The organism is Pseudomonas migulae, assembly GCF_024169315.1.
GTDB lineage: Bacteria > Pseudomonadota > Gammaproteobacteria > Pseudomonadales > Pseudomonadaceae > Aquipseudomonas > Aquipseudomonas migulae_B.
The window spans coordinates 5363627-5419742 of record NZ_JALJWR010000001.1 but is presented as its reverse complement, the minus strand read 5'-3'; the positions used below and the strand labels follow the sequence as shown (position 1 = coordinate 5419742).

Here is a 56116-nt window from a genome sequence, read left to right as displayed (position 1 = left end):
TGTGATAACCCTCCAGTTCTTCCAATGTCGTCAGAACCTTGTCCTCTGACTCATCTCGTATATCTGGCTGTTCAGCTCCCCCTGAGGAAACCGGCAACGAGGCGAGCGCTGGCGGGATGGCTCCGCTCATAGCCGACTTGAGCCGGTCATTTATCTGATCATTGAGAAATTGCACCACGGCCTTTCTCGTCAGCTCATGGAATTGCTCACGGACTTTCTGAGTAATCACGCCATCGTAGACACGCGAAGCGAACACTTTCACAAAATCATCGTCGGGCTTGCTGACCTGCGAAGCGATGACCTTTTTAATTTGGCTGACGTACTTCAACTCACCTGCGGCGCTGATGATCGAATCCACATCGAACGCTGACTTGGTGAGTTTTACCAATTCGGGGACGGAATACTCGTCAATGTCCAAAAGGTCGAGTTCAAGAAATGGTTTTTCGTCCATCTTATTAGGCGCGTCCAGGTCAGTGAAAAACTTGTAGACCTGGCCGTTGGTGAGGATGGAAATACGAGCGCTGGTGACATGGAAATAACGAAACAGTTGTGAGGCGTGATTGATGTGCAGCGGCTCACCGATTTTTTTCCACTCGATCAGGATCTGGACCTCACCTCCCTTCATGATCGCGTAGTCAATTTTTTCCCCCTTCTTCGTTCCGATATCGCAAACGAATTCGGGAGTAACCTCTGTCGGATCGAAGACATCGTAGCCGAGCACCGTGCTGATAAAGGGCATGACAAGCGTTCTTGGTCGCCTCTTCCGTTTGAATTGCAGCGCTCTGCAAACGGACTTTGGCGGCGAGACTTGCTAACTTTTCGAAAAATTCCATGCGTGACCCCTTCCTGGTTTCGATCCGTGTGTTTGCATGCTGGCAAATTGACTGCCTTTGATACTAGACACAAACCGGCACAAAGAAAGATTCCGCCCAAGAATTGAGAACAACCGGCTCCGGGCTTCGATCTGGGACTTCTCCGCTTTTCAGGGAATCAAAGAATGTAAGTAGAATTTTCAACATGCCGTCGCTGTCTGAAATTCAGGCGCATCCCTATAAGGAACACGGCAATGAAATTCGCAAAAATCTCGCAGAAACTCGCCTTGTGGGCCGGCAGTCCCAAGACGTTCATGGGGGCGTTGATTCTCATTGGCCTGTGGGGGTTGAGCGGGCCGATTTTTGATTACAACGACACGTGGCAACTGATCATCAACACCTCGACCACGATCATCACGTTCCTGATGGTGTTCCTGATCCAGAACACGCAGAACCGCGACACCGACATTTTGCATTTGAAAATCGACGAGCTGCTGCGGGTGAACAAGGAAGCGCAGAACGCGATGCTCGGGCTGGAGTTACTCGACCTGAAGCAACTGGAAGCGCTGCGTAAACACTATCGCGCCATGGGCGAAAACGAGGTGCATGGTCTGGCCGGACTGGCGACCGAGGGCAAGCACAAACAGAATCTGAACGACTGCTGAGCTCCAACAAAAACGGCGCGTGATGTGAATCACGCGCCGTTTGTTATGAAAGCCGTCAAACGGGGGGTTATCGACCCGCTTGCAACGCCTTGGCCATTTGCAGATGGTTCTGCAGTTTGGGCAGGGTTTCTTCGGCGAAGGCTTTGATTTCCGGCACATCGGTGGTCTGCGCGGTCTGCTGCAGTTGCTCGATGGCTTCCTGCGTGGTCTTTACCTGACTGGCGGCATAGGCCTGATCAAAGGACGCGCCTTCCTGCACTGGCGGCATCAAGGCTTTCGACTTGTCGACCACCTCTTCCCGTGGGGCCACCGGCAGATCCAGTTGCTTGGCGATTTTCGCCAGGTGCTGGTTGGCGGTGGTGCGGTCGTTGATGACGACGATGGTGTAGTCCTTGACCTCTTTGGATTCGGATTTCTGGTGCGCCAGGCGACTGGCTTCGATGTCGGCCATGCCTTTGGCCGAAGCATCATTGATGAATTCGGCGGGGGACTGGGCAAAGGCAGTGCTGGCGCACAGGCCCAGTAACGCGGCGATACTGGCATTGCGTAATCGGGTGGCCATCCGGCTCATGGTCGCGCCCTCCTCTCTATAAATTCAAACGGGAGCTTTCGCTCCCGCCTCTCAATCAAAACCACCTTCACCACTACTTGGATTTCTGGCCACCTTTGCGGCCCATATCGGGTTTCGCAGGCTCTTTGTCGACAGTCGTGGTGGTAGTTTTCCCACCTTTGCGACCGGCTTCAGACGCCTTCGTTCGATCGTTGGCGAAATTTCCCGAGTTCGAGTTTCTTGAGTTAGGCATGATTCTCTACCTCTTGGTGATGATCGCGGCGAGCAGGAGCCCGCATAGAATCTGAATTTCGATCACTGCAAAGGTTTAGAAAAACTGGAATCGATGCGACGAACGGTGGCTGGTTTTCAAGCCCTGTAATGAAGATGGTTCTGGCGTTTGGCGCTGTACATGGCCTCGTCGGCGTGGCGGAACAATTGCTTCTCTTCCGTGCCGTGCTCGGGGAAATGCGCGACGCCGATGCTCGGCTGGATGTTCAGGCTGTGGCCATCCAGCCGCAGCGGTTGAGCCAGGATCTGTCGGATTTTTCCGGCGACGCTTTCAGCATCTTCCGCAGCCTGGATGCTGTGCAACAGCACCACAAACTCATCACCGCCAATGCGCGCCACGGTGTCGGTTTCGCGCACGCAGCCTTTCAGACGATTGGCGACCGCTTGCAGCAGCATGTCGCCGACGGCATGGCCGTGGGTGTCGTTGACTTCCTTGAAGCGGTCGAGATCGACATACAGCAGCGCCATGCGCCCGCACTCCGACTTGGCCAGTGTCAGCGAGGCTTTCAGCCGGTCACGGAGCAATTCACGATTGGGCAGTTGGGTCAGTTGATCGTACTGGGCCATGCGCTGCAGCCGGGCATGCAACTGCTTGCGCTCGATGGCGGTGGCGACCTGGGCGCACACGAACTGCAACAACTCCTTGTCTTGTTCGGTATAGCGTTCACCACCCGCCACGCTTTTTACGATCAGCGCGCCGATGGTGCCGTTCTGCGAGTTCAGCGGCACGCCCAGCCAGCAAGGCGAATGCTGGCCGGCAACCAGCAACTCGAAGCCTTCCGGGGCGTCGTCCTGATCCGGGGTCAGCAGAATCGGCTGGCCGCTGCGGATCACCTCGGCACATAGCCGTCCGGTAACGGTGCCCGGCTGCTCGGGTTGCTGCTCGTTGTCGTCGACGTGATAAGGGAAATTGAGCTGCGCGCAGTGCTCGTCATACAACGCGACAGAGAAATTCAGCGCCGGCAGCCATTCGCCGATGATCAAGTGAATGCGCTTGAACAACGCCAGCAAGTCCTCCGCCGCGTGGGCCGCTTCGGAGATCGCATACAGCGCCGCTTGCCGGGACTCGGCCTGCTTGCGCTCGGTGATGTCGCGGGCCACGGCGATGCGCAGCTGATCGACTTCCGACCAGCGTGCGGACCACAGGATGTGCACCACACGGCCATCCTTGCGCAGGTAGCGGTTTTCGAAGTTGAGCTTGGGGTCGCCGCCCATGATCTCCCGTGCGGCGTCGAGGGTGCGCTGGCGATCGGCGGGATGCACCATATCGATCATGGGCAGGCCGACCAGCTCATCAGGCGTGTAACCAAAAATGCGCTCGCAGGCCGCGCTGACAAAAACAAAGCGACCTTGTTTATCAACCGCGCAAACGGCATCCAGCAGTAGATCGATGTAACTCGCCAACGGCGCGGAATTTCTGGATGCCATGGTGCAGAGAGCATGTCCGAACAATGCAGCAAAAAAGAACCGTCCCTGACCTGTGATGATGCCGCTGACGCGTCCCTGCGATCAGTTTCAAGTCTTGTTCGGCATCAACCCCGGCAAGGCATGCGCCAGGGCGTTGATGGCGAAACCGATAAACATAACCCCGCACAACCGGGTGATCGCCAGCTCATGGCGTTGATACAGGCTGCGTACCTGCCGCGCGCCAACAATGCCAATGAGGATAGCGTAGGCGATCAGGCCACCGACGAAGCTCAGAACGATCAGCCACGGCAACATCGACCAATGCAGCAACTCTGCACGACTGGACAACAACGCCGTAAAAGTCGCCACCGCCACCGGATACGCCTTGGGATTGGTCAGGCCGAACAGAATGCCGTGCCAGAACGGTTGCCGCGCCGGGCCCTGCGGCGCTTCGGCACTGCTACGTTTGGCCCGCACCGCGCGCAAACCGAGCCAGAACAGATACAACCCGCTGAGCACGCCCAGCACGTCAAACGCCGTACTGCCGATTTCCCGTGCACCGACAATCGCGATCAACGCGGTGCTGCACCAGACCACGTCCCCCAGCAAATGCCCGCACAAAAAACCCGCCCCGGCCCGCCGCCCACGCGCCGCGCCGATGCCGAACACTGCCAGGACACCTGGCCCCGGCGTGATGCCGTAAATGAAGCCCGAGGCGAGAACGGCCATTAGCAGCGATGGGGTCATCGGGAAATCCTTTTGAACTACTTGGTGAATGGGCGCAAGTCTATATCAGGTCCCCGGGAATCGAATGACTGATCGTCGAAGAACTTCATTCCCGCATAGGGACGCTGCCGACAGGCCGCCAGTCGCGACGCCAGATCGCCGACATGGGCTTCGAGCTTATGGCCATCGGGGTCGAGGAAGTAGAACGACGCGCCTTCGCTGCGGTTGTCGCGCCATTCCCGGACGTTGGCAGTTCGCAGGCGTTCGACGAATGGCGGGAAGTCGGGTGCGCTGATGCTGAAGGCGTAATGGGTGTAATCGGCGGCGGGCCCGGATTTGCGCAGCGGATCGAGGGAAAGACACAGCCACAGGCCTGGCAGCGAGAGGTACGCGCCGCTGTCCCACGTGGCTTCGAGCTGAAGTTGCAGGAGGTCGTGATAGAACGCCACGCTGCGGTTCAGGTCGGTGACGGCGAGGGTCAGGTGGTTGAGGCCGGTGAGCAATCTGATTACCTCAGGCGTTGAAAGATGAGCTGTGCAATATCCTCTCCCCGATCCGCCCGTTCAATATCTGAACTCCGCCCTGCCGCTTTTGCCACGCCAACACGAACGTAAGCGACGGAATATGCGTCGCTGGCGCTGGATCACGCCGGGTGGTTTGGGTGGGTGGACAGAGAGATGACTTTGGTGCAGGTGATTGGCGCGGGGGATGTCTTTGGCGACGGCGGGTCGAGGGGTAACTGACAGTGGGATGTTGACTGTCAGGCCGCCTTCACGAGCAAGCTCGCTCCCACAGGAGATCAGCGGCGTGGCACTGATCGAGTGTAAAAGCGAGCTTGCTCGTGAAGGCGGCCTGTAGAGCACCGCCGGTGTCAGAACTTATCGAGCGTGCGCAGTTTCTGCGGCAACCCCCACAACAACAGCGCAACCGCGATCAGCGCGCAGACGCCGATGACGTACAGCGCTGGTGTGGTGCTGCCGGTCAGGTCCTTGATCCGGCCGACCATCACCGGGCTGACGATGCCGCCGAATTGGCCGAGGGTGTTGATCACCGCGATCCCACCCGCAGCGCCTGCGCCGGCACCGGCCAGCAGTTTCGGCGGCAGGGTCCAGAAGCTTGGAATGGAGGCGATGATCCCGGCACCGAGCAGGCCCAGCGCGACGATCAGGAAGGTCGTGTGGTTGGCGAAGATCCCTGCGCAGAAGAACCCCAGCGCGCCCACCGCCACCAACCCTGCGACAAACTTGCGACGCTCGCCGGTCGAGTCGGACAACCGCCCGATCACCACCATGCTGATGGCGCCGCAAATGTACGGGATCGCCGTCAGCAATCCGATCATCACCGGGCTTTCAGTGCCAGCGCTGCGGATCAGTTGTGGGGCCCAGAAATTCAAGCCGTAGGACGCCACCTGAATCAGGAAGTAGATCAGCCCCAACGTCAGGAAACCTGGAATCCGCAGCGCAGCGAGCAACGAGCCGCCGCTCTTGTGCGGTTCGTGGTGCGCAATGCGGCTGGCCAGCAGGGTTTTCTCCGACGGCGTCAGCCAGTGGGCGTCTTCGATGCGATCCTTGAGCAGCGTCAGCACCAGCAACCCGAGGCCGATGCACGGCACGCCACCGAGCAGAAACAGCCAGTGCCAGCCACGCATGTCCATGAAGCCGTCGAGGTGTTGCAGCACCAGCCCGGAGAACGGTGCGCCGACCAGACCGGCAAATGCCGATGACAGGAACAGCATCGAGGTGATGCGTCCGCGATAGTGCTGCGGGAACCACAGCGTCAGGTAATACAGCACGCCTGGCGCGAAACCGGCTTCCATCGCGCCGATCACGAAGCGCAATGCGTAGAACTGCCATTCGCTGTTGACGAAGACCATCGCCGCCGTCGCGAGGCCCCAGGACATCATGATCCGTGCGATCCAGCGCCGGGCGCCGACCTTGTACAGCATCATGTTGCTCGGCACTTCGAAGATCACGTAACCGACCACGAACAGCCCGGCGCCGAGGCCGTAAGCGGTGTCGCTCAGGCTCAGGTCGGTCTGCAACTGGAACTTGGCGAAGCTGATGTTGATGCGGTCGAAAAAGGCGAACAGGTAGCAGACCATGATCAGCGGCATCAGGCGCCAGGCGACTTTGCTGACCAGGGCTTTTTCTTCGTCGTGGCTAACGGACGGGCTCGCGCCCGCCTCCAGTACATTGAGGCTCATGGTGCTTTTCTCCAGGCGGACTGCCCTTGGGTGTCCGATTGTTTTTGTTGTCTGGTTGAGATGTAGCTTTCTGTAGGAGCGAGGCTTGCCCGCGAAGGCGGCGTATCGGTTACCTTCGATGTTGAATGGCAGATTGCCTTCGCGGGCAAGCCTTGCTCCTACAGGGGTTTTGGGTTGGGTCAGGAAGGGGTTGGGTGCAGGTCGCAATTGCGTCCGGCCTTGGCCAACTGGCCTGGCACTTCGTGGCCCAGCAGCGCCGGTAATCCACGGGATAGCTTCAGCAACAGCGGCAGGTCGATGCCGGTGTGAATGCCGATTTCATCGCACAGGTTCACCAGGTCTTCGGTGCAGATATTGCCCGAGGCGCCCGGTGCAAACGGGCAGCCGCCGAGGCCGCCGAGGGCTGCGTCGAAGCGTCGGGCGCCGGCCTCGTAGGCGGCCAGCACGTTGCACAAACCGAGGCCGCGGGTGTTGTGGAAATGCAGGGTCAGGTCCGCTGGCGAAACCCGCTGCAAGACCCTGCGCACCAGCCGATCGACCTGACGCGGATTGGCCATGCCCGTGGTGTCGGCCAGGGTGATGCCCTGAATCCCGAGTTCCTGATACGCCTCGACGATTTGCAGCACGCGGTCCTCATCGATCTTGCCTTCGAACGGGCAACCGAAGGTGGTGGCGATGCTGCCGTTGAGTCGCACCGGCGTGTCACCGACGTATTGCACGATCTCACCGAACGCGGCCAATGAGGCTTCGCAACGCATGCGCATATTGGCCAGGTTGTGCGTCTGGCTGGCGGACATCACCAGGTTCAGTTCGTCGGCCCTCGTCGCCAGCGCCCGTTGCGCGCCTTTCAGGTTGGGGATCAACGCGACGTAAATCACCCCCGGTTGACGGGTGATGCCCTTGAACACCAACTCGCCGTCGCGCAGCGCCGGAATGGCCTTGGGCGACACGAACGAGCCGGCTTCGATGCGGCTGAATCCGGCCAGCGACAGCTGATCGATCAGGGCAATCTTGTCGGCCGTTTCAACCCAGGTAGGCTCGATCTGCAGGCCGTCACGAGGGGAGACTTCCTGAACGATCAGGGTCTCGGAAAAATCAGTGATCATTGCACCACCCCTTCAGTTTTCAGGCGTTCGATGTCCGCATCTGTCAGGCCCAGGCCCGCGAGAATCCCGTCGGTGTGCTGGCCCAGACTCGGCCCCGACCAGTTCACGCCACCGGGGGTTTCGGAGAGTTTGGGCACTATGCCCGGCATCTTCACTTTCGTGCCGCCGGGCAGGTCGGCGCTGAGCAGCATGTCCCGTGCCTGATAGTGCGGATCGGCGACGATGTCGGCTACCGAATAGATGCGCCCGGCCGGTACTTCAGCGGCTTCCAGTGCCGCCAGGACTTCGTCGATCGGCAGGCTGCTGGTCCAGTGGGTGATGGCAGCGTCGAGCACGTTGCTCTTGGCTGCGCGACCATCGTTATGGGCAAACTCCGGCGCGTCGGCCAGGTCGCGGCGACCGACCACTTCCATCAAGCGTTTGTAGATCGGGTCGCTGTTGCCGGCGATCACCACGTAGGCGCCATCGGCCGTCAGGTAGGTGTTGGACGGCGCGATGCCGGGCAATGCCCCGCCGCTGCGCTCACGCACATGGCCGAGCATGTCGTATTCCGGCACCAGGCTTTCCATGACGTTGAACACGCTTTCGGCCAGCGACACATCGACCACTTGCCCGCCGCCCTGCCCGGTCTTGACCCGCAGCAGCGACATCAAGGCGCCGATCACCGCGTGCAAGGACGCCAGTGAATCACCGAGGCTGACGCCGACACGGGCCGGTGGCGAACCGGGGGTGCCGGTGGTGTAGCGAATCCCGCCCATGGCCTCGCCGATGGCGCCGAATCCTGGACGGTCACGGTACGGGCCAGTCTGGCCGTAGCCGGAAATGCGCACCAGGGTCAGGTTGGGGTTCAAGGCGTGCAACACGTCCCAGCCCAGGCCGAGTTTCTCGAGGGCGCCGGGGCGCAGGTTTTCGATCAGCACGTCGGCACTGGTCGCCAGTTGCTTGACCAGTTCAATGCCTTCGGGGGATTTCAGATTCAGCGCCAGGGACTTTTTGTTGCGCGATTGCAGGTACCACCACAGCGAGGTGCCCTCGTGCAGCTTGCGCCATTTGCGCAGGGGATCGCCCTGGCCCATGGCTTCGATCTTGATCACCTCGGCACCGAACTCGGCAAGCATGCGCGCGGCGAATGGCGCGGCGATCAGCGTGCCGATTTCGATCACCTTGATTGCACTCAGGGGGGCAGTCATCGCGGGGTACCTCTGTTGTTCTTGGAATATGCGCCAAGGCTAGAGGAGCGAGGGGACTGGAATCCAACCTTCAGTTGATAACGGGCGTTCGTGAAACGCGAACGCTCCGTGGAAGAATTGTCGCGACCTCAGGTCAGTCTTCGCGGGCAAGCCTCGCTCCTACAGGTTATGCGTGATCGTAGGAGCGAGGCTTGCCCGCGAAGAGGCCATCCCTGACAACAGAAATCTCAGACCTGCCCCCGCAACTGCTCAAACAACATCCGGCTCACCGGCGACAACACCGCTTCATCGCGCACCACTAGAATCAACGCCCGATCCGACCAGTCATCGGTCAACGGCACCGCATGTAACCCCAGCGCCCGGCCAAACAGTTCATACGCCTTCTGCGGCAAGATCCCGATGCCCATGTTGGCCTGGACCATCCGGCACATCGCATCGAACCCCGGCACATGAATCCGCAATCGCAACACCTTGCCCGCCTGACGCGCAGCGGCGTGGGTGCGCATGTTGATGGAACTGGCGGAATGCAGGCCGACGTAATCGCTGCCCAGCGTATCGGCGAACGCCAGGCTGGAGCGGCTGGCCAATGGATGATCCGGCAGCATCAGCACCACCAGTTTGTCCTGGCGATACAGCACGCTGTGCAGACCTTTCACATCGCTGTCGCTGGAACAGATCCCGAGGTCTGCCACGCCATCCAGCACCCCTTGGATGACCCCGCTGCTGGGACGCTCCTCGAGGTCAGTCTTGACCTGCGGATGGCGCTCGGAGAAGTCCCGCAGGTCTTCCGGCAGAAACTGAATGATCGCCGACAGGTTGGCGAGCATCCGTACATAACCACGAATGCCGTGGCTGTGTTCACCCAATTCAAGGCCCATTTTTTCGACGTTGAACAGCATCTGCCGGGCGTGATGCAGCAGGGTTTCGCCCGCCGGCGTCAGGGTCATGCCCTTGGCCTGGCGCACGAACAGACTGATGCCCAACGCCTCCTCCAACTCCATCAAACGCTTGCTCGCCGCCGACACCGCGATAGCCTCGCGGGTCGCGGCACGGGTGAGCGTGCCTTCTTCGTGGACAGCGACGAACAGCTGGAGGGTGATGAGGTCGAGGCGGCGGATCAGGCTTTTTTGCAGCATGAGTGGGCTCGATGGTTTGGGTTTGGCCGAGTCGGGAGGATATCGCCATTCAGCTCTGGCAACACAAAACCATGGACGATTCGTCCTCGACCAATTGCCTAGGTATAGTCTTGCCGCCCAAGGCTTTCCATGAAAAGCAGCACCACCCTCCTCGTCACTTGCAGCACCGTTTTTCTCGCGCAGTTGGGCATGAGCATTTACCTGCCGGCGCTGCCGGAAATGGCTCGATATCTGTCTGCCGACGCCTCGCAGGTTTCCTGGGGATTGGCGGTGTATTTGATCGGCATGGCACTGCCGATGCTGTTCTGGGGCAGCCTTGGGCAGCGCATTGGCCGAAAACCGGTACTGCTCGCGGCGCTCGGCATCTATGGCGTAGGCAACCTTGCGTTGCCCTTGGGCCAGACACTCGAAACTTTTCTGTTTTTCAGACTGGTTCAGGGCATCGGTGCCAGCGGGATTTCGGTCATGGCCCGGGTGTTGATCCGTGACAGTTTCCGTGGCGACCTGTTGGCTAAAGCACTGTCGTGGATTTCGATTTCTTTCGTGGTAGCACTGGGGATTGGCCAGTACCTGGGGTCGATCATCCAGGTCGCGTTGGGCTGGCCGGCGATTTTCTACCTGCTGGGCGGTGTGAGTCTGTTGCTGGCGATGATCGTGGCACGGGTCACGTTCCCGATGCGGGTAGACGACACTGTTCAATCATCCGCCTGGCCGAGCTACTGGCGCATTCTGCGTGATCGAGCCTTCCTGCTTCCGGCGCTCACCGGCGGGCTGGGTTATGGGGTGATCATCGCGTTCAACACCGCAGCGCCATTGATTCTGCAAGGACCGTTCAACTGGTCGGCTGTGGAGTACGGATTATTGGGTTGGCCAATCAGCGCGGCCTATTTCCTGGGAGCATTGGGGGTCAACGGTTTGGTGCTGCGCACGGGTCAGCGGCGCTTGATGACGGCGGGCGTAAGTCTGGTACTGGCCGGCAGCGCGGTGATGTTATTGGGGAGCGTCGCAGGCACTTCGATTGCACTGCTGTTCTGGTTGCCCTACTGCGTTGCGGTGTTGGGCCAGTCGTTGAATTACCCGATCAGCCTGTCATTGGCCAACGACGGTTCACCGGTCGGTGGTGCTTATGCGATGGCGTTGAGCGGGTTCATTCATCAACTGATGGCTGCCGTCATCGGTGGGATTGCCAGTCTGATCGCCAGTCAGCAGCCATGGCCGCTGTCGCTGTTATGTACGTTGCTGGCCTTGGGCGCGATGCTCTGCGTGTGGTTCGCGCCCGGCCGCAAAACTGCTTAAAACGCGTTGCGGAAAATCTCCTCGATCTGCCGCTGATCCGCGGCCCGTGGGTTGGTCACGCCACACGCGTCTTTCAGGGCGTTGGTGGCGAGGGTCGGGATGTCGTTGAGCCGGGCCCCGAGTTCGCGCAGGCCAGCGGGAATTTCGACGTCTTTCGCCAGGCTACGGATCGAAGCGATGGCCGCCTGGGCGCCCTCTTCCGGGCTGAAGCCGCGGATGTCAGCGCCCATCGCGTGGGCCACGTCGGTCAGGCGTTCGGCACAGACCAAGGCGTTGAAGCTTTGCACATGCGGCAGCAGCACGGCGTTGCACACGCCATGGGGCAGGTCATAGAAACCGCCCAGCTGGTGAGCCATGGCGTGGACATAGCCCAACGAAGCATTGTTGAACGCCATGCCCGCGAGGAATTGCGCGTACGCCATGTTTTCCCGAGCGGCCAAGTCGCTGCCATCGCGAACGGCCAGGCGCAGGTTGTTGCTGATCAACGTGATGGCCTTCAACGCGCAGGCATCGGTGATCGGGTTGGCGGCGGTGGATACGTAGGCTTCGATGGCGTGGGTCAGCGCGTCCATGCCGGTGGCGGCCGTCAGGCTCTTGGGCATGGCGACCATCAGCGCCGGGTCGTTGACCGACAGCAGCGGCGTGACGTTGCGGTCGACGATGGCCATTTTCACGTGGCGCGATTCGTCGGTGATGATGCAGAAACGCGTCATCTCGCTGGCCGTGCCGGCAGTGGTGTTGATCGCGATCAGCGGCAATTGCGGCTTCTCGGATTGATCGACGCCTTCGTAATCGCGGATCTGCCCGCCGTTGGTCGCGCACAACGCGATGCCTTTGGCGCAGTCGTGGGGCGAACCACCGCCCAGCGACACCACGAAATCACAGCGACTTTCCTTGAGCAGCCCCAGGCCGCTCTCGACGTTGGCAATGGTCGGGTTGGGCCTGGCGCCGTCGAAGATCACCGAGTCGATGTCCTGCATTGCCAGCCTCTCGGCAATCATCGCTGCCACGCCGGCCTTGGCCAGTCCCATGTCGGTGACGATCAGCGCCTTGCGAAAGCCGTACTTGCCAATGGCGTCCATGGCTTCGTCGAGGCAACCGATGCCCATGATGTTGACCGAGGGGATGAAAAAGGTGCTGCTCATGAGCGAATCTCCTGGCGGGGGGCCGAACCGGTACTGCCGATCCAGCCGATACCCACAGGATCGACCCATCGATCACAGCGGATGTTGATCTGGCTCAAGTCCCGGTCGTGATAAAGTCGCCGCCCATCCGACCTTTTGCTTTTTGAGACGACCACCGCAATGACTGATTTCCAGGATGTCGATGCCCAGCTTGAAGACTGGAACGCCTTGCGCGCCACCGCCTCGATCAGTGGCCTGCTGGTGGGCAACGGTGCCAGCCGCGCCGTGTGGGACGATTTCGGCTACGACTCGCTGTTCGAAAACGCCCGCACCGTCGAAGAAAAGCCCCTGAGCCAGTCCGAGCTGAGTGTGTTCGACGCGATGCAGACACGCAGTTTCGAGCAGGTGCTGGGCGCGCTGAAAACCACCAGCCGCGTGAACAAGGCCCTGGCTGTCAGTTCCGCCGCGCCGCGCAATCGCTACTACGCGATCAAGGAAGCGCTGATCAATACCGTGCACGCGGTGCATATCCCGTGGCGGTTGGTGGTGCCCTCGACGCTGGCGACGATCAGTCAGGAACTGGGGTGTTATCGGACGGTGTTTACCACCAATTACGACTTGCTCAACTACTGGGCCATTCAACACCAGCCGGATGCCATTACCGACCTGTTCCAGGGCGCCGAGCCGGGTTTTGACCTGAGCGCCACGGCGACCGATAAAACCCGCTTGCTGTACCTGCACGGCGGTTTGCATCTGGTGCGCAATCAGGACGGCACGGCACGCAAACTGATGTCGACCGAGGGCACGTTGCTGGGCAGTTTTGCGATCAACAACACGATCAAGACGCTGGATGACGTGCCGCTGTTTGTGAACGAAGGGCCTAGCGCGGACAAACTCAAGACCATTCGCAGTTCGGATTATCTGTCGTTTTGCTATGACCAGTTATTAGGGCATGACGAGGGGTTGTGCGTCTTCGGGCATGCGTTGGGTGAGCAGGACAGCCACATCATTCATGCGCTGCGCCAGGCGAAACCGAAAGTGGTGGCGATTTCGATTTATCCGCGCAGCAAGGCGTTTATCCAGCATCAGAAGCGGCATTACGCGAAGGTGTTTGAGGGGACCGGATCAGAATTGCGGTTTTTTGATTCGAAGACGCATGCGTTGGGGAGTCCGAAGCTGACGGTTCCTGTCGAGGTTTAGCGGCGACGCTAATGGCCCCTTCGCGGGCAAGCCCGCTCCCACAGGTTTTGTGAACGGCGCAAATCCCTGTGGGAGCGGGCTTGCTCGCGAAGGGGCCAGTCCAGTCAACTCATTCTTCCGCGCTATGCACCACCACCAGCAACTGCGCCTGAACCTCACCCACCGAGCGAATCCGGTGCGGTTTCTGCGCATTGAAGTGCAGCGCATCCCCACGCTCGAGCAGCACGCGCTCGTTCATGAAATCCACTTCCACCTGTCCTTCATGGACGAACAGAAACTCTTCCCCCAAGTGTTCCTTGAAGGTTTTGTCCGCGAACTCGAACGGCGGGTAGATGATGAACGGCAACAAACTGCGCTCACTGACCTGATGCGCCAGCACCGCATAGCCGGGGCTTTCATCATTGGCCGCCAGCGACTGACGCTCGTGGCTGCGCACCAGGCTGTAGCTGTCGAGGCTGACGTTGTCTTCGGAGAACAACTCCTCGACCTTCACGTTCAGCGCCTTGGCCAGTTTCAGCGCAGCGGCAATCGACGGCGTGTTCAACCCGCGTTCGACTTTCGACAGATAGCTCTTGGTCATGCCGGATTTTTCGGCCAGGGCCTCTAGCGTCACGCCAAGTTTTTTTCTCAGTAATTTCAAACGGATAGACATGTAGAACGATTAATCCATCAAGGAGGCGACGATTTGTCCTTGCCAATGACACAAAGTGTCATATAGCCTCTGCTGTGTCATTTGCATGAAACCACCCAAGGACACCGATATGGCCAAGACCTTAGCACTACCCAAAGAGCAACTGGTCAAGCAAGCGTTGACCCAGATGCAAAATACCCTGGCGGATAATACGTGGACCGACCGGCAAAAGCTGGCCCTGACCTGCCGGATTCTGTTCGAGAATGGTCACGACTCCGGCCTGGCCGGGCAAATCACCGCCCGCGGCCCGCAACCGGGCACTTACTACACTCAACAACTGGGCCTGGGTTTCGACGAAATCACCGCCAGCAACCTGCTGCTGGTCAACGAAGACCTGGAAGTGCTTGAAGGCCACGGCATGCCTAACCCGGCTAATCGTTTCCACAGCTGGGTGTACCGCGCCCGGCCGGACGTGAACTGCATCATTCACACGCACCCGACCCACGTCGCGGCGCTGTCGATGCTGGAAGTGCCGCTGCAGATTTCCCACATGGACCTCTGCCCGCTCTACGACGATTGCGCATTTCTCGAAGGTTGGCCGGGTGTGCCCGTCGGTAACGAAGAAGGCGAACTGATTGCCGGCGCACTCGGCGACAAACGGGCGATCCTGCTTTCGCACCACGGCCAGTTGTCGACGGGCACGACCATCGAGGAAGCCTGTGTCATTGCGCAACTGATCGAACGCGCCGCCAGGCTGCAATTGCTGGCAATGAGCGCCGGGACCATCAAACCGATCATTCCGGAGCTGGGCCGCGAAGCCCATGACTGGATCTCGAAACCCAAGCGCCATGGCGCCGCGTTCAACTACTACGCTCGGCAGAACCTGCGTCAACACGCCGATTGCCTGAACTGAACCCACACACTTTGAAGAGGAGCGTCGCCATGTCGACCCCAACGATTCACGGCATCATCGGCTACACCATCACCCCGTTCACCGCCAATGGCGAAGGCGTTGATCTCGACGCGCTCGGGCGCTCCATCGACCGCCTGATCGACGGCGGCGTCCACTCGATCGCACCGCTCGGTAGCACCGGCGAAGGCGCATACCTGAGCGACGCGGAGTGGGATCAGGTCGCCGAATTCAGCATCAAACACGTGGCCAAACGCGTGCCGACCGTCGTCAGCGTGTCCGACCTGACCACCGCCAAAGCGGTACGCCGCGCACGTTTCGCCGAAGCTCACGGCGCCGACGTGGTGATGGTGCTGCCGACCTCTTACTGGAAACTCAGCGAAGCGGAAATCCTCGCCCATTACCGCGCCATCGGCGAGAGCATCGGCGTGCCGATCATGCTCTACAACAACCCGGCCACCAGCGGCACCGACATGTCGGTGGACCTGATCCTGCGCATCGTCAACACCGTGGACAACGTGACCATGGTCAAGGAAAGCACCGGCGACATCCAGCGCATGCACCAACTGCAACGGCTCGGCGAAGGTCAGGTGCCGTTCTACAACGGCTGCAATCCGCTGGCGCTGGAAGCGTTTGCAGCAGGGGCGAAAGGCTGGTGCACGGCGGCGCCGAACCTGATTCCGCAACTCAACCTGGATCTGTATGAAGCGGTCCTGGCCAACGATTTGAGCAAGGCGCGCGACCTGTTCTATCGTCAGTTGCCGCTGCTCGATTTCATTTTGAAGGGTGGCTTGCCGGCGACCATCAAGGCCGGCTTGCGTGCGACCGGGCTGGAATCGGGCGATCCGCGGTTGCCGGTGTTTCCGCTGGGTGAAGCTGGGCTTGGTCAGTTGCAGAGTTTGTTGGAGGAATTGCGCTGATACTGGCGAACACAAAAAACATTGTGGGAGCGGGCTTGCCCGCGATAGCGGTCGTACATTCAACCTCTTCGTCGAATGTTAAGCCGTCATCGCGGGCAAGCCCGCTCCCACATTGGGTTATCGGTGTTTTTAGAGCACCGGCAAGGTCTTGTCCTTGATCACCGTCGTCGGGCCGTTGGCCTTTACGCTCGCGATGCCTTTGTCCAGTGCGGAAGCGGACGAGTAGGCCTCGCTGCTGCCGATAATCTCGTGATTGCCGGCCTTCAGATTGAAGTAGGGATGGCCATCCTTGGTGGTCTTTTTCTCGTAGCGCTCGTCCAGCGGACTATTGGCCTGAACCGATGCGATGCCTTTGTCGGCAGCGCCACGGGTGGTGTACAGCTCGCTGGTAAGAATGGGTTCGGCGTTGGCCGCTTTCAGCACAAACCTGAACTGGCCATTGCTGCTTTTGCTCACTTCGTACCATCCAGACATGCTCTTTCTCCTTGGCAATTGAGAGGTTTCGCGCTTCAGAGTAAAGACCAGCCTGGGATATCTGTCGCCTGTACCGCCCCCTTCGCGAGCAAGCCCGCTCCCACAGGGGAACGTATTCCTATGTGGGAGCGGACTTGCTCGCGAAAGGGTCTACGCGGTCTGTGCTATTTCACCACCGCCCGCACCACCGACAACTCCGGCGCCTGCACCCGCCGCTGCGACAAATACCGCGTACAACTCACCCGCAAAAACGAAGCAAAATTCACCACTTCCCCACGGTAATCCATCACCTCTTCATACAGCTTGGCGATCAACTGGTTGGTGGTCATGCCGTCGACCTCGGCGATTTCGCTGAGGATGTCCCAGAACTGATTCTCCAGCCGCAGGGTGGTGACCACCCCGCAGATGCGCAGCGAGCGGGAGCGCGATTCGTAGAGAATCGGATCGGCTTTGACGTAGAGCTCGCACATGGAATCGTCCCTCGTTACAGCGTGATTTTGGTGCCCAGCAAGCCGAGGAAACCGGCGAGCCAGCTCGGGTGGGCCGGCCAGGCCGGGGCAGTGGCCAGATTGCCTTGAACGTGACCTTCCGTCACCGGGATATCGATGAACGTGCCGCCCGCCAAGCGGACTTCCGGCGCGCAGGCCGGGTAAGCGCTGCACTCGCGGCCTTCAAGAACGCCTGCCGCTGCCAGCAATTGCGCACCGTGACACACGGCGGCGATCGGCTTGCCAGCCTTGTCGAAGGCGCGTACCAGGTCCAGGACTTTTTCGTTCAGGCGCAGGTATTCCGGTGCGCGACCACCGGGGATCAACAGCGCGTCGTAGTCGGCTTCGGCGACCTTGGCGAAATCGAAGTTCAGGGCAAACAGGTGGCCGGGTTTTTCGCTGTAGGTCTGGTCACCTTCGAAGTCATGGATCGCCGTGCGCACGGTCTGGCCGGCGGATTTGTCCGGGCAGACGGCGTGCACCGTGTGACCGACCATCAGCAATGCCTGGAACGGCACCATCACTTCATAGTCTTCGACGTAATCGCCGACCAGCATCAGGATTTTCTTGGCAGCCATGGGGAGGACTCCTCTGGGGAATAGGCAGGAGTATTCAAGGTAGTCCTTATCCGTGGGGGTGGGTAATAACCAGCTACTACCTGATGGACCGCGTTATCGTTTCATCGCGGGCAAGCCACGCTCCCACAGGTTCTGCGCCGCTCTTGCGGCCGATGCTAAACCTGTGGGAGCGAGGCTTGCCCGCGAAGAGGCCCTCAAACTGTACGGATAACTCCGCGCCTAGCTGTAACAGAGCAAACCCCGCGGTTTGTGGCTAGATGAAGCCACGTCCAATCACCCTGAATTCTGGTTGCCATCATGTCCTCCCGCGAAAACACCGGCATGGCCCTCGGCCTGCTTGGCGTTGTGATTTTCAGCCTCACCCTGCCCTTCACACGAATCGTCGTGCAGGAACTCCATCCGCTGCTCAACGGCCTGGGCCGTGCGCTGTTCGCGGCGATTCCGGCCGCGATACTGCTGCTGTGGCGCCGGGAAAAATGGCCGACCTGGAAACAGGTCAAAGGCCTGACGCTGGTGATCGCCGGGGTAATCCTCGGTTTCCCGGTTTTATCGGCCTGGGCGATGCAAACGTTGCCTGCGTCCCACGGCGCGTTGGTCAACGGCCTGCAACCGCTGTGCGTGGCGTTGTATGCCGCATGGTTGTCCCACGAACGACCGTCGAAAGCCTTCTGGGCCTGTGCCGCGCTGGGCAGTGCGCTGGTGCTGGGTTACGCGCTGATCAGCGGCGCCGGCAGCATTCAGGCGGGTGATTTGCTGATGCTCGGCGCGATTGCCGTGGGCGGTCTGGGCTATGCCGAAGGTGGCCGCCTGGCCAAGGAGATGGGCGGCTGGCAGGTGATCTGCTGGGCGCTGGTGCTGTCGACGCCGCTGCTGATCGGCCCGGTGGTGTACCTGGCGCTGCAACATCAGGGCGAGATTTCAGCCAAGACCTGGTGGGCGTTTGGTTACGTCTCGCTGTTCTCGCAGTTCATCGGTTTCTTTGCCTGGTACGCCGGTTTGGCCATGGGCGGTATCGCCCGGGTCAGTCAGATCCAGCTATTGCAGATCTTCTTCACCATCGCGTTCTCGGCGTTGTTCTTTGGCGAACACATTGAGCCGATCACCTGGCTGTTTGCTGCCGGGGTGATCGTGACGGTGATGCTGGGCCGCAAGACAGCCATCAAACCCGCCCGCATTGCCACCGCATGACCCTGGCCAAACACGAACGCATTGCCACCGCATGACCGTTGCAGGAGCCAGGCTTGCCGGCGAAAGCGATCATGAGGACGCCTTCGCCGGCAAGCCTGGCTCCTACAGGGTTAGCCGCGGCCATCAGGCTCCATAGGGATCAGAGGTAGCCGTCGGCCCGCAGCAAGGTTTCCAGGCAGTGTTCCGTGATGTGGTAGAAATCCTTCAATTCCTGAATCTTCACCAACAGCTGGGCCGGGTCCACCGGCTCGGCGCGTTTGACTGCCAGGATCATCTTGTTCTTGTTGGTGTGGTCCAGTGAGATGAACTCGAACACCTTGGTTTCATAACCGCAGGCTTCGAGGAACAGCGCCCGCAAACTGTCGGTGACCATTTCCGCTTGCTGCCCCAGGTGCAAACCGTATTGCAGCATCGGCTTGAGCAGCGCCGGGCTCTGGATTTGCAGGCGGATCTGCTTGTGGCAACACGGCGAGCACATGATGATCGACGCGCCGGAGCGGATGCCGGTGTGGATCGCATAGTCCGTGGCAATGTCGCAGGCGTGCAGCGCGATCATCACGTCCAGCTCGCTCGGCGCCACGCTGCGCACGTCACCGCACTTGAACACCAGGCCCGGATGTTCCAGCTTCGCGGCGGCGGCGTTGCACAGGGTGACCATGTCTTCACGCAGCTCGACCCCGGTCACTTCGCCTTCGGCGTTCAAGGTGTTGCGCAGGTAATCGTGGATCGCGAACGTCAGGTAACCCTTGCCCGAACCGAAATCCGCAACCCGCACCGGCTTGTCCAGCGCCAGCGGCGAAGTGGTCAGCGCGTGGCTGAAGACTTCGATGAACTTGTTGATCTGCTTCCACTTGCGCGACATCGCCGGGATCAGCTCGTGCTTGCTGTTCGTCACACCGAGGTCGGCGAGGAACGGCCGGCTGAGGTCGAGGAAACGGTTTTTCTCACGGTTGTGCTCGGCGGACGGCACTTCACGCAATTGCTGAGGTTTGCTCTTGAACAGCGAAGACTTGCCCTTTTTGCTGTATTCGAGCTGGGCTTCGTCAGTCAGCGCCAACAAATGCGCATTTTTGAACGAGGCTGGCAACAACGCAGCGATGGTCGCCACGCCCTCGGCCAGCGGCAGGTTCTTGGTGATGTCGCGGGTCTTGTAGCGGTAGACGAAGGACAGGCAAGGCTGATCCTTGACGGTCAGTTGCTTGATGATCAGCCGCTGCAGATCCGCTTCGGTGCCGACGTACTTGGCCAGAACCAGCTTGATGAAGGCGTTGGCGTCGAGGCTGGTTTGCAGCAGGTCGATGAACTGGGCGTGGTGATCCGGCGCGAGGCTGGCGGGGGTGGCGGTGACGGACATGGAAAAAACGGCCTCGGGCGGAGCGAATCGGGAATGGCGGGTATTTTAGGGGGGATGGCCGTTCGGGACACGCAGTTATTTACCGAACGGTGAGAATCCTCAGGCGAGTGAAGTTCCCTGTGGTGAGGGGGCTTTTGTGGTGAAGGGGCTTTTGTGGCGAGGGGGCTTGCCCCCGTTGGGCTGCGAAGCGGCCCCCTGCATTCTTTCAGTTACACCGTGCAAACCGGATTTACGACTGCTTCGCAGTCGAACGGGGACAAGTCCCCTCGCCACAAAAGCCCTCTCGCCCACAGAAGGTGTGTCAGCCCAACACCACCAACCGATTCGGCAACTCATTCCGCACATGCGTCACCGGCACATGCACCTTGAGCAACTCGCCGCACGCCTCGACGCACGTCACAAACCCCTGCAACGTCTGCCCCTGCTTCACCTGCTGGGTGAACACCGCGACAATCGCGTCCCAGTTCTTGTTATCCAGCCGTTTGGAAATCCCTTCGTCCACCAGGATTTCCACATAACGTTCGGCCTCGCAGACGAAAATCAGCATGCCGGTGCTGCCCACGGTGTGGTGCAGGTTCTGCTCCAGAAACTGCCGACGCGCCAGGTTCGAGGCGCGCCAGTGACGCACCGAGCGCGGGATCAAATGGGTGGTGACTTTCGGAATCCGGAACACCAGGCACAGCACGATGAAGGTGACCCACTGCACCAGCAACAGGCTGTGCATGGTCAGCCAGCCGGTCAGGTAATGCACGACACCCGGCACCACCAGCGCCAGCAAACTGGCCCACAGCAGCGGGATGTACGCATAGTCGTCGGCGCGGGCCGCGAGCACGGTCACCAGTTCGGCGTCGGTGTCGCGCTCGACCCGGGCGATTGCCTCGGCGACTTTGCGTTGTTCGTGTTCAGTCAGTAGTGCCATGTTTAACTGTGCTCACTCGCCATTGTTATTATCTGAAGGGTTATCACCAGCCGCCCGACGAACCGCCGCCCCCGAAACTGCCCCCGCCGCCGCTGAAGCCCCCGCCTCCACCGCCGCCACCAAAACCACCCCCGCCAAAACCACCGCTCGAGCCACCCGAGCCGCCTCGGCCGGCGGGCAGGATCCCGAACATCTGCAAGACGAATATCGTCAGGATGAACAGCAACACCAGGAACACAAACACCCCGGGATGTTGCGAAACGAAGTCACTCTCCTGATTGCCGCCGGAGTCGTACACCGTCGACGGTTCATCCAGCGGACTGCCGCCCAACACCACCAGCATCGCCGCGACCCCGTCGCTGATGCCCTTGCTGAAGTTGCCGGTCTTGAACGCAGGAGTGATCACCTGGTTGATGATCACCGAACTCTGCGCATCGGTCAGCCGATCTTCCAGGCCATAACCAACTTCGATCCGCAACCGGCGCTCATCGCGCGCGACGATCAGCAGTGCGCCGTTGTTCTTGTCCTTCTGCCCGATGCCCCAATGACGACCGAGCTGATAGCCGAAGTCCGCAATATCAGTGCCCTGCAGGTCCGGCAACGTCACCACCACCAATTGTTCACCGGTGGCTTTTTCGTGGGCGTTGAGCTGTTGCGTCAACTGCTCGCGCACTGAGGGTTCGATCATTTGGGCGTTATCCACCACCCGCCCGGTCAGCTCCGGAAATTTGAGCTCGGCCCGGGCCGTCAGGGCAAACACCCAGAGCAACAGCACCAGGCCCACTTTCAACACGCGCATTGGCAACCTCATCCGTGGTAATGCTGCAAGCCGGTCAGAACTTCACTTCAGGTGCTTTCTCGGCACCGGGACTGGTGGCTTCGAAGGTTTCACGAATCGGCAGATCGCTGTACATCACGGTGTGCCACAAGCGCCCCGGGAACGTACGGATTTCGGTGTTGTACTTCTGCACCGCGAGGATGAAATCACGACGCGCCACGGCGATGCGATTCTCGGTGCCTTCCAGCTGCGATTGCAACGCCAGGAAATTCTGGTTGGCCTTGAGGTCCGGATAGCGCTCGGAGACCACCATCAAACGGCTCAAGGCACCGGTCAGCTGATCCTGCGCTTGCTGGAACTGTTTGAGCTTCTCGGGATTGTCGAGGGTGCTGGCATCCACCTGGATCGAAGTCGCCTTGGCCCGGGCTTCGATCACCGCGGTCAGGGTTTCCTCTTCATGCCTGGCATAGCCCTTGACGGTTTCCACCAGATTGGGGATCAGGTCGGCGCGGCGCTGGTACTGGTTCTGCACCTGGCCCCAGGCCGCCTTGGCCTGTTCGTCGAGGGTCGGAATGTTGTTGATGCCGCAACCGGCCAGCAACGTGGTCAGCAACATCAAGGCTGCGACGTGCAGGCTCGACCGAGTGTGGTGTCGTACATTCATCTGGTTTGATGCTCCCTTGTACATTCCGTTGAAAAAACAACCAGCGACCTTCTGAACGGCCTCTTGGGGCATAATCTGCCGCCGCCACTGGATTGCATCGAGCCAATGGGCTAAAAGATGCCCCAGCGCAAAAAAACACTGCAGAAGTGTGCTGCATTTACCTGAACAACAATAGTCGCTCCCTAAATTTTGGCTGACCGGCGCGTATTCCCTGCCGTTTAGGCTTTAGAGAAAACCATTCATGAAGAAGCTGTGTTTGCTGGGCCTGTTCGTCAGTCTGGCCAGTCATACCGTATTGGCCGCCACGACGCCCGCACCTCTGGAGAACAAGGACGCTTTCATCAGCAACCTGATGAAGCAGATGACCCTCGATGAAAAAATCGGCCAGTTGCGCCTGATCAGCATCGGCCCGGAAATGCCCCGGGAGCTGATCCGCAAGGAAATCGCCGCTGGCAACATCGGCGGTACGTTCAACTCCATCACCCGCCCGGAAAACCGTCCGATGCAGGACGCGGCCATGCGCAGCCGGTTGAAGATCCCGATGTTCTTCGCCTATGACGTGATCCACGGCCATCGCACGATTTTCCCGATCCCGATTGCACTGGCGTCGAGCTGGGACATGGACGCCATTGGCCGGTCCGGGCGCGTCGCCGCCAAGGAAGCCGCGGCGGACAGCCTCGACATCACCTTCGCACCGATGGTCGACATCTCCCGCGACCCGCGCTGGGGCCGGACTTCCGAAGGCTTCGGCGAAGACACCTATCTGGTGTCGCGCATTGCCGGCGTGATGGTCAAGGCGTTCCAGGGCACCGGCGCGAACGCGGCCGACAGCATCATGGCCAGCGTCAAGCACTTTGCCTTGTACGGCGCGGTCGAGGGGGGTCGCGACTACAACGTCGTCGACATGAGCCCGGTCAAGATGTACCAGGACTACCTGCCCCCGTACCGCGCGGCGATTGACGCCGGTGCCGGCGGGGTGATGGTTGCGCTGAACTCGATCAACGGCGTGCCGGCCACTGCCAACACCTGGCTGATGAACGACCTGCTGCGCAAGGAATGGGGCTTCAAGGGCCTGGCGGTCAGCGACCACGGGGCGATTTTCGAGCTGATCAAGCACGGCGTTGCCGCTGACGGTCGCGAAGCCGCGAAGCTGGCGATCAAGGCCGGCATCCACATGAGCATGAACGACACCCTGTACGGCAAGGAGCTGCCGGGGCTGTTGAAGGCCGGCGAGATCGAGCAAAGCGACATCGACAACGCCGTGCGTGCGGTGCTGGACGCCAAGTACGACATGGGCCTGTTCAAGGACCCGTACCTGCGCATCGGCAAGGCTGAGGATGATCCGGCCGACACTTACGCCGACAGCCGCCTGCACCGCGCCGAGGCCCGCGACGTCGCGCGTCGCAGTCTGGTGCTGCTGAAGAACCAGGGCGAAACCCTGCCGCTGAAGAAAACCGCGAAAATCATGCTGGTCGGTCCGCTGGCCAAAGCACCGATCGACATGATGGGCAGTTGGGCTGCCGCTGGCCGTCCGGCTCAATCGGTCACGCTGTTCGACGGCATGACCCACGCGCTGGGCGATAAATCGACGCTGATCTACGCCCGTGGCGCCAACATCACCAGCGACAAGAAGGTCCTGGACTACCTGAACTTCCTCAACTTCGATGCCCCGGAAGTGGTGGACGACCCGCGTTCGGCGCAAGTGCTGATCGACGAAGCGGTGAAAGCCGCCAAAGATGCCGATGTGGTGGTGGCAGCGGTGGGCGAATCCCGTGGCATGTCCCACGAATCGTCGAGCCGTACCGACCTGAATATCCCGGAAAACCAGCGCGAGCTGATCCGCGCCTTGAAAGCCACCGGCAAACCGCTGGTACTGGTGTTGATGAACGGCCGGCCGCTGTCGATTCTCCAGGAGAAGGAACAGGCTGACGCGATTCTGGAAACCTGGTTCAGCGGCACCGAAGGCGGCAACGCCATCGCCGACGTGCTGTTCGGCGACTACAACCCGTCGGGCAAACTGCCGATCACCTTCCCGCGTTCGGTGGGTCAGATTCCAACCTACTACAACCATCTGAGCATTGGCCGGCCGTTCACGCCGGGCAAACCGGGCAACTACACCTCGCAGTATTTCGATGACACCACAGGCCCGCTGTTCCCGTTCGGCTTCGGTCTGAGCTACACCGATTTCAGCCTGACCGACATGGCATTGTCATCGACCACGCTGAACAAGACCGGCAAGCTCGACGCGAGCGTCATGGTGAAAAACACCGGCAAGCGTGACGGCGAAACCGTGGTGCAGCTGTACATCCAGGACGTGACCGGCTCGATGATCCGGCCGATCAAGGAACTGAAGAACTTCCAGAAAATCACGCTCAAGGCCGGCGAACAGAAAGTCGTGCACTTCACCATCACCGAGGATGACCTGAAGTTCTTCAATGCCCAGCTGAAGTACGCGGCAGAACCGGGCAAGTTCAACGTGCAGATCGGCCTGGATTCCCAGGACGTGACGCAGCAGAGTTTTGAGTTGCTGTAACGCTTCCAGGCAACACATTACAAATGTGGGAGCGGGCTTGCTCGCGAATGCGGACTGTCAGTCGACATCATCGTTGACTGACACGGCCCCTTCGCGAGCAAGCCCGCTCCCACAGTGGTTTTGGGTGTGACGACTATCCGCGTTTATCCAGCAGATTCACCACCAACCGATCGACCCATCCCCAAATCCTTTGCTTGATTCGTCGCCACAGCGGCCGGCGTTGCCATGCCTCCAGGCTGACTTCCTGGCTCAGCGCAAAATCCTTTTCGAAACTTGCCGCCACCGCCCTCGTCAACCCTGGGTCCAGTGCTTCAAGGTTGGCTTCCAGGTTAAACCGCAAATTCCAGTGATCGAAGTTGCACGAGCCGATACTCACCCAGTCATCCACCAGCACCATTTTCAGGTGCAGGAAACACGGCTGGTATTCGAAGATCTTCACCCCGGCCTTGAGCAGTCGCGGGTAGTAGCGATGCCCGGCGTAGCGCACCGACGGGTGATCGGTGCGCGGACCGGTCAACAGCAGACGCACATCAACGCCTCGACCGGCGGCCCGGCGCAATGAGCGGCGGACTTTCCAGGTCGGCAGAAAATACGGCGTGGCCAGCCAGATCCGCTTCTGGCCACTGTTCAGAGCGCGGACCAGTGACTGCAGAATATCGCGGTGCTGACGGGCGTCGGCATACGCCACGCGGCCCATGCCCTCACCTGTGGACGGCACGCGCGGCAATCGCGGCAGGCCGAAGTGCGAAGCAGGCTTCCAGGCACGCCGATGACGGTTGGCGATCCATTGGCGGTCGAACAGCAACTGCCAGTCGATGACCAGGGGACCGGTGATTTCCACCATCACTTCGTGCCATTCGCTGGTGTCTTCGCCCGGCGTCCAGAACTCATCGGTGACACCGGTGCCACCGACCACCGCCATGCTCTGATCGACCAGCAACAGCTTGCGATGATCGCGATAGAAATTGCCGACCCAGCGCCGCCAACTCAGGCGATTGTAGAAACGCAGTTCCACGCCCGCCGCCATCAGACGCTGACGCAAGGTCAGGGTGAACGCGAGGCTGCCGTAATCATCGAACAGGCAGCGCACACGGACACCACGCTCGGCAGCCTGGACCAACGCCTGAACCATGGCTTCGGCACAGGTGCCCGCCTCCACCAGGTACAGCTCCAGTTCAACCTGCTCTTCGGCGCGGGCAATTGCGACCAGCATGCGCGGGAAGAACTGCGGACCGTCGATCAGCAGTTCGAAGCTGTTGCCTTCACGCCACGGAAAAATCGCGCCGGCCATGTCAGCGCGCCGTGAAAATCAGTACCGCACCCACCGGTACCGACAGACTGATCGCCGACAAACCCGCGACCTTGCGCAAGTTTTCCAGCCCCGGCGCCAGATCGAAATCCGCCGCGTTGATCACCAGCGGCTCAAGCGTCACCACCTGAAAGCGCCGGTCATCCAGACGGGTTGCCAACAGCTCGGCGTTGTAGTCGTGTTGTTTGCCATGGAGGTTGACGGTCACCGGCAGGCGCAATTCGAGTTGCGCGCCGGGCGCGAGGTCGTTGATCGGGCGCAGATCGATTTGTGCGGTGATCAAGGCTTCGGGGAAGGTCTGGATCTCGAACAACTCCTTGCGCATGCGTTCGTCACGCAAGGGAATGCCGCTGTTCACCGACTCCAGCTCGACTTCCACCTCGGCCAGGCCTTTGGGACTGACCTTGCCGTGCAGCACCAGAAAGCGCTGAACTTCGGAAATGTTGGCGTTTTTGGTACTGACGAACGACAGCCGCGAAGACTCGCCGTCCAGGTACCAATTGGCCTGGGCTGATAACGTGGCGCCGGTCAGCAGTACAAAGGCCAGGGTTTGGATAAGGAACCGCTTGAACATAAAGACTCGTGGGGGAAATAAACCTGCACGAACCTTAACCGCCCTGAGGCAGGTTGCAAACTCTAATGCCACGGATCTTGAGTCAATGACATACCCCCTCGCCACAAAAGCTTCACCGTGTTCAGGGAGTCAGGCGGCAGCCCTGGCGTTCACCGATCCACATGGCGCGGTTGCTGCGGCCCATGCCGCTGACCATCACCTGTTTGCTGACGGGATCATCGGCAAAGGCGCTGAAAGGCAACCACTGCTTCACATACCCACGGCAATACTCGACGTCGTTATTCATCACATACCGGCACGAGCAATACTCCTTGGCGGTGTAGGCGCTGATGATGTCCGGGAACGCCCACAGCGCCACCCGCTCCTGCCAGATCCAGCCGAGCAAGGCGATCAGCAGGATCAACCCCAGCGTGCTGAACGGTCGGCGGCGGACAAAAGAGCGGTGATTCATGGCTGCACCTTCCCGGCGAAGGCCATGCGCGCGAGTCTGAGCAGTTCGTTGTGTCGATAGCTGCCGTCGCGATCATCGCCGTAGCGCACGATCACCAGGTGTTCGCTGGGGATCACGTACATCGCCTGGCCCCAATGGCCGAGTGCGGCGAAGGTGTCGGCGGGGGCATCGGGCCAGGGTTGTGCGGCGCCATCCGCTGCACGATTGAGCCACCAATGACCGCCCGGCACCGCCTCGTCCTGATGGGCTCGATAGCGGTCGAAAGGTTGTCGGTTGAAGGCGACCCAATCCTTGGGCAGCAATTGCCGGTCGCCCCAACGACCGTCGCGGGCCATCAGCAGGCCGACTCGTGCCAGGTCCCGCGCGGTGAGGTAGGCATAGGACGAGGCGACGAAGGTGCCCGTGGCGTCGGTTTCCCAAACGGCGTGGCGAATGCCCAAGGGTTCGAACAGCGCGGTCCATGGATAGTCGGGATAGCGTGCCGGGCCGACGATGTTTTTCAGCGCTGCGGCCAGCAGATTGCTGTCGCCACTGGAATACCGAAAGGCCTGGCCGGGCTGCGCATACTCGGGGTGATCGGTGGTGAATGCGGCCATGTCGTGATGACCGCGTGTGTAAAGCATCGCCACCACCGAGGACTTCAACGGCGCGTATTCGTAGTCTTCCTGCCAGTCCAGGCCGGAGGCCCAGTGCAGCAGATCGGCCATGGTGATCGCGGGGTGTGTTTGCAGCGGTGGATAGAATTTCAGCACCGGGTCCTGAAGCGTGAACAGGCCTTCGCCGTAGGCCACGCCAAGGACCGCGGCCATGAGGCTTTTGCTGATCGACCAGGTCAGGTGCGGCGTGTCGGCAGTGGTCGGGCCGGCGTAGCGTTCGTAAATCACCTGGCCATCGCGGATCACCAGCAGGGCGTCGGTGCGGATGCCTTTTCGGGTGGCGTCGTCGCGGGGTGGGAAGGCGTAGGTTTCCAGGGCTTGAATGGCCGGGCCGGTGAGGGTCGGGCCGGTGGACCATTGCTCGGCGGGCCAGTTTTCGGCGTGGGTCGTGGGACTTAGCAGCAGCATGAACAGCAGGGGCAAGCCTTTGAACATGGTGGGGGCTCGGAGAGTTGAACCTGCTGAGCCTAGTCGAGGTTGATGACAGTTTTGGAGTTTTGTCCTTGAGGGCGCCTTCGCGGGCAAGCCTCGCTCCTACAGGGACAGCGTGTAACCCGTAGGAGCGAGGCTTGCCCGCGAAGAGGCCAGTCAACTCACCGCTAACGCCTTGGCTAATCGCTTACCTCTTGCCCCCACTGCCAGATCCATCACCGACTGATCCCGCTGCCACATCGCCGCCCACTCCGGCGGGCCATCGGCCAATGCCTGATTCACCTCCCCCTTCAACCCGTCAAACTGCGCAAACAACCCGCCCAGCAGAACATGCCCGGCGGGATTGTTCGGCGCCTGCCGGCTGACTTCCGCGCACCCGGCCAACAGCGCCAGCAAACGCAATAACAAGCCCTGAGGCCAGTCGCTGTCCTGACCCACCCCATACAACCACGCCGTCATGGCGCTCAGCACATAGATGTCTTCGAGGGTGCGGAACGGTTTGACGTACGCATCCCAGCCATCCCCCGCCAGCAACTCACACAAGGCATTGTCGAGAAACAGCCGACCGTGGCTGATGTCCGGCATCAGCGGGATCGCCGGGAGTTTTTCCACCCGGACACCCGGTTCACCGGGATAGACCACGGCCAGGCTCAGGCGTGGACCATCGCCCGGTTCTTCACTGCGGGTGGCGATCAACAGCCAGTCCGCGGCATCGCCGGCGGTGACGAAATCCTTGCGTCCGTTCAGGCGCAGGTCGGTCAGACGTGTCTGCATGTCCGCCACCCGCAGGCTGCGCTGTTCGGTCGCGCACAACGCGCCGAGGCTCGGCGGCGCGCTCGGCCAGAGCATGCGCAACGCCGCTTGATAGCCCACCAGAAAGGCCAGCCCCGGTGTCGCCATCAGGCGTCCGCCGACCACCGCCAATTCAAACGGCGTCACCGTCCCCAATTGCTGCAACAACGTCGCGAAAGCCTCCGCCAAGTCTGGATTGGCGGGCAAGCGGTCGCGGCGATTCAACAGGGTTTGCCAGGGCATAAGAGGCTCCTCGTGGGCTGTCATATAAGCATCACCAAAGCTTCATGGCGATGACACCGGGGCTACATAGCCTGACTTTGCACAACAAGGCTGGATAAAGAAAGTCGATCCGCTGTAACCCAAAGACGGGTGAGCAGCCCGCACGGAGATTCGCCATGACTCAGATCGCCCGCATCAGCGACACCGGCAATGAACGCCGCCTGCAAGCCGAACGCCTGGTGGGCGCCGAGGCTTTGCAGGAAGCCCAGGCCTTGCGCTTCAACGTGTTCAGCGGCGAATTCAACGCCAAGCTGAAAGGCGCGGAGCTGGGTCTGGACATGGATGACTATGATGTTCACTGCGCCCACATCGGCGTGCGCGACCTGAACACCGGACGTCTGGTGGCGACCACCCGTTTGCTCGACCACACGGCCGCCAGCAGCCTGGGCAAGTTTTACAGCGAAGAAGAATTCAGCCTGCACGGCCTGGTCCACCTCAAAGGCCCGATCCTCGAAATCGGTCGCACCTGCGTCGACCCGGCCTACCGCAACGGCGGCACCATCGCCGTGCTCTGGGGTGAACTGGCCGAAGTCTTGAATCAGGGCGGCTACAGCTATTTGATGGGTTGCGCGAGCATCCCGATGCAGGACGGCGGCATTCAGGCCCACGCGATCATGCAGCGCCTGCGCGAACGTTACCTGTGCACCGAACACCTGCGTGCCGAGCCGAAAAAACCGTTGCCGGTGTTGGACATCCCGTCCAACGTCATCGCGGAAATGCCGCCGCTGCTCAAGGCCTACATGCGCCTCGGTGCGAAGATCTGCGGCGAGCCGTGCTGGGACGAAGACTTCCAGGTCGCCGACGTGTTCATCCTGCTCAAGCGCGATGAACTCTGCCCGCGCTACGCCAAGCACTTCAAGGCGGCTGTGTAATGAGCCGCTTGCGGGTGTACGCGCGGATTGCGCGAGTGTTGTTCGTGGTGACGCTGGGGCTGAGCATGGCCAGCGTGTTCGGGCTGTTCGAACGTTTGGGCATCGCTCATTCGATGGTCCGCCGCCAGCGCTGGTCGCGATTTTTCATGGCGCGTCTGGCGAATGCCCTGCCCTTTCGCGTGACCGTCCACGGTGAATTACCGAAGACGCCGATGCTCTGGGTCAGCAACCATGTGTCCTGGACCGACATCCCGCTGCTGGGCATGCTGACGCCGCTGTCGTTTCTGTCCAAAGCCGAAGTGCGCACCTGGCCGGTGGCAGGCTGGTTGGCGGCCAAGGCCGGCAGCCTGTTTATCCGTCGCGGTTCGGGCGACAGCCAGTTGATCCGCAAACAGATGACCCGTCATCTGGAGCAGGCCCATCCGCTGTTGATGTTCCCGGAAGGCACCACCACCGATGGCCGTTCGTTGCGCACCTTTCATGGTCGCTTGCTGTCAGCGGCGATTGATTCGCAAGTGAAACTGCAACCGGTGGCGATTCGTTATCTGCGTGAGGGTGAGGTGGATTCCCTGGCGCCGTTCATTGGTGACGATGATTTGCTTTCGCACCTGATGCGGTTGTTTGCCAATGACCGGGGTGATGTGGAGGTTCATCTGCTCAAGCCGATCGCTTGCGAAGGTCGCGAGCGTGCGGCGCTGGCGTTTGAAGCGCAGCAGGCGGTGCAGAAGGCGTTGTTTGGGGCGATTCCGGAGAAACAGCAGGTTCCGATGCGCCCAGCTATCGCTGCTTAAACACACATCCCCTGTGGGAGATTCTATGTTTGGGGGCAACCCCCAAACATAGAACTTGGCTTGTACTCGCTTTGATTTTTCATCAAGGCAAACAGTACTCTGGCCAGCTTACGGGCAAGTATTACCAAGGCTTGAGTGCCCTTCATGCCTCTTGCCAGATAGCTTTGATAGTAAGGTTTCCAGGCTGGAGAGCGACTCGCGGCCATGGCGCTGTTATGAAATAAGCGCCGGAACTCCGAATCGCCTCGTTTGGATAAGTATCGTTTCTGATCCTTCTTTCCCGATTGTCTGACTCGCGGATCCATTCCTAGAAAGGCAATGTAGCCATCGCTGTCGGAAAAATCTCCACGCATAAAGGCGGTGACTGCAGCTGTAGCCGTCAGGACGCCTACACCCTCAACCGCTTGGCAGCGTTTTACCTGCGCGTCCATGTCAGCTTCGCTGACAATGCTCTTCAGCACTTTCTGTATGTTTTTTTCAATCTGCTCAAGGCATGCCAGATAGTCGGCCAATGCCTCTTCGAGCAACGGTTCGTCCTTCCAGCTTTGTTTGATGGCCACACGATGCCGAACAAGCTCGGCCCGACGACGCAGCAAGCTTTTGAGTTGTGTGTAGGCCTTTGGAGGCGGACTCCAAATCCTCAACTTGTCGGACTCTTTACTCAAGTAACGAGCCAGCAACGCTGCATCCAGGGCATCTGTTTTAGCCCGAATACCTATCCCTTCGCGGTATCGATTAAGACGGCTGCCATCGATAACGTAAACGTCATGACCCATTTCATGGGCCATCTCTGTCGTATCGAGGTGATAGGTGTTGGTGGCTTCGAGGGCAATGGCGCTGTTTGCGGGCAGCGCCTTGAGCCACTTCTTAAGGGTCGATCGCTCGTTCGAAACAATCAAGACTTGCTCCAGATCGGATCGATAAACAACGATCTCGTCCTTCGCGACATCCACACCAACGACCACCTGCGAAACATGAATTGTCATGGCACGCCCTCCGAGCTAGGGTTTAAAGACTTGTCGGGGTTCACCGTTGCGCTGGCTTGTTTCTATCGTCGGTCTAGGCCGATGCATTCCTTATCGGCGCATTAGGTGAAGGGGCGGGACGAAGTCTCCCACGGTCTGTACTGGTCAGAGTCAGAAGCTAGGCTTTAGTCCCGCCCACCCCTTCAAGTCTAAACATACAAGCGGGCTTGCTCGCGAAAGCGGTGTGTCAGCCGGCATCGATGGTGGCTGACACACCGCTTTCGCGAGCAAGCCCGCTCCCACATTAGATCTGTTTTGTTTGGGCGAACGTCTGCAACTGGGGATAGAACAACCTGAAATCCTCACTCAACGGCTCATACAACACCCGCAGCTCCTGCATCGCCGCCGCCAGTTCCTCAGGCTTGGTCAATCGCCGCGAAATCCCCCGCAAAACCTGCTCCAGCACGTCGAACTCCCGGTAAGAACCCAACCAGTCATTCGCCATCATGTGCGGTGCGATCCTCGCCAACCGCTCCGGCAACTGCCGCTCGGCGGACAGCACCCGGTACACATCCGACGTGAACTGCTGCAACGGCAGATCCGCGTACTGCGTCCAGTCACGCGCCAGGCAATGATCGAAAAACACATCCAGCACGATCCCGGCGTAACGCCGGCGGGTCAGGGAAAACCGCGACAGCGCCACGTCCACCAACGGATGGCGGTCGGTAAACACGTCGATGCTGCGATGCAACTGTATGGCCGCCTCGATCTCCGGTTCGAACTGCCCTTGCAGCCGCCCTTTGACGAAATCGCCATACAGACTGCCGAGCAATTGACCGGGACGCTGGCCACCGAGGTGAAGATGTGCGAGATAGTTCATGCCCCGCAGCTTAACACTGCGCCCCACATATCGTTATAACCCGATATACCGATTTACGCGGTCGTCAGACCGAAATCATATTGGTATATCGCGAAGCAACGATTTAAATTTCGCCCCATCGCGATATAGCGTTTTACTCATCATGAGCCCCAAGCCAATGAACCTCGACCTCGACGAAATAATAAAAGCCCTGGCACACCCAGTACGGCGAGACATCCTGACCTGGCTTAAAGATCCCAAATCCCAGTTCCCGGAACAGATCCACAACCATGAGTACGGCATTTGCGCCGGGCAGATCGATCAACGCTGCGGCCTGTCGCAGTCGACCGTGTCCGCGCATTTGGCGACCTTGCAACGTGCGGGACTGATCAGCAGCCAGAAAGCCGGTCAATGGCACTTCTTCAAACGCAACGAAGACGTTATCCAGGCGTTCCTCGACGCCATCGTCAAGGAGCTCAGCGCTCCGACAAGGAATTAAACAATGCCCCTCTCGCTCCTCATACTGGCCTTGAGCGCCTTCGCCATCGGCACCACCGAGTTCGTCATCATGGGCCTGCTGCCCGATGTGGCGGCCGACCTCGGTGTGTCGATCCCCGGCGCCGGCTGGCTGGTGACCGGTTACGCCCTCGGCGTGGCCATCGGTGCGCCGTTCATGGCACTGGCCACCGCGAAGTTGCCGCGCAAGGCCGCACTGGTAGCGTTGATGGGCATCTTCATCATCGGCAATCTGCTGTGTGCCGTGGCCAGTGACTACAACGTGCTGATGTTTGCCCGGGTGGTGACTGCCCTGTGCCACGGCGCCTTCTTCGGCATCGGTTCGGTGGTAGCGGCGGGCCTGGTCCCGGCCAACAAACGCGCTTCGGCCGTGGCCCTGATGTTCACCGGCCTGACCCTGGCCAACGTGCTCGGCGTGCCACTGGGCACCGCGCTCGGTCAACAAGCCGGCTGGCGCTCGACCTTCTGGGCCGTGACCGTGATCGGTGTTATCGCCCTGATTGGCCTGATCCGTTTCCTGCCGGCCAAGCGCGACGAAGAAAAACTCGACATGCGCGCCGAACTGCGTGCCCTCAAAGGCGCCGGCATCTGGCTGTCGTTGAGCATGACGGCATTGTTCGCGGCATCGGTCTTCACCTTGTTCACCTACGTCGCACCGCTGTTGGGCGAAGTGACCGGCGTCTCGCCACGCGGTGTGACCTGGACCCTGATGCTCATCGGCCTGGGCCTGACCGTCGGCAACATCATCGGCGGCAAACTGGCTGACAAAGGCCTGGCGGCGACGCTGATCGGCGTGTTCATCAGCATGGCGGTGGTCTCCACTGTGCTGACCTGGACCAGCGTCGCGTTGATCCCGACCGAAATCACCCTGTTCCTCTGGGCCACCGCGTGCTTCGCCGCCGTGCCGGCCCTGCAAGTGAACGTGGTGACCTACGGCAAGGCCGCACCGAACCTGGTGTCGACCCTGAACATCGGCGCATTCAACGTCGGCAACGCACTCGGCGCCTGGGTCGGCGGCAGCGTCATTGCCCACGGCTACGGCCTGACCAGCGTGCCTCTCGCGGCCGCCGCACTGGCGGTACTCGCCCTGCTGGTGACCCTGATTACTTTCCGTCAGAGCGGTAATCCCGAACTGGCCCCTGCTACTCACTGATACCTCACGAGGGTTGTATTAAATGACGACGATTTTCGATCCGATCAAACTGGGCGACCTCGAGTTGGCCAACCGCATCATCATGGCGCCACTGACCCGCTGCCGCGCCGACGAAGGCCGTGTGCCGAACGCGCTGATGGCCGAGTACTACGTGCAGCGCGCCTCCGCTGGCCTGATCCTCAGCGAAGCCACCTCGGTCACGCCGATGGGCGTCGGCTACCCGGACACCCCGGGTATCTGGTCCAACGACCAGGTGCGTGGCTGGTCCAACATCACCAAAGCGATCCATGGCGCGGGCGGCAAGATTTTCCTGCAGCTGTGGCACGTTGGCCGGGTGTCCCACGAGTCGTACCTGAACGGTGAAGCACCGGTCGCACCGAGTGCCATCCAGCCAAAAGGTCACGTCAGCCTGGTTCGTCCACTGGCCGACTACCCAACGCCGCGCGCTCTGGAAACCGCTGAAATCGCCGACATCGTCGACGCCTATCGCACCGGTGCAGAGAACGCCAAGGCGGCCGGTTTTGACGGCGTGGAAATCCACGGCGCCAACGGTTACCTGCTCGACCAGTTCCTGCAAAGCAGCACCAACCAGCGCACCGACCACTACGGCGGCTCCCTGGAAAACCGTGCGCGCCTGTTGCTGGAAGTGACCGACGCAGCGATTGAAGTCTGGGGCGCCGGCCGTGTCGGTGTGCACCTGGCACCCCGCGCCGACTCCCATGACATGGGTGACGACAACCTGGCCGAAACCTTCACCTACGTCGCTCGCGAACTGGGCAAACGTGGCATCGCGTTCATCTGCTCCCGCGAAAAAGAAGCGGGCGACAGCCTCGGTCCACAATTGAAAGAAGCGTTCGGCGGCCCCTACATCGTCAACGAACGCTTCACCAAGGACAGCGCCAATGCCTGGCTGGCGAGCGGCAAGGCTGATGCGGTCGCCTTCGGCGTGCCGTTCATTGCCAACCCGGACTTGCCGGCACGCTTGAAGGCCGATGCACCGCTGAACGAAGCGCGTCCGGAATTGTTTTATGCCAAAGGCCCGGTGGGCTACATCGACTACCCGGTGATGTAACCGTCCTCCTTGAAACGCAAAAGCCCCGACTCGAAAGAGCTGGGGCTTTTTTATTACCTGACGCCGATATGCACATCCGCTCACAGACTAGACACAAAATTCCTACAAAATACTGGGCTTGCGACCTGTCAACCAAACGAACGGGCGTATATAAAAGCACCCCATTGCCATAGAGCGCGTGAAGAACCGTTCATCTGCGGCTTCAACGGTTGACACAAGCGGATCCAATTACGCATTTTGTTTCATTTGCGCAGGCTGGGACTGAAACGCAGCATCTCCAACCCTGTATCGACCCAACGCTCGGCTTCGGTGTGCAGTTGAAAACTGTCGGGCGCCAATAGCCACTGGTACAGGATGCCGTCAATGTAGGCATGCAGGCTGATGGCCGCGCGGGCCGTGTCGAGATTGTCCGGCAACTGCCCCCGATTCACCGCATTGGTAAGGGCCAGGGCGATTCGCACATTGCAATCGAGGCTGACCTCTCGGCGCTGCTGGCGCAGATCGCACATTTCATCGGTGAATTCGCACTTGTGAAACAAAATCTCATTGATGCGGCGGGTTTTCGGGTCCAGGGCAACTTGATGAAACAAATGAATCAGCAGCTTGCGCATGCAACCCAACGGGTCGAGTTCATCTTCGCTTTCACTGGCCTTGGCCATTTCGTCCAGCGGCTCATGCAAGGTGTCGAGCATGGCCTGCACCAGATCCGCCTTGTTACTGAAATGCCAGTAGATGGCCCCGCGCGTGACGCCCGCCAGGGTCGCGATGTCCGCCAGTGTCGTGCGCGCTACGCCCCGTTCGTAAAAGGCTTTCTCTGCCGCTTCGAGTATCTGGCTACGGGTTTCTTGAGCTTCCTCTTTGGTACGACGGACCATGGCAGTACAACCTCAATCAGGGTGCATCAGCGATGCCTGAACATCCGCTGAATAAAAGTGGGGCGAACGCTCTTGGGTGTCGTCCCCGGCCTACAATTCGAACCTTTGAAACGGCTTTTGTAACGATGTGGGTACGCAGCCAAGGTATTTACAAACAACCATGAACGTAAGTATATTCCTTAGCAAGCTACTTATCCACTCAGCGCACATTTTTTACCCTTCCACATTTCTTGTGCGCAATTTGCGCGCCTGACCCGAGGATTTTCATGCAATTCAAGCCAGCTGTTACCGCTCTGGTCACTGCCGTCGCCTTGGCATCGCTGCTCAGCGGATGCAAAAAGGAAGAAGCGGCGCCGGCCCCGCCACCCCCTCAGGTCGGCGTTGTAACCCTGCAATCTCAAGCCTTCACCCTGACGTCCGAACTGCCAGGCCGCACCAGCGCCTATCGCATTGCCGAAGTTCGTCCTCAGGTCAACGGCATCATTCTCAAGCGTCTGTTCAAGGAAGGCGGCGACGTCAAGGCCGGCCAGCAGCTGTATCAGATCGATCCAGCCGTTTATGAAGCCACGCTGAAAAGCGCCGAAGCCAATCTGCAACAGACCAAATCGATCTCCGATCGCTACAAGCAACTGGTCAACGAACAGGCCGTGAGCCGTCAGGAATACGACACCGCCCTGGCCAACCGCCTGCAATCGGAAGCCGCCCTGCAAAGCGCCCAGATCAATGTGCGCTACACCAAGGTCTATGCGCCCATTTCGGGCCGTATCGGCCGTTCCAGCGTGACCGAAGGCGCACTGGTCACCAGTGGCCAGGCCGATGCCATGGCGGTGATCCAGCAACTCGACCCGATCTACGTCGACGTCACCCAGTCTTCCGTGGAGCTGCTTGAACTGCGCCGCGAACTGGAAAGCGGGCGCCTGCAAAAGGCCGGCGACAACTCGGCCGCAGTCAAGCTGACCCTCGAAGACGGCAGCCAGTACAAGCTGGACGGCAAGCTCGAGTTCTCCGAAGTCTCGGTTGACCAGACCACCGGCTCTGTGACCTTGCGTGCGGTGTTCCCGAACCCGGATCACACTCTGCTGCCCGGCATGTTCGTTCACGCCCAGCTTCAGGCCGGCGTCAACGCCGCCGCGATCCTGGCGCCGCAACAAGGTGTGACCCGCGACCTCAAAGGCTCCCCGACCGCGCTGGTCGTCGGTCCGGACAACAAGGTCGAACTGCGTCAGCTCAAGGCCAGCCGCACTGTCGGCAGCCAGTGGCTGATCGAGGACGGCCTGAAGGCCGGCGATCGCCTGATCACCGAAGGACTGCAATTCGTCAAACCCGGCATTGAAGTCAAGGCCAGTGAGGCGACTAACGTTGGCGCAAAGAACCCGGCCCCCGCACAGGCAGCTAGCAAGGCTTCCAGCGGCAAAGGGGAGTAAACCATGTCGAAATTTTTTATCGACCGTCCGATTTTCGCCTGGGTAATTGCCCTGGTGATCATGCTGGTCGGGGCTCTATCGATCCTCAAGTTGCCGATCAACCAGTACCCGAGCATTGCACCTCCGGCGATCGCCATTTCCGTGGCGTACCCGGGCGCTTCCGCGCAAACCGTGCAAGACACCGTGGTACAGGTGATCGAACAGCAGCTCAACGGTATCGACAACCTGCGTTATGTGTCCTCGGAAAGTAACTCTGACGGCACCATGACGATCACTGCGACCTTCGAGCAAGGCACCAACTCCGATACCGCGCAGGTTCAGGTCCAGAACAAACTGAACCTGGCCACCCCGCTGTTGCCGCAAGAAGTACAGCAGCAAGGTATCCGCGTCACCAAGGCGGTGAAGAACTTCCTGCTGGTGATCGGCGTGGTCTCGCGTGACGGCAGCATGACCAAGGACGACCTGTCGAACTACATCGTGTCCAACATGCAGGATCCGATCTCGCGGACAGCCGGCGTGGGCGACTTCCAGGTGTTCGGTTCCCAGTACGCCATGCGTATCTGGCTCGACCCGGCCAAGTTGAACAACTTCAACCTGACCCCGATCGACGTCAAGACCGCCATCGCCGCGCAAAACGTCCAGGTTTCGTCCGGCCAGCTCGGCGGCCTGCCTGCCCTGCCCGGCACTCAGTTGAACGCGACGATCATCGGCAAGACCCGCCTGCAGACCGCTGAGCAATTCAATAAAATCCTGCTCAAAGTCAACAAGGACGGCTCCCAGGTTCGCTTGAGAGATGTCGCCGATGTCGGTCTGGGTGGCGAGAACTACAGCATCAACGCCCAGTTCAACGGCGCCCCGGCTTCCGGCCTCGCGGTGAAACTGGCGAACGGTGCCAACGCACTCGACACGGCGAAAGCCCTGCGCAAGACCATCGACAGCCTCAAGCCATTCTTCCCGCAAGGTATGGAAGTGGTATTCCCTTACGACACCACTCCAGTGGTGACCGAGTCGATCAAGGGTGTGGTTGAAACTCTGGTCGAAGCGATCGTGCTGGTGTTCCTGGTGATGTTCCTGTTCCTGCAAAACTTCCGCGCCACGGTCATCACCACGATGACGGTGCCGGTGGTATTGCTGGGTACGTTCGGGATCCTGGCGGCATTCGGTTTCAGCATCAACACCCTGACCATGTTCGGTATGGTGCTGGCCATCGGCTTGCTGGTGGACGATGCCATCGTGGTGGTGGAAAACGTCGAGCGGGTCATGAGCGAAGAAGGCCTGTCACCCAAGGAGGCCACCAAGAAATCCATGGGGCAGATCCAGGGTGCGCTGGTGGGTATTGCGCTGGTGCTGTCGGCGGTACTGCTGCCGATGGCGTTCTTCAGTGGCTCCACTGGTGTGATCTACAAGCAGTTCTCGATCACCATCGTTTCGGCCATGGCGCTGTCCGTGTTGGTCGCACTGATCTTCACGCCGGCACTCTGCGCCACCATGCTCAAGGCGATTCCGAAAGGCGAGCACGGCACACCGAAACGCGGCTTCTTCGGTTGGTTCAACCGCAATTTCGACCGTGGCGTACGCAGCTACGAGCGAGGCGTGGGCAACATGCTTACGCACAAGGCGCCGTACCTGCTGGCGTACCTCATCATCGTGGTCGGCATGATCTGGCTGTTCACCCGCATTCCAACGGCGTTCCTGCCGGAAGAAGACCAGGGTGTACTGTTCGCCCAGGTGCAGACCCCCGCCGGTTCGACGGCCCAGCGCACCCAAGTGGTCGTGGACCAGATGCGTGAATACCTGCTGCGTCCGAGCAAGGATGGCGGTGAAGGCGATGCGGTGAACTCGGTGTTTACCGTGACCGGCTTCAACTTCGCCGGCCGTGGCCAGAGTTCGGGCATGGCGTTCATCATGATGAAACCGTGGGATGAACGTAACGCCGACAACAACGTGTTCAAAGTCGCGGCCCGTGCCCAACAGCACTTCTTCACCTTCCGTGACGCCATGGTGTTTGCGTTCGCGCCACCCGCAGTACTGGAACTGGGTAACGCCACCGGTTTCGACGTGTTCCTGCAGGACCGCGCCGGTATCGGTCACGAAAAGCTGATGGCTGCCCGTAACCAGTTCCTCGGCATGGCGGCGCAAAGCAAAGTGCTGACCCAAGTGCGCCCGAACGGTCTGAACGACGAGCCGCAATACCAGTTGGAAATCGACGACGAAAAGGCCAGCGCGCTGGGCATTACCATCGCCGACATCAACAACACCCTGTCGATTGCCCTGGGCAGTAGCTATGTGAACGACTTCATCGACCGTGGTCGGGTGAAGAAGGTTTACGTGCAAGGCCAGCCGGGTGCGCGCATGAGCCCCGAAGACCTGAAGAAGTGGTACGTGCGCAACAGCGCCGGCACCATGGTTCCGTTCACCGCGTTCGCCAAGGGTGAGTGGATCTACGGTTCGCCGAAACTGGCCCGTTACAACGGCGTGGAAGCGGTGGAAATCCTCGGTTCCCCTGCACCGGGTTATTCCACCGGTGAAGCGATGGCCGAAGTCGAAGCCCTCGCCTTGAAACTGCCGGCGGGTGTCGGTATTTCCTGGACCGGTCTGTCGTACGAGGAACGTCTGTCGGGCTCGCAAGCTCCGGCGTTGTACGCCTTGTCGTTGCTGATGGTGTTCCTGTGTCTGGCGGCGCTCTATGAAAGCTGGTCGATTCCGATCGCGGTGATGCTGGTGGTGCCGCTGGGGATCATCGGTGCGCTGCTGGCGACCAGTCTGCGCGGCCTGTCCAACGACGTGTACTTCCAGGTGGGCCTCTTGACAACCATCGGTCTGGCGGCGAAAAACGCCATTCTGATCGTCGAGTTCGCCAAGGAACTGCATGAGCAAGGGCGCAGCCTGCGCGACGCGGCGATCGAGGCGTGCCGGATGCGTCTGCGACCGATCATCATGACCTCGCTCGCCTTCGTCCTCGGCGTGGTACCCCTGGCGATTTCCACGGGCGCCGGTTCGGGCAGCCAGCATGCGATCGGTACGGGCGTTATTGGCGGTATGATCACCGCCACGGTCCTGGCGATCTTCTGGGTCCCACTGTTCTTCGTCACCGTGTCGGCCATGGGTCAGCGCAAAACCGCCGATCAGGACGACGCTATTGAACCTTCTAAAGAGGCTGGCCAATGAGCAAGTCGCTACTCTCCATCGCAGTCGCGGCCTTCGTGCTGAGCGGCTGCTCGCTGATACCCGATTATCAGCAGCCTGAAGCACCGGTGGCAGCGCAGTACCCACAAGGTCCGGCGTATTCGCCGGCCCAGGCGCCTGCACAGGCCGCTGCCGAACAGGGCTGGAAGCAGTTTTTCCATGACCCGGCATTGCAACAGCTGATCCAGGTCGCCCTGGAAAACAACCGTGACCTGCGTGTCGCGGCGCTGAACATCGACGCGTTCGCGGCGCAGTACCGCATCCAGCGTGCGGACCTGTACCCGGCCATTTCAGCCAATGGCACCGGCACCCGCCAGCGGGTTCCGGCGGATGCTTCGCAAACGGGCCAGGCAGGGATCACCAGTTCCTACTCCGCCACCGTCGGCATCAGTGCTTATGAACTCGACCTGTTCGGTCGGGTTCGCAGCCTGAGCGAAGAAGCGCTGCAGCAGTACTTCGCCACTGAAGAAGGCCGTCGCAGCACGCAAATCAGCCTGGTGGCCAGCGTGGCGAATGCCTACCTGACCTGGCAGGCTGACAAAGAGCTGCGCAAACTGACTCAGGACACCCTCGGTGCGTTCGAGGAGAGCTACAAGCTCACCTCCCGCAGCAACGAAGTGGGCGTAGCTTCCGCACTGGATCTGGCGCAGTCGCGTACCTCGGTGGAAAACGCCCGCGCGCAACTGGCTCGTTACACGCGTCAGGTTGCCCAGGATGAAAACAGCCTGGTGCTGCTGCTCGGCACCGGCATCCCGGCCAATCTGCAAGAAGCCAAGCCGCTGTCTGACGACCTGCTGAGCGACGTACCGCCCGGCCTGCCGTCAGACTTGCTGCAACGTCGTCCGGACATCCTCCAGGCCGAATACAACCTGAAAGCGGCCAACGCCAACATCGGCGCGGCACGGGCAGCGTTCTTCCCGAGCATCAGCCTGACTGCCAACGCCGGTACCCTGAGCCCGGACCTGTCCGGTCTGTTCAAGGGTGGTTCGGGCACCTGGTTGTTCCAGCCGCAGATCAACCTGCCGATCTTCAACGCCGGCAGCCTGCGCGCCAGCCTGGATTACTCGAAAATCCAGAAAGACATCGGCGTGGCGAACTACGAGAAGTCCATTCAAACGGCCTTCCAGGAAGTCGCCGACGGCCTGGCCGCCCGCCAGACCTACACCGAGCAGTTGCAGGCCCAGCGTGATTTTGTCACCGCCAACCAGGACTACTACCGTCTGGCCGAGCGTCGTTATCGCATCGGCGTCGACAGCAACCTGACTTTCCTCGATGCCCAGCGTCAGCTGTTCAGTGCCCAACAGGCGCTGATCACCGACCGTTTGGCGCAACTGACCAGCGCCGTGAATCTGTACAAGGCACTGGGCGGTGGCTGGAATGAGCAGACCGCGAAAGTCGAGCCGCTGAAAGAAGAAGCGCCGAAGCTGAAGTTGTTCTGATCGTGCTGCTGTAAACACGAAGCCCACCTTTTGGTGGGCTTTTTGTTGGCGGCGGGAAAAGGTGTGTTGGCAATATTGGCCCCTTCGCGAGCAAGCCCGCTCCCACATTCGACCGAGTTTCTCCAGTTGGAATGCGGTTAAATGTGGGAGCGGGCTTGCTCGCGAAAGGGCCAGCAGAGGCAACCCGAAACTCCGATCAATCTTACGTTCGATAACCGCCCAAAACCCGCTTTTACCAATTGAACCATCCAGTTCATTCCCCGCACCATTCGCCACACAAAACCAATAACAACAGGTTCGACACCATGCCCCCGCGCCCTGCCCTGTCCGGCTGATCTCGCCCCGTTTCATTTGAATCCGAATCTTTTGTCTGCAACCCGAACGTTGCGGCCTCAACCCGTTGCATCCCTGAAAACAAGAGAGACCGAGCACATGACGCCTTCCACTGCGCAGTACGTCTTCCCCGGCCTGATCGCCATCGCGCTGACCGGCGCGGCCCTGCCCGCCACGGCCGAGGAGTCAGGTTTTGTCGAAGGAGCCAAGGTCAACCTCAACCTGCGCAACTTCTACATCAACCGCAACTTCACCAACCCGACCAAGGCGCAGGGCAAGGCTGAAGAGTGGACGCAAAGTTTCATCCTCGACGCGAAGTCCGGGTTCACCCAGGGCACCGTCGGGTTCGGCATGGATGTGCTGGGGCTGTACTCGGTGAAGCTCGACGGCGGCAAAGGCACCGGTGGCACGCAACTGCTGCCGCTGGATCACGACGGCCGCCCGGCGGACAGCTTTGGTCGCACCAACGTGGCGTTCAAGGCCAGGCTGTCGCAGACCGAAGTGAAGGTCGGCGAATGGATGCCGGTGCTGCCGATCCTGCGTTCGGACGATGGGCGCTCGCTGCCGCAAACCTTCCGCGGCGGCCAGATCACGTCGAAGGAAATCAACGGCCTGACGCTCTACGGCGGTCAGTTCCGCCAGAATAGCCCGCGTGACGACAGCAGCATGAGCGACATGTCGATGACCGGCAAAGCGGCGTTCACCTCGGACCGCTTCAACTTCCAGGGCGGCGAATACCTGTTCAACGAAAAGCGCACGCAAATCGGCCTGTGGAACGCCGAACTCAAGGACATCTACAGCCAGCAATACATCAACCTGGTTCACACCCAGCCCGTCGGCGACTGGACCCTGGGCGCCAACCTCGGTTTCTTCTACGGCAAGGACGACGGCAGTGCCCGCGCCGGTGACCTGGACAACAAGACCTGGTCGGGAATGCTCTCCGCCAGATACGGCGGCAACACTTTCTACGTCGGCCTGCAAAAACTCACCGGCGACAGCGCCTGGATGCGGGTCAACGGCACCAGCGGCGGCACCCTGGCCAACGACAGCTACAACTCCAGCTATGACAACGCGCAGGAAAAATCCTGGCAAGTGCGTCACGACTACAACTTCGTCGCGCTCGGAATTCCCGGCCTGACCCTGATGAACCGCTACATCAGCGGCGACAACGTCCACACCGGCACCGTCACCGACGGCAAGGAATGGGGCCGCGAAAGCGAACTGGGCTACACCGTACAGAGCGGTGCGCTGAAGGACCTGAACGTCAAATGGCGCAACTCGACCATGCGCCGCGACTACAGCAACAACGAGTTTGACGAGAACCGGTTGATCGTCAGCTATCCGATCAGTTTGTTGTAAGGCTTGGCGCCAGCGTCGCCCCTTGCAGGAAACGCTGGCGCTGACCGCTGGTCGTCATGAAGTGGCGAATCATGCAACAACAGATACAGTCATCAGTGCGTTTAAATTCTCCAGCCCGAAGTAGGAGTCCTTTTTTTCTTCCGTTATCTCCGGATGCTGTACGCGAAGCTGCCAAGACCACGGAGGTCAGGTATGAGCAAGCGAATAGTTATCGTCGGTGGCGGCGTTGGTGGAACGATGTTGGCCAATCAACTGGTCAACAAGCTGTATCCAGAAATCCTGCGCGGCGAAGTCTCGATTACCCTGTTGTCCAACTCCCCCGATCACTTCTACAAACCTGCGTTCATGTACGTGGCGTTCAACCTGTTTTTCAAGGAAGAACTCAAGCGCCCGGAACGCTCATTGCTGCGCGCGGAAATTACCTTCAACGTTGAAGAAGTGACACGTTTCGATTTTCCCGGGCAACGCTTGAAAACCCGCAGCGGCACAGTCTACAACTATGATTTTCTGGTCATTGCCACCGGTTGCGTGCCCGCCCCGGAACGCATCAAAGGTTTGAAAGAAGCCGGCGATCACTTCTATCAATACGAACCTGCCAGGCAACTGGCACAAAAGCTGAGCACCATCGAAAAAGGCCGGATTTTCATCACCGTGTCCTTCCCGCAAACACCGAATGTTCCCCATCAATGCGGTATCGCGCCCGTCGAAACCACCTTGATGCTCGATGATTTTTTGCGGCGTCGTGGCGTGCGGGACAAGGTGGAAATCATCTACACCTACCCGACCACGGCTCAACTCCTGCGTAACTGCCTGTTCCTGCAACGACCGACAGGAGAAATTCTGCCGAGTATTTTCGAGCAGAAAAATATCCGCTTTCAGCGTGGGTTCACGCTGGATCGCGTCGATCCCGACAGCAGAACCGCCTATTCCGTAGAAGGCGACTCGCAGCCCTTCGACATTCTGATGGCAACGCCGCCGATCCGCGCCGTGGATGCGGTGCTGGCGTCCGGAGCATCTCAAGCACCGAACAACGAAGGTTGGTTGCCCACAAACCATGAAACCCTTCAGGTCTACAGTCAGGAGGGCGTCTACGTGATCGGGGACACCGTCGACCTGCCTGTCAGTAAGGCCGGTGGTGCGTGCCATAACCAGGCACCGGTGATTGCCAACAACATTGCCGCCGAGATCCGGCTGGGTGGTCCCGTCGATGTCTACGACGGACGTGTTCAGGCAGTGGCACAAATGGGCCTCAATGCCGGCATGCCGCTTTGGTACAACTACAGGTGCGATGTCCAACCGACTCCGCCGACCAAACTCGGCGGCCTGCTCAGGAACGGCTTCAACCGCGGTCTGTACTGGGCGGTTGCCCGGGGCATGCTGTGACGGGCTCAGGGAGGAAAAAACAATGACAAACCTGTCAGATGAAACCCTCACCATCGGCACGGCCGACAGCTCGGCGGGGCTCAATGCGTTGATGACGAAACTGCAGCCGCTGATCGACAGCGGGCGACTGGACAACATTGTCGACGTGCTGTCGCTGGTCTCGGACATGGTCGACCTGCTGGACGCCGCCATGGTGGAAAAACTGGCGCTGCAGTTCGAAAACGCCACCGCGGCCACCTGGACAATCAGCAACGCCGTGCGCCGGGCCCACGCCGAAGTCGCCGCCGCGAAACCACCGAGCGTCATGGCCTTGGTCAGACTGCTGAACGACCCGGACACGCGCAAAGGCGTGGCCGTTGTCCTGAAATCACTGAACGTCATCGGAAGACAACTGTAATCGCCAGAGAGGACCACCTCATGAGCGTCAAACTTGAAACGCCAGGGAAGGCCTGCGACGACTGGGACGCCAAGACGTACCAGCAGTTTTCCCGCCTCAGGCAACGGCCGGTCATCGAATTGCTCGAGCGTGTCGCCCTCCATAAGCCTGCGCGCATCTGCGACCTGGGATGCGGCACCGGCATTGCGACACAGTTGCTGGCCAAACGTTGGCCTCGCGCAAAGTTGCTCGGCCTCGACAGCTCAAAAGAGATGCTGGACCAGGCCCGCCAACTACCGATCAAAGCGCTATGGAAACAGTGTGACCTACAGAACTGGCAACCCGAGCAGCCCTTCGATCTGTTGTTCGCCGCCGCCGTGTTGCACTTCATCGACGATCACGAAAAATTGCTGCCATGGCTGCTCAGGCACCTGAACCCCAGCGGCTGCCTGGCGGCGCACATGCCCGACTGGCGGGATGCGTTGTGGTATCAGTTGATGCTCGACACGCTCAATGATGGTGGCGCCAGAGGCACACCGCTGGGCACCCCGCAGTTGCGTGAGACCTTGGCCAGACGTCCTCTGTTGTCACTTGCCGATTATTACCATCTGCTCGCGCCCCTGACCTGCTCGCTGGATATCTGGGAGACCGAGCAGCTGCAAGTCGTTGACGGCAAGTCGCCGGTGTATGACTGGATCAAGGTGTCGGCTTTGAGGACGGTGATGCAAGGGTTGAAGGATGATGAACTGGCGCGGTTCATCTATCACTTCATCATGCGGGTCCACGCGCACTACCCGCAGGAGGAGGATGGGCACACGCTGTTTCCGTTCAAGCGAATCTTCATCGTTGCGAAGGTTTGATTGATCGCGAAATCGTTTATCCAGCCAAAGGATGTATCAAGCCCTCTACCGCTATCGCGGGCAAGCCACGCTCCCACAGGTCCGCGGTGAACCTCTGTTTTGTGTTCACCGCGGACCTGTGGGAGCGTGGCTTGCCCGCGAAAGCGTCAGCCCAGGCACCGCAAATCCCCAGGATCACTCCCGCGACTCAGTTCCCAACTCATCCCAAACCGACTCCGCCAGATGGAACGTCGCATTCGCCGCCGGGATACCGCAGTAGATCGCGCTCTGCATGATCACTTCCTTGATCTCGCCGCGAGTCACGCCGTTGTTGGCAGCGGCACGCAGGTGCAACTTGAGTTCTTCATTGCGGTTCATGCCGATCAGCATGGCGAGGGTGATCAGGCTGCGGGTATGGCGCGGCAGGCCCGGACGGGTCCAGATGTCGCCCCACGCGTGACGGGTGATCATTTCCTGAAACTCCGAGTTGAACTCGGTCAGCGCGTTCAGGCTGCGGTCGACGTGGGCGTCGCCGAGCACTGCGCGGCGGACGTTCAGGCCCTCGTCGTAACGTTGTTTCTCGTCCACAACAATCCCCTTATTCAGCCAACAGAAACGCCAGCACCCGCGCGCTGAACTCAGCACCGGCCTGAACGTTGGACAGGTGCGCGGCGTAGAACTCGGCGTACTCGGCGCCCGGCACGTGTGCCTGGATGAAGTGCCCACCGGACGGCGGCGTGACCGCGTCTTCGGTGCCGGCGATCACCAGCAACGGCACCTTGATCGAAGACAGCCGATCACGGAAATCGGCATCGCGCACGGCGGCGCAATTGGCGGCATAACCTTCTGGCGAAGTCGCCGCGAGCATGTCGGTAATCTTCTTCGCCGCAGCAGGATTGGCTTCGGCAAAATCCGCGGTGAACCAGCGCGCGATCGAGGCATCGCGCAGCGCGACCATGGCCGCCGCGCCGTCACGCAGCACGGTTTCGATGCGTGGATTCCAGATCGACGGATCGCCGATTTTCGCCGCGGTGTTGCACACCACCAGTTTGTTCAATCGATCACCGGCATGGATGCCCAGCCACTGGCCGATCAAGCCACCCATCGACAGGCCGCAGAAATGCGCTTTATCGATGTGCAGCGCATCCAGCATCGCGAGCACGTCACGGCCCAGTTGCTCGATGGTGTACGGCCCCGGCGTGACCAGCGATTTGCCGTGCCCGCGAGTGTCGAAACGCAGCACGCGGAAATGCTCGGTGAACGCCGCCATCTGCGCGTCCCACATGTGCAGGTCGGTGCCCAGCGAGTTGGACAGCACCAACACTGGCGCATCGTCCGGTCCATCGAGTTGGTAATTCAATTCGCCCTCGGCGAGTTGTACGAAAGCCACAGCAATCTCCTTCAGGCAGTCAACGCAGAATGTTCAGCCACCGCTCGCTCGACCCACGTACGGGATTGACCGAGATAATGGGCGGGGTCCAGCAGATCATCGAGTTCAGCAGCCGAGAGTTCGGCAGTCACTTGCGGCTCGTCACCGAGGACCGCGCGCAAATGCCGTTGCTCGACCACGGCGCGTTTGCAGCAGTTCTCCAACAGATGATGCGCGGTGTCGCGGCCGACCCGTTGGGCGAGAACGATGCTCACCGCTTCGGCCAGCACCAGGCCTTGGGTCAGGTCGAGGTTGCGGGCCATGCGCTCGGCATCCACTTCCAATCCGTCCGCCACCAGCAGCGCTTGCTTGAGGCTGCCGGACACCAGGCAACAAATCTCCGGCAGGGTTTCCCATTCGGCGTGCCACAGGCCCAGACTGCGCTCGTGTTCTTGCGGCATCGCGCTGAACAGGGTCGAGAGCAAACCGGGCACGCGCGTAGCCGCGCCGATCAGCACCGCAGCGCCCACCGGGTTGCGTTTGTGCGGCATGGTCGAAGAGCCACCCTTGCCCGGCGCCGACGGTTCGAACACTTCGCCCGCTTCGGTCTGCATCAACAGACTGATGTCACGACCAAGCTTGCCGAGGCTGCCGGCGATCAAGCCCAGCACCGAAGCGAACTCCACCAGACGATCACGTTGGGTGTGCCAGGGCTGGTCGGGCAAGCTCAGTTGCAGTTCCCCGGCCAGCGCTTCGGCGATCGGCATTGCCTGTGAGCCGAGGGCCGCGAGGGTGCCGGAGGCGCCGCCGAATTGCAGCACCAGCAGACGCGGTTTGAGTTCTTGCAGGCGTTGACGGCTGCGCGTGACCGCCCCCAGCCAACCGGCGATCTTCATGCCCAGGGTGACCGGTGTCGCGTGTTGCAACCAGGTGCGTCCGGCCAGCGGCGTGGCGACGAAGCGTAACGCTTGGGTCGCCAACGTTTCGCCCAGTTGCGCCAGATCGCTTTCGATCAGTTCCAGCGCCCGGCGCAGTTGCAGCACCAGGCCTGTGTCCATCACGTCCTGGCTGGTGGCGCCCAGGTGCACATAGCGCTCGGCTTCAGCATCGGTGGCCGCGATCTGTTTGCCCAAGGCTTTCACCAGCGGAATCGCCGAATTGCCGGCCGAGGCAATCGCCTCGCCAAGGGCCGCGAAATCAAAATGCTTGGCCCGGCAGGCTGCTTCGATAGACGCCACAGCGGTCTGCGGAATCAAGCCAACCTTCGCCTCGGCCCGGGCCAGCGCCGCTTCGAAATCGAGCATGGCCTGAACCCGGCCCTGATCGCAAAACACGTCGCGCATATCGCGGGCAGTGAAATAGGCATCGAACAATTGATTGCCCGGTCGCTGGTTCATAAACAGTCCTTGAAAGCGTGGGCCGGTGTGGCCCACGCAGATGGATCAAAGGTCGTGATGCAGGTATTTCGCCTGTTTCGGCAGACGCAGGCTGAACAGGAACGCCACCGCCATCATCACCGTGACGTACCAGTAGAAGGAGTTTTCCATGCCCACGGCCTTGAGGCTCAGCGCCACGTATTCTGCCGAGCCGCCGAAGATCGCGTTCGCCACCGCGTACGCCAGGCCAACGCCCAATGCGCGCACTTCCGGCGGGAACATTTCGGCTTTCACCAGGCCGCTGATCGAGGTGTAGAAACTGACGATCGCCAGCGCCACAGTGATTAGCACAAACGCCAGGAACGGACTGCTGACGCTTTTCAGGCTCAACAGAATCGGCACGGTGAACAACGTACCCAAGGCACCGAACCACAGCATCGAATTACGTCGGCCGATCTTGTCGGCGAGCATGCCGAACAGCGGTTGCATGCACATATAAAGGAACAGCGCGCCGGTCATGATGTAACTGGCGGTCTTGGCGTGCATGCCGGCGGTGTTCACCAGGTATTTCTGCATGTACGTGGTGAAGGTGTAGAAAATCAGCGAGCCACCGGCGGTGTAACCGAGCACGGTGATGAACGCGGCTTTATGGTCGCGAAACAGGGCGCGGATGCTGCCGGCGTCCTTGTTCTCGCGCATTTCCTTGCTGGTGGTTTCCTTGAGCGAACGGCGCAGGAACAGCGAGATCAAGGCCGCGACGGCACCGACCACGAACGGAATCCGCCAGCCGTAGGCACGCAGGTCATCTTCGGTGAGGAACTGTTGCAGGACCACCACCAGCGACACCGCCAGCAGTTGCCCGCCAATCAGCGTCACGTACTGGAACGAGGCAAAGAAACCGCGCTGGCCCTTGAGCGCAACTTCGCTCATGTAGGTCGCGGTGGTGCCGTATTCGCCGCCCACCGACAAGCCCTGGAGCAAACGGGCGAACAGCAGCATGATCGGGGCCCAGACGCCGATGTCCTTGTAGGTCGGCAGGCAGGCGATGAGCAACGAGCCGAAGCACATCATCAGAATCGAAATCAGCATCGAATTCTTGCGCCCGTGCTTGTCTGCGACACGGCCGAAAATCCAGCCGCCGATCGGTCGCATCAGGAACCCGGCGGCGAACACGCCCGCGGTATTCACCAGTTGCACGGTCGGGTTATCGGACGGGAAAAATGCAGGCGCGAAGTAGATCGCGCAAAAGGCGTAGACGTAGAAGTCGAACCATTCGACGAGGTTGCCGGACGAGGCGCCGACAATCGCGAAGATGCGCTTGCTGCGCTCTTCGCCGGTGTAATGCGCTGGAATAGCGGTTGGGGTAGTCATTGTTCTTCACTCTTTGGGGACTGTGACAGTCTAGACACACTTTGCAACAGTCCCGTTCCACAATTGGCGATGCTGTACCTGTGGGAGCGGGCTTGCCCGCGATCACTGAGTCACATCCAGAATTAGTGGTGACTGACCCAACGCTATCGCGGGCAAGCCCGCTCCCACAGGGGTTTGTGGCGTTCAATCAATAGTCAAAGAACACCGTCTCGGCATCGGTGCCCTGCAGGATCACATTCCACTGATAAACACCGCTCGCATCCTGCTTCGCCAGCAAGGTACTGCGACGCTCAGCCGGCACGCACTCCAGCAGGGGGTCAGAGACATTCGCCGGCTCGCCCTCAAAGTAAATCCGCGTCAGCAAATGCTTCACCAACCCGCGAGCAAACACCAGCACCACCAGGTGCGGCGCCTGGGTCGAGCCTTTCAGCCCTTCCACCGTGCCCGGCTTGATCGTGGTGAACCGGAAGCGCCCTTCGGCATCTACCGGTATCCGGCCAAACCCTTCGAAGTTCGGGTCCAGTGGTTTGTCCTGATCGTCCTCGGGGTGGTCGTACTTGCCCGCGGCGTTGGCCTGCCAAACTTCCAGCATCGCGTCGTTGACGACGTCGCCGTTGCCATCGACGACTTGCCCGGTGATCGCCACGCGCTCGCCCAGGGTTTGTTCGACGGTCAGGTTTTCGCGGTTCAGCCAGGTCAGGCCGATGTGGTAGTACGGCCCGACGGTGTGGGACGTGGTCGCAGTCAGCGTCATCTTATTTCTCCATCGGCGTGGCATCGCGGCCGCGCAAGACGATGTCCCAGCGATAACCGAGGGCGTAGGAAGGAATGGTTTTTTCCAGGTCGAAACTGGCGATCAGGCGTTCCTTGGCGCTGGTATCGGGTACGCAGTTGTAGATCGGGTCGTACGCCAGCAGCGGATCGCCCGGGAAATACATCTGGGTGACCAGGCGCGTCAGAATGCTCGGCCCGAACAGCGAGAAATGAATGTGCGCCGGGCGCCAGGCGTTGTGGTGGTTGCCCCACGGGTAGGCGCCGGGCTTGATGGTCTGGAATTGATACCAGCCATCGGCGTCGGTCACAGTGCGGCCGGTGCCGGTGAAGTTCGGGTCCAGCGGCGCGTCATGCAGGTCGCGGGCATGGTTGTAGCGGCCAGCGGCGTTGGCCTGCCAGATCTCCACCAGAATCCCCGGCACCGGCAGACCGTTTTCATCCAGCACGCGGCCGTGAATGATGATGCGTTCGCCCAATGGCTCGCCCGTGTGCTGGGCGGTCAGGTCGTTGTCCGTCTCGCTGACGCGCTCGGCGCCGACCGTCGGGCCGGTAATTTCCGACAACGAATGGGGCAGAAACACCAACGGTTTGGACGGCGAGCGACGGTTGGTGGATTGGTAAGTCGGGTGCAGGTAGTCCGGCTGGGTGCCTTCCTGCGGGCGACGATAACCAGGCTTGTCAGTCATTTCGCTTTTCCTCTGTTCTTATTGTTACTGCTGCGCGTCAGACGCGTTCGATTGCCAAGGCCAGACCCTGGCCGACGCCGACACACATGGTCGCCAGACCTTTCTTGCCGCCAGACTTTTCAAGCTGATGCAGCGCCGTCAGCACCAGACGCGCACCGCTCATGCCCAACGGATGGCCCAAGGCAATGGCACCTCCGTTCGGGTTGACCTGAGCCGCGTCGTCCGCCAGCCCCAGTTCACGCAGCACGGCCAAGCCCTGGCTGGCGAAGGCTTCGTTGAGTTCGATCACGTCAAAATCGCTGACGGCCAGACCCAGGCGTTCGGTCAGTTTGCGCACCGCCGGGACCGGGCCGATGCCCATTACCCGCGGTGCAACGCCGGCGCTTGCCATGCCCAACACTTTGGCGCGAGCGGTCAGACCGTGTTTTTTGACCGCTTCGGCCGAGGCCAGGATCAGCGCTGCGGCACCGTCGTTCACGCCCGACGCATTGCCGGCCGTCACGGTTTTGTCGGGACCATTGACCGGTTTCAGTTTGGCCAGGGTTTCCAGGCTGGTGTCGGCGCGCGGATGTTCGTCCTGGCTGACGACGGTTTCACCTTTCTTGTGGGCAATGCGCACTTCAACGATTTCTTCAGCGAAAAATCCTGCCGCCTGCGCGGCGGCTGTCCGCTGCTGACTGCGCAGGGCGAAAGCGTCCTGATCCACGCGGGACACTTCGTAATCGTCCGCCACGTTGTCGGCGGTCTGCGGCATCGCATCCACACCGTATTGGGCTTTCATCAACGGGTTGATGAAGCGCCAGCCGATGGTGGTGTCTTCCAGCTTCATGTTGCGCGAGAACGCCGCATCCGCCTTGCCCATCACGAACGGCGCGCGGGACATCGACTCGACGCCGCCGGCAATCGCCAGCTCCATTTCGCCGCTGGCGATGGCGCGGAACGCGGTGCCGATGGCATCCATGCCCGAAGCACAGAGGCGATTGAGGGTCACGCCCGGAATGGTTTCCGGCAGGCCCGCCAACAGCAGCGCCATGCGCGCCACGTTACGGTTGTCTTCGCCGGCCTGGTTGGCGCAGCCGAGGAACACCTCGTCCACCGCGTTCCAGTCCACCGACGGGTTGCGTTCCATCAACGCCTTGATCGGCACGGCGGCCAGGTCGTCGGCGCGAACCGCCGACAGGCCACCGCCGAAACGGCCGATGGGGGTGCGAATCGCGTCGCAGATATAAACGTCACGCATCACGCTTCTCCGGGTGCTTGGCCGTGGGCGGCGGCGGTGCGGGCTTCCAGATCCCTGAGCGCTTTCAGTTCGACTTCGGTCGGCTCGGCAGTGTTTTCCACGGTGTCAGCAAAGCGAATTGCCCAACCGGTGGCAGCGACAACTTGTTCGCGGGTCACGCCCGGGTGCAGCGCGGTGACCACGAATTCATGGGTGCCTGCTTCCGGTTCCATGATGCACAGGTCGGTGATGATACCGACCGGACCAGCGCCCGGCAGGCCCAGACGTTTGCGCGAATCACCGCCCTCGCCATGGCCGACCGAAGTAATGAAGTCGAGTTTGTCGACGAAGGAGCGCGCCGATTGCTTGAGGATAATCAGAACGCTTTTGGCCGAGCCAGCAATCTCCGGCGCTCCACCGGCACCCGGCAGACGGACTTTCGGGGCGTGGTAATCACCGACCACGGTGGTGTTGATGTTGCCGAAGCGGTCGACTTGCGCGGCGCCGAGGAAACCGACGTCGATGCGCCCGCCCTGCAGCCAGTAGCGAAAAATCTCACCGGTCGGAACGACGGTGTCAGCGGTTTCCGCCAGCTCCCCGTCACCGATCGACAGTGGCAGTACGCTCGGCTTGGCACCAATCGGACCCGATTCGTAGATCAGGACTACATCCGGCGAAGAAGTCAGCCGCGCCAGGTTGGCCGCTTTCGACGGCAGGCCGATACCGACGAAGCACACCGAACCGTTCTTCAATCGGCGAGCAGCGGCGACAGTCATCATTTCATTGGTGGTGTAAGTCATTACTTCGCCTCCGATGCAGCGGCCAGCTTGGCCTGGAACTCGCTGAAGTCAGCGCAGCCATGGATGTATTCGTTGATCCACGCGGTGAAGGTGTCACGGTCGCGGGCAATCGGGTCCCAGGCCTGATAGAAACGGTTATCGCGTTCGTTGTAGCCGTGAGCGTAGGACGGATGTGCGCCGCCAGGAACGTGGCAAACCGCGCTCAAGGCCCAGGTCGGCAGTACACAGGAGTTCATCGGAGCGTTGAGGTCGTCGACGATTTCTTCAACGGTGACGATGCAACGCTTGGCGGCCAGTGCGGCTTCTTTCTGCACGCCAAGAATGCCCCAGAGCAGCACGTTGCCTTTACGGTCGGCTTTCTGCGCGTGGATCACGGTGATGTCCGGGCGCACCGAAGGCACTGCTGCCAGTACTTCGCCGGTGAACGGGCAAGTGACGGTTTTGATCAGCGGGTTGACCTTTGGCAGGTCGGAACCGGCGTAGGCACGCAGCACCGCGAACGGCAGGCCGGAGGCGCCAGCGACGTAGGCATTCGCCAGGTCGGCGTGGCTGTGTTCTTCGATTTCCAGAGCGTGCGGCCACTGCTTCTCGACCGCGTCACGCAGACGGTGCAGCGAACCCACGCCCGGGTTGCCGCCCCAAGAGAAAATCAGCTTGCGAGCACAACCGGCGCCGATCAACTGGTCATAGATCAGGTCAGGCGTCATCCGTACCAGTGTCAGATCTTTCTTGCCCTGACGAATGATTTCGTGACCCGCCGCCGTAGGGATCAGGTGAGTGAAGCCTTCGAGCGCAACGGTATCGCCGTCGTTAACGAATTGCTTCACCGCGTCGTGCAGCGAAAGGATTTCAGCCATGGGGCAGGCTCCCGTTTTGTGATGAACCGACAGTGGATGAAAAAGGCGCGATGCGCGCGCCGGAATGACTGAAGGTTAAGCCTGTGCTAATTGCCAAACAATCCGATAATCGACTAAGTGTTCGTTTATCGAACATATTGTTGCTTGACTATCGATCGCTAAAAGCTTCGCAGGCAAGCCTCGCTCCTACAGGTCAGTGATTACTCGTAGGAGCGAGGCTTGCCCGCGAAGAGGCCATCAAAACCACTGGAGATTCCGGATCAAACGATCAGGTCGCATCCGCATGACTGACCATGCCCTTGATCACCACCGCCGTCGTCGCCAACGCCGCCGGAATCACCAACGCCGTCAGCACCTGCTCAAAATTCCAGCCCAGCCCCAGCAACGTCGCGCCCATCCACGCCCCCAGAATCGCGCCGAACCGACCAATCCCGAGCATCCATGACACCCCGGTCGCCCGACCTTGAGTCGGATAAAACCGCGCCGCCAAAGAAGGCATCGCCGATTGCGCGCCGTTGACACACATCCCGGCCACCAGCACCAGCGTCGCCAACAGCGTGATGTTGCCCAGGCTCTGCCCTAC

Annotated in this window: 55 protein-coding genes and 1 pseudogene (2 of these 56 cut by a window edge); 19 read left to right on the top strand and 37 right to left on the bottom strand. The window is 60.5% G+C overall.

The window, feature by feature from the left end; all coding sequences use genetic code 11:
- Window positions 1–833: pseudogene (locus J2Y86_RS24820) on the bottom strand (type I restriction endonuclease) (it extends 251 nt beyond the left edge of the window).
- Between the two features lie 233 nt (window positions 834–1066).
- Between J2Y86_RS24820 and J2Y86_RS24815 the strand changes: the two are divergent.
- Window positions 1067–1477 carry a low affinity iron permease family protein gene (locus J2Y86_RS24815; protein ID WP_253437660.1) on the top strand — a complete coding sequence of 137 codons (411 nt, stop codon included), beginning with the start codon at window positions 1067–1069 and terminating at the stop codon, window positions 1475–1477.
- Between the two features lie 67 nt (window positions 1478–1544).
- Here J2Y86_RS24815 and J2Y86_RS24810 read toward each other — a convergent pair whose 3' ends face one another.
- The 9 genes from J2Y86_RS24810 to J2Y86_RS24770 all read right to left on the bottom strand — a co-directional run bounded on the left by J2Y86_RS24810 (window position 1545) and on the right by J2Y86_RS24770 (window position 10086).
- Complete coding sequence (locus J2Y86_RS24810) at window positions 1545–2048, bottom strand: DUF4142 domain-containing protein (protein ID WP_253437657.1); 504 nt, start codon at window positions 2046–2048, stop codon at window positions 1545–1547.
- 73 nt (window positions 2049–2121) lie between these two features.
- Window positions 2122–2280, bottom strand: coding sequence for a KGG domain-containing protein (locus J2Y86_RS24805; RefSeq protein ID WP_080995118.1), 159 nt, complete (start codon window positions 2278–2280; stop codon window positions 2122–2124).
- Window positions 2281–2396: 116 nt separating this feature from the next.
- Window positions 2397–3746, bottom strand: a complete 1350-nt coding sequence (locus J2Y86_RS24800) for a sensor domain-containing protein (RefSeq protein ID WP_253437654.1) — start codon at window positions 3744–3746, stop codon at window positions 2397–2399.
- Between the two features lie 87 nt (window positions 3747–3833).
- A complete protein-coding gene (locus tag J2Y86_RS24795) occupies window positions 3834–4472 on the bottom strand; it encodes a LysE family translocator (protein ID WP_253437651.1) in 639 nt (212 codons plus the stop codon).
- Window positions 4473–4489: 17 nt separating this feature from the next.
- Window positions 4490–4954 (bottom strand): fosfomycin resistance glutathione transferase, encoded by a 465-nt coding sequence (fos, locus tag J2Y86_RS24790; RefSeq protein WP_253437648.1) that lies wholly within the window; start codon window positions 4952–4954, stop codon window positions 4490–4492.
- 368 nt (window positions 4955–5322) lie between these two features.
- Window positions 5323–6654, bottom strand: coding sequence for an MFS transporter (locus J2Y86_RS24785; RefSeq protein ID WP_253437645.1), 1332 nt, complete (start codon window positions 6652–6654; stop codon window positions 5323–5325).
- A 179-nt stretch (window positions 6655–6833) separates the two neighbouring features.
- Window positions 6834–7760 (bottom strand): hydroxymethylglutaryl-CoA lyase, encoded by a 927-nt coding sequence (locus tag J2Y86_RS24780; protein ID WP_253437642.1) that lies wholly within the window; start codon window positions 7758–7760, stop codon window positions 6834–6836.
- Window positions 7757–8950 carry a CaiB/BaiF CoA transferase family protein gene (locus J2Y86_RS24775; protein ID WP_253437639.1) on the bottom strand — a complete coding sequence of 398 codons (1194 nt, stop codon included), beginning with the start codon at window positions 8948–8950 and terminating at the stop codon, window positions 7757–7759. The genes J2Y86_RS24780 and J2Y86_RS24775 overlap by 4 nt, the downstream gene beginning before the upstream one ends.
- Before the next feature lie 227 nt (window positions 8951–9177).
- The gene (locus J2Y86_RS24770) at window positions 9178–10086 is read right to left on the bottom strand and encodes a LysR family transcriptional regulator (RefSeq protein ID WP_253437636.1); all 909 of its coding nucleotides are present in this window, start codon (window positions 10084–10086) and stop codon (window positions 9178–9180) included.
- A gap of 129 nt (window positions 10087–10215) precedes the next feature.
- Here J2Y86_RS24770 and J2Y86_RS24765 point away from each other — a divergent pair, with 129 nt between their 5' ends.
- Window positions 10216–11382: an MFS transporter gene (locus J2Y86_RS24765; RefSeq protein WP_253437633.1), complete on the top strand. Its 1167-nt coding sequence runs from the start codon at window positions 10216–10218 to the stop codon at window positions 11380–11382.
- Here the strand turns inward: J2Y86_RS24765 and yiaY are convergent.
- Window positions 11379–12527 (bottom strand): L-threonine dehydrogenase, encoded by a 1149-nt coding sequence (yiaY, locus tag J2Y86_RS24760; RefSeq protein WP_253437630.1) that lies wholly within the window; start codon window positions 12525–12527, stop codon window positions 11379–11381. The two genes, J2Y86_RS24765 and yiaY, sit on opposite strands and share 4 nt — an antisense overlap.
- Before the next feature lie 159 nt (window positions 12528–12686).
- On the opposite strand from yiaY, the gene J2Y86_RS24755 reads away from it, so the two are divergent.
- Window positions 12687–13706, top strand: a complete 1020-nt coding sequence (locus J2Y86_RS24755) for a DUF4917 family protein (protein WP_253437627.1) — start codon at window positions 12687–12689, stop codon at window positions 13704–13706.
- 109 nt (window positions 13707–13815) lie between these two features.
- Here the strand turns inward: J2Y86_RS24755 and J2Y86_RS24750 are convergent, their stop codons facing one another.
- The gene (locus J2Y86_RS24750; RefSeq protein ID WP_253437622.1) at window positions 13816–14358 is read right to left on the bottom strand and encodes a helix-turn-helix domain-containing protein; all 543 of its coding nucleotides are present in this window, start codon (window positions 14356–14358) and stop codon (window positions 13816–13818) included.
- 109 nt (window positions 14359–14467) lie between these two features.
- Here J2Y86_RS24750 and J2Y86_RS24745 point away from each other — a divergent pair, with 109 nt between their 5' ends.
- Together J2Y86_RS24745 and J2Y86_RS24740 are read left to right on the top strand one after the other, a co-directional pair.
- A complete protein-coding gene (locus J2Y86_RS24745) occupies window positions 14468–15250 on the top strand; it encodes an aldolase (protein WP_253437619.1) in 783 nt (260 codons plus the stop codon).
- A gap of 29 nt (window positions 15251–15279) precedes the next feature.
- Window positions 15280–16167 (top strand): dihydrodipicolinate synthase family protein, encoded by an 888-nt coding sequence (locus J2Y86_RS24740; protein WP_253437616.1) that lies wholly within the window; start codon window positions 15280–15282, stop codon window positions 16165–16167.
- 129 nt (window positions 16168–16296) lie between these two features.
- Here J2Y86_RS24740 and J2Y86_RS24735 read toward each other — a convergent pair whose 3' ends face one another.
- From J2Y86_RS24735 to J2Y86_RS24725, 3 genes are all read right to left on the bottom strand, one after another.
- Complete coding sequence (locus J2Y86_RS24735) at window positions 16297–16641, bottom strand: YegP family protein (RefSeq protein WP_253437613.1); 345 nt, start codon at window positions 16639–16641, stop codon at window positions 16297–16299.
- A 164-nt stretch (window positions 16642–16805) separates the two neighbouring features.
- Window positions 16806–17111, bottom strand: coding sequence for a ribbon-helix-helix domain-containing protein (locus J2Y86_RS24730; RefSeq protein ID WP_008025707.1), 306 nt, complete (start codon window positions 17109–17111; stop codon window positions 16806–16808).
- A gap of 14 nt (window positions 17112–17125) precedes the next feature.
- Entirely contained in the window at window positions 17126–17707 is a 582-nt protein-coding gene (locus J2Y86_RS24725) for a DJ-1/PfpI family protein (RefSeq protein WP_008025704.1), read from the bottom strand.
- Window positions 17708–18004: 297 nt separating this feature from the next.
- On the opposite strand from J2Y86_RS24725, the gene J2Y86_RS24720 reads away from it, so the two are divergent.
- Window positions 18005–18895, top strand: coding sequence for a DMT family transporter (locus tag J2Y86_RS24720; RefSeq protein ID WP_253437609.1), 891 nt, complete (start codon window positions 18005–18007; stop codon window positions 18893–18895).
- A 139-nt stretch (window positions 18896–19034) separates the two neighbouring features.
- Here the strand turns inward: J2Y86_RS24720 and J2Y86_RS24715 are convergent, their stop codons facing one another.
- The 4 genes from J2Y86_RS24715 to J2Y86_RS24695 all read right to left on the bottom strand — a co-directional run bounded on the left by J2Y86_RS24715 (window position 19035) and on the right by J2Y86_RS24695 (window position 22610).
- On the bottom strand, window positions 19035–20249 hold the full coding sequence (locus J2Y86_RS24715; RefSeq protein WP_253437605.1) for a class I SAM-dependent methyltransferase: 1215 nt from the start codon (window positions 20247–20249) through the stop codon (window positions 19035–19037).
- Between the two features lie 301 nt (window positions 20250–20550).
- The gene (locus J2Y86_RS24710; RefSeq protein WP_253437602.1) at window positions 20551–21168 is read right to left on the bottom strand and encodes a TPM domain-containing protein; all 618 of its coding nucleotides are present in this window, start codon (window positions 21166–21168) and stop codon (window positions 20551–20553) included.
- A gap of 43 nt (window positions 21169–21211) precedes the next feature.
- Window positions 21212–21967: a TPM domain-containing protein gene (locus tag J2Y86_RS30220; RefSeq protein WP_301308790.1), complete on the bottom strand. Its 756-nt coding sequence runs from the start codon at window positions 21965–21967 to the stop codon at window positions 21212–21214.
- Window positions 21968–22001: 34 nt separating this feature from the next.
- The gene (locus J2Y86_RS24695; protein WP_253437599.1) at window positions 22002–22610 is read right to left on the bottom strand and encodes a LemA family protein; all 609 of its coding nucleotides are present in this window, start codon (window positions 22608–22610) and stop codon (window positions 22002–22004) included.
- A 241-nt stretch (window positions 22611–22851) separates the two neighbouring features.
- Between J2Y86_RS24695 and bglX the strand changes: the two genes are divergently transcribed.
- Complete coding sequence (bglX, locus tag J2Y86_RS24690; protein ID WP_253437596.1) at window positions 22852–25143, top strand: beta-glucosidase BglX; 2292 nt, start codon at window positions 22852–22854, stop codon at window positions 25141–25143.
- A gap of 133 nt (window positions 25144–25276) precedes the next feature.
- Here bglX and J2Y86_RS24685 read toward each other — a convergent pair whose 3' ends face one another.
- From J2Y86_RS24685 to J2Y86_RS24665, 5 genes are all read right to left on the bottom strand, one after another.
- Window positions 25277–26434 (bottom strand): phospholipase D-like domain-containing protein, encoded by a 1158-nt coding sequence (locus tag J2Y86_RS24685; RefSeq protein WP_253437593.1) that lies wholly within the window; start codon window positions 26432–26434, stop codon window positions 25277–25279.
- Between the two features lies 1 nt (window position 26435).
- Window positions 26436–27026 carry a YceI family protein gene (locus J2Y86_RS24680; protein ID WP_253437590.1) on the bottom strand — a complete coding sequence of 197 codons (591 nt, stop codon included), beginning with the start codon at window positions 27024–27026 and terminating at the stop codon, window positions 26436–26438.
- Between the two features lie 121 nt (window positions 27027–27147).
- On the bottom strand, window positions 27148–27477 hold the full coding sequence (locus tag J2Y86_RS24675; RefSeq protein WP_253437587.1) for an amidase: 330 nt from the start codon (window positions 27475–27477) through the stop codon (window positions 27148–27150).
- Window positions 27474–28568, bottom strand: coding sequence for a serine hydrolase domain-containing protein (locus J2Y86_RS24670; protein WP_253437583.1), 1095 nt, complete (start codon window positions 28566–28568; stop codon window positions 27474–27476). Before J2Y86_RS24670 ends, J2Y86_RS24675 begins: the two co-directional genes overlap by 4 nt.
- 153 nt (window positions 28569–28721) lie before the next feature.
- On the bottom strand, window positions 28722–29600 hold the full coding sequence (locus J2Y86_RS24665) for an acyl-CoA dehydrogenase family protein (RefSeq protein ID WP_253437580.1): 879 nt from the start codon (window positions 29598–29600) through the stop codon (window positions 28722–28724).
- 155 nt (window positions 29601–29755) lie between these two features.
- On the opposite strand from J2Y86_RS24665, the gene olsB reads away from it, so the two are divergent.
- Both olsB and J2Y86_RS24655 read left to right on the top strand, forming a co-directional pair.
- Window positions 29756–30511 carry an L-ornithine N(alpha)-acyltransferase gene (gene olsB, locus J2Y86_RS24660; protein WP_208671639.1) on the top strand — a complete coding sequence of 252 codons (756 nt, stop codon included), beginning with the start codon at window positions 29756–29758 and terminating at the stop codon, window positions 30509–30511.
- Window positions 30511–31302: a lysophospholipid acyltransferase family protein gene (locus J2Y86_RS24655; RefSeq protein WP_253437577.1), complete on the top strand. Its 792-nt coding sequence runs from the start codon at window positions 30511–30513 to the stop codon at window positions 31300–31302. Before olsB ends, J2Y86_RS24655 begins: the two co-directional genes overlap by 1 nt.
- Window positions 31303–31325: 23 nt before the next feature.
- On the opposite strand, the gene J2Y86_RS24650 is transcribed toward J2Y86_RS24655, so the two are convergent.
- Window positions 31326–32288, bottom strand: coding sequence for an IS110 family transposase (locus J2Y86_RS24650; protein ID WP_253430575.1), 963 nt, complete (start codon window positions 32286–32288; stop codon window positions 31326–31328).
- A 283-nt stretch (window positions 32289–32571) separates the two neighbouring features.
- Window positions 32572–33147 carry an ACP phosphodiesterase gene (locus J2Y86_RS24645; protein ID WP_253437574.1) on the bottom strand — a complete coding sequence of 192 codons (576 nt, stop codon included), beginning with the start codon at window positions 33145–33147 and terminating at the stop codon, window positions 32572–32574.
- 157 nt (window positions 33148–33304) lie between these two features.
- Here J2Y86_RS24645 and J2Y86_RS24640 point away from each other — a divergent pair, with 157 nt between their 5' ends.
- From J2Y86_RS24640 to J2Y86_RS24630, 3 genes are read left to right on the top strand one after another with little or no spacing between them, the layout of a single operon-like run.
- On the top strand, window positions 33305–33625 hold the full coding sequence (locus J2Y86_RS24640; RefSeq protein ID WP_253440420.1) for an ArsR/SmtB family transcription factor: 321 nt from the start codon (window positions 33305–33307) through the stop codon (window positions 33623–33625).
- A 3-nt stretch (window positions 33626–33628) separates the two neighbouring features.
- On the top strand, window positions 33629–34795 hold the full coding sequence (locus tag J2Y86_RS24635) for an MFS transporter (protein ID WP_253437570.1): 1167 nt from the start codon (window positions 33629–33631) through the stop codon (window positions 34793–34795).
- Window positions 34796–34817: 22 nt separating this feature from the next.
- Complete coding sequence (locus tag J2Y86_RS24630; RefSeq protein ID WP_253437567.1) at window positions 34818–35867, top strand: alkene reductase; 1050 nt, start codon at window positions 34818–34820, stop codon at window positions 35865–35867.
- 242 nt (window positions 35868–36109) lie between these two features.
- On the opposite strand, the gene emhR is transcribed toward J2Y86_RS24630, so the two are convergent.
- Window positions 36110–36742, bottom strand: a complete 633-nt coding sequence (emhR, locus tag J2Y86_RS24625) for an efflux system transcriptional repressor EmhR (RefSeq protein ID WP_253437564.1) — start codon at window positions 36740–36742, stop codon at window positions 36110–36112.
- A gap of 266 nt (window positions 36743–37008) precedes the next feature.
- Between emhR and emhA the strand changes: the two genes are divergently transcribed.
- The 7 genes from emhA (at window position 37009) to J2Y86_RS24590 (ending at window position 47102) form a co-directional block, all read left to right on the top strand.
- Window positions 37009–38166 (top strand): efflux RND transporter periplasmic adaptor subunit EmhA, encoded by a 1158-nt coding sequence (gene emhA, locus J2Y86_RS24620; protein ID WP_253437561.1) that lies wholly within the window; start codon window positions 37009–37011, stop codon window positions 38164–38166.
- 3 nt (window positions 38167–38169) lie between these two features.
- Complete coding sequence (gene emhB / locus J2Y86_RS24615) at window positions 38170–41334, top strand: efflux RND transporter permease subunit EmhB (RefSeq protein WP_253437558.1); 3165 nt, start codon at window positions 38170–38172, stop codon at window positions 41332–41334.
- The gene (gene emhC, locus J2Y86_RS24610; protein ID WP_253437555.1) at window positions 41331–42791 is read left to right on the top strand and encodes an efflux RND transporter outer membrane subunit EmhC; all 1461 of its coding nucleotides are present in this window, start codon (window positions 41331–41333) and stop codon (window positions 42789–42791) included. The genes emhB and emhC overlap by 4 nt, the downstream gene beginning before the upstream one ends.
- 432 nt (window positions 42792–43223) lie before the next feature.
- Window positions 43224–44483 carry an OprD family porin gene (locus J2Y86_RS24605; protein ID WP_253437552.1) on the top strand — a complete coding sequence of 420 codons (1260 nt, stop codon included), beginning with the start codon at window positions 43224–43226 and terminating at the stop codon, window positions 44481–44483.
- Window positions 44484–44675: 192 nt separating this feature from the next.
- A complete protein-coding gene (locus J2Y86_RS24600; RefSeq protein ID WP_253437549.1) occupies window positions 44676–45866 on the top strand; it encodes an NAD(P)/FAD-dependent oxidoreductase in 1191 nt (396 codons plus the stop codon).
- 22 nt (window positions 45867–45888) lie between these two features.
- The gene (locus J2Y86_RS24595; protein ID WP_253437546.1) at window positions 45889–46263 is read left to right on the top strand and encodes a DUF1641 domain-containing protein; all 375 of its coding nucleotides are present in this window, start codon (window positions 45889–45891) and stop codon (window positions 46261–46263) included.
- Window positions 46264–46283: 20 nt separating this feature from the next.
- Window positions 46284–47102, top strand: coding sequence for a methyltransferase domain-containing protein (locus J2Y86_RS24590; RefSeq protein ID WP_253437543.1), 819 nt, complete (start codon window positions 46284–46286; stop codon window positions 47100–47102).
- A 174-nt stretch (window positions 47103–47276) separates the two neighbouring features.
- Here the strand turns inward: J2Y86_RS24590 and pcaC are convergent, their stop codons facing one another.
- The 10 genes from pcaC to J2Y86_RS24540 all read right to left on the bottom strand — a co-directional run.
- Window positions 47277–47669 (bottom strand): 4-carboxymuconolactone decarboxylase, encoded by a 393-nt coding sequence (gene pcaC / locus J2Y86_RS24585; protein ID WP_253437540.1) that lies wholly within the window; start codon window positions 47667–47669, stop codon window positions 47277–47279.
- Between the two features lie 10 nt (window positions 47670–47679).
- Window positions 47680–48471, bottom strand: a complete 792-nt coding sequence (gene pcaD, locus J2Y86_RS24580; RefSeq protein ID WP_253437537.1) for a 3-oxoadipate enol-lactonase — start codon at window positions 48469–48471, stop codon at window positions 47680–47682.
- A gap of 11 nt (window positions 48472–48482) precedes the next feature.
- The gene (locus J2Y86_RS24575) at window positions 48483–49847 is read right to left on the bottom strand and encodes a 3-carboxy-cis,cis-muconate cycloisomerase (RefSeq protein ID WP_253437534.1); all 1365 of its coding nucleotides are present in this window, start codon (window positions 49845–49847) and stop codon (window positions 48483–48485) included.
- A 45-nt stretch (window positions 49848–49892) separates the two neighbouring features.
- Entirely contained in the window at window positions 49893–51197 is a 1305-nt protein-coding gene (locus tag J2Y86_RS24570; RefSeq protein ID WP_253437531.1) for an MFS family transporter, read from the bottom strand.
- A gap of 187 nt (window positions 51198–51384) precedes the next feature.
- Complete coding sequence (pcaG, locus tag J2Y86_RS24565; protein ID WP_253437528.1) at window positions 51385–51951, bottom strand: protocatechuate 3,4-dioxygenase subunit alpha; 567 nt, start codon at window positions 51949–51951, stop codon at window positions 51385–51387.
- Window position 51952: 1 nt separating this feature from the next.
- The gene (gene pcaH / locus J2Y86_RS24560) at window positions 51953–52657 is read right to left on the bottom strand and encodes a protocatechuate 3,4-dioxygenase subunit beta (protein ID WP_253437525.1); all 705 of its coding nucleotides are present in this window, start codon (window positions 52655–52657) and stop codon (window positions 51953–51955) included.
- 37 nt (window positions 52658–52694) lie between these two features.
- Complete coding sequence (pcaF, locus tag J2Y86_RS24555) at window positions 52695–53900, bottom strand: 3-oxoadipyl-CoA thiolase (RefSeq protein ID WP_253437522.1); 1206 nt, start codon at window positions 53898–53900, stop codon at window positions 52695–52697.
- Window positions 53897–54676 (bottom strand): CoA-transferase subunit beta, encoded by a 780-nt coding sequence (locus tag J2Y86_RS24550; RefSeq protein WP_123366869.1) that lies wholly within the window; start codon window positions 54674–54676, stop codon window positions 53897–53899. Before J2Y86_RS24550 ends, pcaF begins: the two co-directional genes overlap by 4 nt.
- Complete coding sequence (locus tag J2Y86_RS24545; RefSeq protein WP_059407998.1) at window positions 54676–55533, bottom strand: CoA transferase subunit A; 858 nt, start codon at window positions 55531–55533, stop codon at window positions 54676–54678. Before J2Y86_RS24545 ends, J2Y86_RS24550 begins: the two co-directional genes overlap by 1 nt.
- Before the next feature lie 268 nt (window positions 55534–55801).
- On the bottom strand, window positions 55802–56116 hold the final stretch of the coding sequence (locus J2Y86_RS24540; RefSeq protein WP_084321750.1) for an MFS transporter. It continues 1032 nt past the right edge of the window; the window shows 315 of its 1347 coding nt (coding positions 1033–1347); its start codon lies off the right edge, out of view; the stop codon is at window positions 55802–55804.

What these genes read in the sequence shown, in the direction of transcription:
- J2Y86_RS24815 (WP_253437660.1), top strand. Translation starts at nt 1,067, where the DNA reads ATGAAATTCGCAAAAATCTCGCAGAAACTCGCCTTGTGGGCCGGCAGT.
- J2Y86_RS24810 (WP_253437657.1), bottom strand. Translation starts at nt 2,048, where the DNA reads ATGAGCCGGATGGCCACCCGATTACGCAATGCCAGTATCGCCGCGTTA.
- J2Y86_RS24805 (WP_080995118.1), bottom strand. Translation starts at nt 2,280, where the DNA reads ATGCCTAACTCAAGAAACTCGAACTCGGGAAATTTCGCCAACGATCGA.
- J2Y86_RS24800 (WP_253437654.1), bottom strand. Translation starts at nt 3,746, where the DNA reads ATGGCATCCAGAAATTCCGCGCCGTTGGCGAGTTACATCGATCTACTG.
- J2Y86_RS24795 (WP_253437651.1), bottom strand. Translation starts at nt 4,472, where the DNA reads ATGACCCCATCGCTGCTAATGGCCGTTCTCGCCTCGGGCTTCATTTAC.
- J2Y86_RS24785 (WP_253437645.1), bottom strand. Translation starts at nt 6,654, where the DNA reads ATGAGCCTCAATGTACTGGAGGCGGGCGCGAGCCCGTCCGTTAGCCAC.
- J2Y86_RS24780 (WP_253437642.1), bottom strand. Translation starts at nt 7,760, where the DNA reads ATGATCACTGATTTTTCCGAGACCCTGATCGTTCAGGAAGTCTCCCCT.
- J2Y86_RS24775 (WP_253437639.1), bottom strand. Translation starts at nt 8,950, where the DNA reads ATGACTGCCCCCCTGAGTGCAATCAAGGTGATCGAAATCGGCACGCTG.
- J2Y86_RS24770 (WP_253437636.1), bottom strand. Translation starts at nt 10,086, where the DNA reads ATGCTGCAAAAAAGCCTGATCCGCCGCCTCGACCTCATCACCCTCCAG.
- J2Y86_RS24765 (WP_253437633.1), top strand. Translation starts at nt 10,216, where the DNA reads ATGAAAAGCAGCACCACCCTCCTCGTCACTTGCAGCACCGTTTTTCTC.
- yiaY (WP_253437630.1), bottom strand. Translation starts at nt 12,527, where the DNA reads ATGAGCAGCACCTTTTTCATCCCCTCGGTCAACATCATGGGCATCGGT.
- J2Y86_RS24755 (WP_253437627.1), top strand. Translation starts at nt 12,687, where the DNA reads ATGACTGATTTCCAGGATGTCGATGCCCAGCTTGAAGACTGGAACGCC.
- J2Y86_RS24750 (WP_253437622.1), bottom strand. Translation starts at nt 14,358, where the DNA reads ATGTCTATCCGTTTGAAATTACTGAGAAAAAAACTTGGCGTGACGCTA.
- J2Y86_RS24745 (WP_253437619.1), top strand. Translation starts at nt 14,468, where the DNA reads ATGGCCAAGACCTTAGCACTACCCAAAGAGCAACTGGTCAAGCAAGCG.
- J2Y86_RS24740 (WP_253437616.1), top strand. Translation starts at nt 15,280, where the DNA reads ATGTCGACCCCAACGATTCACGGCATCATCGGCTACACCATCACCCCG.
- J2Y86_RS24735 (WP_253437613.1), bottom strand. Translation starts at nt 16,641, where the DNA reads ATGTCTGGATGGTACGAAGTGAGCAAAAGCAGCAATGGCCAGTTCAGG.
- J2Y86_RS24730 (WP_008025707.1), bottom strand. Translation starts at nt 17,111, where the DNA reads ATGTGCGAGCTCTACGTCAAAGCCGATCCGATTCTCTACGAATCGCGC.
- J2Y86_RS24725 (WP_008025704.1), bottom strand. Translation starts at nt 17,707, where the DNA reads ATGGCTGCCAAGAAAATCCTGATGCTGGTCGGCGATTACGTCGAAGAC.
- J2Y86_RS24720 (WP_253437609.1), top strand. Translation starts at nt 18,005, where the DNA reads ATGTCCTCCCGCGAAAACACCGGCATGGCCCTCGGCCTGCTTGGCGTT.
- J2Y86_RS24715 (WP_253437605.1), bottom strand. Translation starts at nt 20,249, where the DNA reads ATGTCCGTCACCGCCACCCCCGCCAGCCTCGCGCCGGATCACCACGCC.
- J2Y86_RS24710 (WP_253437602.1), bottom strand. Translation starts at nt 21,168, where the DNA reads ATGGCACTACTGACTGAACACGAACAACGCAAAGTCGCCGAGGCAATC.
- J2Y86_RS30220 (WP_301308790.1), bottom strand. Translation starts at nt 21,967, where the DNA reads ATGCGCGTGTTGAAAGTGGGCCTGGTGCTGTTGCTCTGGGTGTTTGCC.
- J2Y86_RS24695 (WP_253437599.1), bottom strand. Translation starts at nt 22,610, where the DNA reads ATGAATGTACGACACCACACTCGGTCGAGCCTGCACGTCGCAGCCTTG.
- bglX (WP_253437596.1), top strand. Translation starts at nt 22,852, where the DNA reads ATGAAGAAGCTGTGTTTGCTGGGCCTGTTCGTCAGTCTGGCCAGTCAT.
- J2Y86_RS24685 (WP_253437593.1), bottom strand. Translation starts at nt 26,434, where the DNA reads ATGGCCGGCGCGATTTTTCCGTGGCGTGAAGGCAACAGCTTCGAACTG.
- J2Y86_RS24680 (WP_253437590.1), bottom strand. Translation starts at nt 27,026, where the DNA reads ATGTTCAAGCGGTTCCTTATCCAAACCCTGGCCTTTGTACTGCTGACC.
- J2Y86_RS24675 (WP_253437587.1), bottom strand. Translation starts at nt 27,477, where the DNA reads ATGAATCACCGCTCTTTTGTCCGCCGCCGACCGTTCAGCACGCTGGGG.
- J2Y86_RS24670 (WP_253437583.1), bottom strand. Translation starts at nt 28,568, where the DNA reads ATGTTCAAAGGCTTGCCCCTGCTGTTCATGCTGCTGCTAAGTCCCACG.
- J2Y86_RS24665 (WP_253437580.1), bottom strand. Translation starts at nt 29,600, where the DNA reads ATGCCCTGGCAAACCCTGTTGAATCGCCGCGACCGCTTGCCCGCCAAT.
- olsB (WP_208671639.1), top strand. Translation starts at nt 29,756, where the DNA reads ATGACTCAGATCGCCCGCATCAGCGACACCGGCAATGAACGCCGCCTG.
- J2Y86_RS24655 (WP_253437577.1), top strand. Translation starts at nt 30,511, where the DNA reads ATGAGCCGCTTGCGGGTGTACGCGCGGATTGCGCGAGTGTTGTTCGTG.
- J2Y86_RS24650 (WP_253430575.1), bottom strand. Translation starts at nt 32,288, where the DNA reads ATGACAATTCATGTTTCGCAGGTGGTCGTTGGTGTGGATGTCGCGAAG.
- J2Y86_RS24645 (WP_253437574.1), bottom strand. Translation starts at nt 33,147, where the DNA reads ATGAACTATCTCGCACATCTTCACCTCGGTGGCCAGCGTCCCGGTCAA.
- J2Y86_RS24640 (WP_253440420.1), top strand. Translation starts at nt 33,305, where the DNA reads ATGAACCTCGACCTCGACGAAATAATAAAAGCCCTGGCACACCCAGTA.
- J2Y86_RS24635 (WP_253437570.1), top strand. Translation starts at nt 33,629, where the DNA reads ATGCCCCTCTCGCTCCTCATACTGGCCTTGAGCGCCTTCGCCATCGGC.
- J2Y86_RS24630 (WP_253437567.1), top strand. Translation starts at nt 34,818, where the DNA reads ATGACGACGATTTTCGATCCGATCAAACTGGGCGACCTCGAGTTGGCC.
- emhR (WP_253437564.1), bottom strand. Translation starts at nt 36,742, where the DNA reads ATGGTCCGTCGTACCAAAGAGGAAGCTCAAGAAACCCGTAGCCAGATA.
- emhA (WP_253437561.1), top strand. Translation starts at nt 37,009, where the DNA reads ATGCAATTCAAGCCAGCTGTTACCGCTCTGGTCACTGCCGTCGCCTTG.
- emhB (WP_253437558.1), top strand. Translation starts at nt 38,170, where the DNA reads ATGTCGAAATTTTTTATCGACCGTCCGATTTTCGCCTGGGTAATTGCC.
- emhC (WP_253437555.1), top strand. Translation starts at nt 41,331, where the DNA reads ATGAGCAAGTCGCTACTCTCCATCGCAGTCGCGGCCTTCGTGCTGAGC.
- J2Y86_RS24605 (WP_253437552.1), top strand. Translation starts at nt 43,224, where the DNA reads ATGACGCCTTCCACTGCGCAGTACGTCTTCCCCGGCCTGATCGCCATC.
- J2Y86_RS24600 (WP_253437549.1), top strand. Translation starts at nt 44,676, where the DNA reads ATGAGCAAGCGAATAGTTATCGTCGGTGGCGGCGTTGGTGGAACGATG.
- J2Y86_RS24595 (WP_253437546.1), top strand. Translation starts at nt 45,889, where the DNA reads ATGACAAACCTGTCAGATGAAACCCTCACCATCGGCACGGCCGACAGC.
- J2Y86_RS24590 (WP_253437543.1), top strand. Translation starts at nt 46,284, where the DNA reads ATGAGCGTCAAACTTGAAACGCCAGGGAAGGCCTGCGACGACTGGGAC.
- J2Y86_RS24575 (WP_253437534.1), bottom strand. Translation starts at nt 49,847, where the DNA reads ATGAACCAGCGACCGGGCAATCAATTGTTCGATGCCTATTTCACTGCC.
- J2Y86_RS24570 (WP_253437531.1), bottom strand. Translation starts at nt 51,197, where the DNA reads ATGACTACCCCAACCGCTATTCCAGCGCATTACACCGGCGAAGAGCGC.
- pcaG (WP_253437528.1), bottom strand. Translation starts at nt 51,951, where the DNA reads ATGACGCTGACTGCGACCACGTCCCACACCGTCGGGCCGTACTACCAC.
- pcaH (WP_253437525.1), bottom strand. Translation starts at nt 52,657, where the DNA reads ATGACTGACAAGCCTGGTTATCGTCGCCCGCAGGAAGGCACCCAGCCG.
- J2Y86_RS24550 (WP_123366869.1), bottom strand. Translation starts at nt 54,676, where the DNA reads ATGACTTACACCACCAATGAAATGATGACTGTCGCCGCTGCTCGCCGA.
- J2Y86_RS24545 (WP_059407998.1), bottom strand. Translation starts at nt 55,533, where the DNA reads ATGGCTGAAATCCTTTCGCTGCACGACGCGGTGAAGCAATTCGTTAAC.